Origin of the sequence: Pseudomonas frederiksbergensis (assembly GCF_003732705.1) — a bacterium.
GTDB lineage: Bacteria > Pseudomonadota > Gammaproteobacteria > Pseudomonadales > Pseudomonadaceae > Aquipseudomonas > Aquipseudomonas frederiksbergensis_F.
On record NZ_MOBR01000009.1, the window covers coordinates 615,743 to 673,413 of the forward strand.

The window sequence follows — 57,671 nt, forward strand, 5'->3', positions numbered from 1 at the left end:
GTCCAGGTGCTGGAAACCATGGTCACCGACGCCCGACAACCCGTGGGCGCATTGCTCGATGGGATGCCGGCGCTGGTCCGCGCCGAATCGAGCCCGGAACCGCTTGAAGTGCAGGAACTGCCCTTCGAGGCGCCACAGGGTGACACCGAGCTGGCCATTGCGAAGATTTGGCTGGAGTTGTTGAAGCTCGAGCAGGTCAGTCGCCACGATGACTTCTTCCGGCTCGGCGGGATTTCCCTGATGGCGGTGCAGATGACCTCACGCTTGCGCAAGGTGCTGGGCAAACCCATCGCGGTGCGTGACCTGTTTGTCGAGCCGACCATTGCCGGGTTCGCCCGGACCCTCGACACCCAATCGCGGCCGACGTCGCGCAATAACCTGGTGCCGATCCGCCGTGGCGGTTCCCAGCGGCCACTGTTCCTGGTGCACCCGCTCGGCGGTGAGGTCGGTTATGTCCGTGACCTGGCGCCGAGCCTTGATCCCGAGGTGCCGGTCTACGGTCTGGCGGCCACGGGGTTCGTCGCGGGAGAAGTTCCGCTGAGGACCATCCCGGCCATCGCGGCCCGCTATCTGGCGGCGATTCGCGAAGTGCAGGCCAAGGGGCCTTACCGATTCGCCGGTTGGTCCGCCGGTGGTTTGATCGCCTATGAGATGGCTAATCAAGTCATTGCCAGCGGCGATCAGGTCGAGTTTATCGGCATCATCGACACCTCCGCCGAGGTCGGCGCGGAAGAACGCGAAGTGCTGACGGAAGCGCAGTTCCTGATGTCCTGGCTACCCGAAGACATGGATGCCGGGCTGTTTGATCAGCTCACGCCTCTGGTAGCCAATGGCGAAATTACGCCGATGCTTGCACTTTGCACGACCCATGGCTTGCTGCCCGAGGAGTTGAGTCAAGGAATCGACGCAGGGATGTTGCGAACCCATCTGGCGGTGGCCTACGCCACGCGGCTGGCCGTGGGCGCCTACGTCAGCCCTGAGCTGCCGGTGACGGTTTCGCTGTTCACCGCCAATCAGCAGGAGCGTGCCGACCCGACGTTGGGCTGGCAAGCCCTGCAGGGTGACCTCGTGCGCATCACACCGCTGCCGGGCACGCACCACACGTTGGTGCGCGCGCCGCACGTCAACGCCCTCGGTGAGGCAATTTCCTACGCACTGAGGGGCAAATCCGAGTAACAGCACGTTTAAAAGCCGACCGTTGGTCGGCTTTTACCTACAGATTTGTCCTACAACTTACAAATGATGGCCATTTGGACGTCATTTATTCCGGTGAGCTTGTGAACTTCAAAAAAGGTTCTACCTTTCAAATGCTTATATCGCTGACAAACGCTAGTTTCGAACAAATGTTTCTCACGGCACGGAGGCCGGTATCTATGGCAATTGACGCCAATTTTGTGACAGGGCTGTCCCTGTATCCCCCTACATACACCTATAAACGTGTAGGTTTTAATAATTCACCCACGCTGAATCGATTTAGTCGTGCACTAAATCAATGAAACGCGACGGTGGAAATTTGACATGGGGGCAGGGTTATTTTCGACCGGGCGGTCGGAAACCAGGTCAGCCAGCGATTTTGGTATGCAGGCTTATGAATCGAATCAGTAGCGTACGAAATATAGAGAATCCGCATATCTATTTCGAACTAGGGAAACTGATTTCAAGCGTAGGGCATGAACACTTCGTTGCGAATATGCACCAACTGATCGGGACCTCAGTGTCCATCAGCCTGGTGGAACTCAGCGAATGGACAACAGACGACAGCCAGGGAAGCGTCATCGACATTCAATCCCTTGGCAACGCAGGCCTCCCAGAGGACATCGCGTCGCCCTCCCTCCCTTGTTCGATTACCCCCCGGCAACGAGACGAACACCCACTCATGCAACGGATTCTTGAAGTGGACGATTCCATCCTGATTCACATGAATGCGCCGATGATGGACGCCAAGGGCTATCAGCTCAGCAGCGCGACCCATCAATGCAGCCTGGTTTCGGGCAAGGGCAATCGCCGTTGCGTGATCTCGTTGCATCGACCCTTGCTGGACCGTGACTTTTCCCTGAGCGAATTATCGTTTCTCAAAAACCTCTCGGAAACGCTGTTGCCGCTGGTTGAGCGGCATGCGCGGATCAGTCGTCAGGTCAGCGTACGCAAGACCGGCAGCCCCATGGCGCGGCCCGTCGTCGCCTTTGAACAGACCCCACTGCAACGGGACTTCAACGAACGCTTGACCCTGTGTGACGTGGCCCTGTCGGCACGGGAAAAAGAGGTGTGCCTGGGGCTGTTGACCGGCGGCACCGTGCCGGAGATGGCGGAAAAACTCTGCGTCAAAAACAGCTCCGTCGAAACCTACCTCAAGCGGGCGGCGGCCAAGCTCGGTGTGAGCGGTCGACACGGCCTGGCCAAATGGATGATCGGGGCGTAATGCCCCGACTTCGACTCCGATTCCGTTAAAGCGAAGCCCCAACTCCCATACGACGAGGCTGGTCAATGAGCAAGTCCCCGATGTCCCTGGCGGCCGTTGCGTTTGTTCTCGGCGGTTGTTCGCTAATACCGGACTACCAACGGCCAGCCGCACCGGTCGCCCCGCAGTACCCGCAAAGCGCTGCGTATGCACCGGCCCAGGCGGACGGGAATGCGGCCGAACAAGGCTGGCGCGATCAGTTTCGCGATCCGGCGTTGCAGCAGTTGATCCAGAGTGCCTTGAGCAACAACCGCGACCTGCGGGTGGCGGCGTTGAACGTCGAGGCCTATCGGGCGCAATACCAGATTCAGCGCGCCGACTTGTACCCGGCGGTGTCGGCCAGTGGTTCCGGTACGCGCCAGCGAACGCCGGCCAAGCTGTCTCCCACCGGCGAAGCCGTCACCAGCGGTTCCTACTCGGCGGGCCTGGGTATCAGCGCCTATGAACTGGACCTGTTTGGGCGCATCCGCAGTCTCAGCCAGGAAGCGATGCAGGTTTACCTGTCCAGCGAAGAGGCCCGGCGCAGTACGCAACTGAGCCTGGTGGCCAATGTGGCCACGGCCTATCTGACGTGGCGTGCCGACCAGGAATTGCTGGTGCTGACCCAGGACACGCTCAAGTCTTATGAAGAAAGCCTGCGCCTGACCACCCGCAGCAATGCCGTCGGCGTGGCGTCCGCGCTGGACGTCAGCCAGGCCCGAACCACCGTCGAAGGTGCCCGGGCCAATCTGGCGAAGTTTCAACGGCAAGTGGCGCAAGATCTCAATGGCCTGACGTTATTGGTTGGCACCTCCGTGCCGGACAACCTGCCCGGCCTGCCGCTCGCCTCCGACCTGCTCACCGAAGTTCCGGCCGGGTTGCCATCGGACCTGTTGCAACGGCGTCCCGATATTCTGCAAGCGGAGTACCTGCTCAAGTCCGCCAATGCCGACATCGGCGCCGCCCGTGCCGCGTTCTTCCCCAGCATCACCCTGACGGCCAACGCTGGCAGCTCCAGTTCGCAACTGTCCGGGCTGTTCAAGGGTGGGTCTGGCACTTGGCTGTTCCAGCCGCAAATCAACCTGCCGATTTTCAATGCCGGCAGCCTGCGCGCCAGCCTCGATTATTCGAAAATCCAGAAAGACATCAGGGTTTCGCAATATGAGAAGTCAATCCAGTCCGCCTTCCAGGAAGTCTCCGACGGTCTGGCGGCCCGCAAGACCTACAGCGAACAACTGACCGCGCAACGCGACCTCGTCCAGGCGAACCAGGATTACTACCGGTTGGCCGAGCGTCGCTATCGCATCGGTGTGGACAACAACCTGACCTTTCTCGACGCACAACGCTCCCTGTTCAGTGCCCAGCAAACGCTGATCACCGACCGGCTCGCACAGCTGACCTCCGAGGTCGGGCTGTACAAGGCGCTGGGCGGAGGCTGGGCCGAACGCTTGAATGTTGCATTGTGAGGGCAATGAAAATGAACACATTCGAACCAGGTGAATACGTTCGCTTACGCGCGGGCGGCAGGAAAATGATCGTCAAACACCCCTCCTTCACTTCCGATTTGCCGGGCACGCCGTTGGTGCCTTGTGAATACCGGGAGAAAAAACGCACGGTGCTGGGCTTCTATTCGGCACGCGATCTGATCGCCGCGCCGGCCTAGGCCGCAACTGCCAGATCACTCAACAGGACGGATTCTTATGCATGTGATCATTACGGCCATCGGCTCCGCCGGTGACGTTCATCCCTTTGTCGGTATCGGCCGCGCGCTCGCCGCACGGGGGCACCGGATAACCTTTTGCGCCAGCGCCGCGTTCGCCCCGCTCATCGAGCGCTGCGGCTTTACCTTTTTGCCATTGGGCACCGCCGAGGAGTATGAGGCGGTCATGGCCGACCCGGCGTTATGGCGCACGAGAACCTCGCTGCCCACCCTCTGGAAAAGCGTCGCCGGTACGTTGCGCGATCAGTACCGGCTGCTGGAGGCCGCGTGTGACGACGAGACGGTGATGCTCGGTTCCCTGTGGGCGTTTTCGGCCCGCCTGCTCCAGGAAAAACACGGCATCCCGCTGATCACCGCGCAAGTCTCGCCGTTCGGTTTCTGGTCGGCGGCTTCCCCCTCGGTGCATCCACCGGGCACCAACCTGCCGGGTTTTGTGCCTACCCCGGTGAAACGCCTGGTGCTGCGTCTGGTCGAGCGGACCTTTCTGGACGGGCTCATGAAGCCGGAACTCAATCGCTTCCGCCGCGAGTTGGGCTTGCCGCCGACCAAGCGGATTATCAGCGAATGGATCTGCTCACCCGACGGGGTGTTGGGCTTGTTCCCGCAGTGGTTCGCCGAGGTGGCATCGGACTGGCCGAGCCACACCGTGTTGACCGGTTTTCCACTGTTCGACGAATCCGGTTTCCAGCAACGCGACAGCGAACTGGACGACTTTCTCAGTGAAGAATCTCCGGTGGTCTTTACTCCCGGCTCGACCCAGGTCAATGGCGAGGAATATTTCGCCGCTGCCGTGGCCGCGCTGAAAGCGGTCAACCGCCGTGGCGTGTTCCTGACCCGGCAACCGGTGGACCTGGCGATGGCCGCCGCCGGGCAAATCCTGGTGCGCCGCTATGTGCCGATGAGTCGCATCCTGCCTCATACCGCCGCGTTGGTGCACCACGGTGGCGTCGGCACCACGGCACTGGCGTTGGCCGCCGGCGTACCGCAAGTGGCGACCCCGTTTGCCCATGACCAGTTCGACAATGCGGCGCGCATGGAGCGTCTGGGTTGCGGCGTGAGCTTATTGCCTCCGGCCTCCGGCGAAGCGTTGGCCAAGGCACTGGACACGGTGTTGACCAGTCCTGAGGTGCGCGCCAATTGCGCTCGCTATCGCGCGCTGATTCCCAGCGGCGAAAGCGCCAGTGAAGCCGCCGCGCTGCAAGTCGAGGCACTGGCACTCGCTCGGGTGAAGACGTCGCGCGTCGCGTAACCGGTTTTTTCCAGACTCACCTTAACCGCTGATTCCAGCAACGGACTCCTGACCTCCGTTGCTTCGCCACGCCTGCGCGAAGCCTCGGTCGTCACGTTTTTCATCAGTTTTGGGCCAGGCCCACGGAGAACTCTATGACTCAGGCCAAGCCCGTTTCGGGTGACCTGCTTTACCCGCTGACGGCCCCGCAACTGGATATCTGGCTGGATCAGCGGCTGCACGAAGATTCGCCGCTGTACAACATCGGCGGTTATGCCCGGATCAACGGCGCGGTGGATGCGACCCGGATGCAGCACGCAATCGACCAGGTAGTCAGTCGCCACGACGCGTTGCGCACGCAACTGGTGCCAGGCTCGGCCGATCATCCCTTGCCGCGCCAACGATTCCTGGCGTCGGTCAGCGCGGCGTATTCCTTGATCGATGTCTCCGCACAGGCCGATCCCGAGGCCGCCGCATTGGCGCTGCTGGAAGAAAACCTGCAAACGCCGTTCTCCTTTGACGACGGTTTGCTGTTTCGTACGGACCTGCTGAAGGTCCGCGAAGACCTCTATTACTTTTTCTTCAATTGCCATCACCTGATTGTCGATGGCTGGTCGTTTGCGATGATTGGCAAGGCCATCAGCGAGGCCTATTCCGCCTCGGCACCGATGCTGCCAGCACCGAGTTATCAAACCTATCTCGAACAGCAAGGCAGCGATAAAGCCTCGGCGGCGTTCCAGCGTCAACGCCACTACTGGCTGGAAAAATACCGCACGTTGCCCGAACCGCTGCTCGCGCCCCGCCCGGAAAGCCGCGTCGGGCCAGGCCTGACGCCGAGCCAGAACCACACCTGGCGCTTGCCGCGTGCACTTTACAATCGCCTCGGCGAACTGACCAAAGCCAGCGGCCAGGGGTCGATTTTCCATGTGATGCTGGGCGCGCTGTACAGCTACTTCGCCCGAGTGGCCCAACGTGACGAGATCGTGATCGGCCTGCCGATCCTTAACCGCGCCAACGCCGCGCACAAGGCTACGGTCGGGTTGTTTGTCGGCATGAGTCCGGTGCGCCTGAGCCTCGGCACCGATCTGCGCTTCAGTGAACTGGTCGGCAAGATTGCCCTGACGCTCAAGCAGGATTACCGCTATCAGCGTTACCCGTTAAGCGAATTGAACCGTGAACTCGGGCTGCAGAATCAGGGTCGGCGGCAGTTGTTCGACCTTGTCGTGTCCTTCGAGCAAGACCAGGACACCTGGTACGACGCAACCCTCGCGCACCCGGTCAAACTCAGTAACGGCTATGAACAGAATCCCCTGGCGATGCACGTGCGAGAGGCCGGGCCGGACGACGATGTGTGGATGCATTTCATCTACAACGAGGCTTACTTCGACACGGCGCAGATCGAGGCGCTGCAACTGCGTTTTATGCGCATCCTCCACGGTGTGGCGGCTGATTTCGACGTGCCGGTCAACGCCCTGGAACTGATGCCCGCCACTGAACGCCAGGTGCTGGATGACTGGAATCGCACCGATGTTGATTACCCGAAGACCCCGCTACTGCATCAGTTGATCGAGGCACAGGTCGCGGCTCGCCCGGACGCGATTGCCGTGCGTTTCGAGCAACAATCTCTGACCTACGACGCGCTGAACCGCCAGGCCAATCAATTGGCCCATGCCTTGCTGGAAAACGGCATTCGCCCGGACGACCGCGTGGCCATTTGCGTGGAGCGCAGTCTGCAGATGGTAGTGGGTCTGCTGGGCATTCTGAAAGCCGGCGCAGCCTACGTGCCGCTGGATCCGGGCTATCCCGCCGACCGCTTGAGCCATATGCTCAGCGACAGCACGCCCGTCGCCCTGATCACCACTCGCACCTTGCTGACCAGCCTGCCTGCCGTGACGGTGCCGGTGTTGTGCCTCGACACCGACCACCAACGCCTCGCCCGGCAACCGCTTGAAAACCCCGTCCTTGACCTGACGCCGCAACATCTCGCGTATGTGATTTACACCTCCGGCTCCACGGGCCTGCCCAAAGGCGTGATGAACCAGCATGACGGCGTCGTCAACCGTCTGCTCTGGGCCCGGGATGCTTATGGCGTCGATGAACGCAGCATCATCCTGCAGAAGACCCCGTTCAGTTTCGATGTGTCGGTCTGGGAATTTTTCCTGCCGTTGCTCAGCGGCGCGCAACTGGTGGTGGCCGCGCCCGGCGGGCATCAGGATCCTGGCTATTTGATGGATCTCATGGAGAGCACCGGCATCACGCTGCTGCATTTCGTGCCGTCGATGTTGCAGGTGTTTCTCGACCAGGCCGAGCCCCGGCGTTTGCCTGAACTCAAGCAGGTGCTGTGCAGTGGCGAAGCGTTGCCGTATGCCTTGCAGGAACGTTTTTTCGAGCGCCTGCCGCAGGTGCAATTGCACAACCTCTACGGTCCCACCGAAGCGGCCATCGACGTCACGGCCTGGCATTGCCGGCCCGGCGTGCACAACGGCATCGTGCCGATCGGCCAGCCCATCGCCAATACGCAGCTGCATGTGCTCGACGGCAACCTGCAACGGTTACCTCCGGGCATTGCTGGTGAGTTGCACATCGGTGGCATCGGTGTCGCGCGGGGCTACCTGAATCGCCCGGAACTTACGGCCGAACGGTTTATTCGCGATCCATTCCAGGCCGATCCTCAGGCGCGCTTGTACAAGACCGGCGATCTGGGGCGTTGGTTGGCGGATGGCAGCCTCGAATACCTGGGACGCAATGATTTCCAGGTGAAAATTCGGGGCCTGCGCATTGAGTTGGGCGAGATCGAATCGCGGCTGATGGCGTGCGAAGGCGTCAAGGAAGCGGTGGTGATCGCCCGTCAGCAAACCGAAGGCGATGCCTGGCTGTGCGGCTACTTTGTCGGTGAACCGGGTGTTGAGCTGTCAGCCCAGACATTGCAGAAGGTTTTGCAGCAGCAAGTCCCGGACTACATGGTGCCCTGGCACCTGATTCAACTTGAGCAATTCCCGTTGAACGTCAACGGCAAGCTCGACCGCAAGGCCCTGCCCGAGCCCGACGAAACCCTGGGCCGCCGCGATACAACGGCGCCCCGCTCAGCGCTGGAACACTCACTGGCCGAACTCTGGCGGGACAACCTCAAGCGCTCGGAACTGGGGATCCACGACAACTACTTCATGCTCGGTGGCGATTCCCTGAAGGTCATTCACTTGCAGGTCAAGGCCCGTGAACAAGGGATTGCCCTGACGCTGGCGCAGATTTACCAGCATCCGAGCATCGCTCAATTGGCCGAAAACGTAGCGGCCCAGGGCGGCGCTTCGACTTACCTGGCGCCCTTGGCGCGTGTGGCGCCGTTTGCCCAGGTGCCGGAGGCGATTCGCCTGGCCAGCGCGGGTGAATTCGATGACGTATTTGCCGCGTCGCAACTGCAAGTCGGGATGATTTACCACTCGATGATGCACCCGGATTCGGCGATCTATCACGACATCTTCCGCTATCGCCTGCGCCTGAAATGGGACGCCGCCGTCTGGGACCGGGCGTGTCGCGCCTTGATCCAGCGTCACCCGGCGTTGCGCATGTCGTTCGATGTCGGCCATACCGAAGCGCCGATGGCGCGGGTGCACTCAGTGGTGGAATCACCCGTGCAGCTGATTGTTTCGCCGAACCCTGCGGATCGCGAGCAGGCGGTAGCCAACTACATCGAGGAACGCAAGCGTCACCGTGAGGATTGGCATCAGGCGCCGCTGTACCAGTTCGGCGTGGCCGTGGGCGCGGATGACATGGATCTGGTGTTCAGTTTCCACCACGCGATTCTCGATGGCTGGAGTGTCGCCACGTTGATGCGTGATCTGATCACGCTCTACACCTCAGAAGAGTCATTACCCGCTCTGACCACGACGCCCGCCGACTTTGTCGTGCTTGAACAGCAAGCCATGGCCAACGCGGCCCACAGTCAATTTTGGCGCGACTACCTGCAGGATGCGCCTGCGGCGTCCATGACCAGTTGGACCCACGCGGTGGCTCCGGACCCGACGCCGCACCGCTCGGCCTACCGGGAAATGCCCGCCGCGGACGTGGCCCGGCTCGAAGCGTTCTGCCGTGCCCAGGACCTGCCCTTGCGTGCCGTGCTGCTGGCGGCCCACGGTTTTGCCCAAGCCATCGTCTCCAATCAGCAAGAGGTGTTGTGCGGCGTGATCAGCCATGGTCGGCCGGAATTTGCCGACAGCGCCCAGGTGCTGGGGTTGTTCCTCAACACCCTGCCCTTGCGCTTCAGCACCCTTGGCGGCAATTGGCTCGAAGTGATTCGCGGTCTGATGAGCCAGGAGCAACAGGTGTTTGCGCATAGGCGCTACCCGTTCGCGCTGATTCACCGGGAAACCGACGTGGCGCTGAACGTGGTGTTCAATTACGTCGATTTCTATGTGCTCAACGACCTGCTGGCGCCGGGCGAAGAGATCCTCACCGGTTGGGAAACCACCGAGGCCAGCAACTATGACTTGCTGACCACGGCGGGACGGCATCCGTCCAACGGTTCACTGATGTTGAAGACCGACTACTGCACTGCGCGCGTGGCCACCAGTCAGGTCGAGGTCTATGCCGATTACATGCTGCGCACCCTGGAATTGATGATCGCCAATCCCGACGCGCCGCCGCGCATACCGGACTGGATGCCGAGCATCGAACACACGGCACCGGCGACCCACGGCAATCTCTCGACCTTGTTGCTGGACAGCTTCGCCCGCCATGACGAGCAGGTCGCCGTGAGCTTTGGCGAGACTCGACTGTCCTACCGACAACTGGCGGACCGCAGCGCCCAACTGGCGAGTTGGCTGCACAAACGCGGTATCGGTCCGGGTGATCGGGTGGCAATCATGATGCCCCGTTCACCGGAACTGATCATCGCCCTGCTCGGGGTGATCCAGGCCGGTGCCGCTTATGTGCCGATTGACCTGAGTTATCCGCAGGACCGCATCCAGCTGATCCTCGAGGATTCACAGCCGCGCCTGGTGCTGTCCGCCGATGGCTCGACGAATCTGGTGGCGACACTGGCCAGCCGGGTTGAGCGGCGGCACTGGGACGGCGTGGTTGTCGAGTTCGATGGCAACCTCGCACGCTGCCATGAACGGGTTGCGGCGATCGCGACCGAAATAGCCGACGACGATAACGCTTATCTGCTCTTTACCTCCGGTTCCACCGGACGGCCGAAAGGCGTGGCGATGCCGCATCAAGCCTTGAGCAATATGATCCGCTGGCAAATCCGCGAGCAGGAGGCCACGGGCATCCCCCTGAAGACGCTGCAATACTCGCCCATTTCATTCGACGTCTCGTTCCAGGAAATCTTCTCGACCCTGTCCAGCGGCGCAGAACTGGTGATGATCGATGAAGCGCTGCGTTACGACTTTATTCGGCTGCTGAAATTTATCGGCGCGCAGGACATCAACCGACTGTTCCTGCCCTACGTCGCCTTCCAGGGCCTGGCCGAGGTCGCGATGCAACTCGGGATCCGCCCGGCCTCGCTGCGCCAGATCAACGTGGCGGGCGAACAGCTGAAAATCACTGCGGAGATCCGGCATCTGATCGATGGCCTCGACGATTGCCGGGTGGAGAACCATTACGGCCCGACCGAAGCCCACGTGGTCACCCGCCTGCGACTGGAAGGCGCCAGCGCCGATTGGCCGAACATGCCACCAATTGGCGTGCCGATTGATGGCGTGCGCATGCACGTACTGGACGCCACGGGCAATGCCTGCCCGGTCGGGGTCAGCGGTGATCTGTTCATCGAGGGGTTGTGCCTGGCCAACGGTTACTGGAACCAACCGGACCTGACCGCCGAACGCTTTGTCTATCGTCAGCTGTCGGGTGAAAGTCGTCGGTTATACGAGACCGGTGACGTCGGGTTTTACCTGCCTTGGGGCGACTTGATCTATCAGGGCCGCAGCGATGCGCAGGTGAAGATTCGCGGCTATCGCGTCGAGTTGGGCGAGATCGAAGTCGCCATGCTCGGCTCCCCTCAGTTCGGTGCCGATATTCAGCAAGTGGCGGTGATCGACAAGCTGGCGGCGGATGGCGGTCGCTATCTGGTGGGCTTTGTTCAAGTGATGCCGGGGCGCGAGCTGGACCTGGATCGCCTCAAGGCTGAAATGCGCCTGACACTGCCCGATTACATGCTGCCGAACACGCTGGTCAGCATCGGTAAATTACCCCTTGGCCCAACCGGCAAGATCGATCGCCAACGCTTGCAAAAGGTCGATGTTCAGACCACGTCGCTGCGCCCGTTTACCGCGCCACGCAATACCTGGGAAGACTTGTTGCAGGCCTATTGGCAGGAAACCCTGGATCTGGAAGACATCAGCGTCCATGACAATTTCTTCGAACTTGGCGGCAACTCGCTTAAGGCCGTGCGCCTGATTGCCATGCTGGCCCGGCATCAGGGTTGCGAACCTTCGTTGTCCGACTTCATCCAGGCGCCGACCATCGCCGAATTTGCCCAAGTGTTGCAGCAGAGCGAAGACGGTCACGCGCAAACCGGCGCACTGGTGGACTTCAAAAATGCCAAGCGTGTGCCGACGCTTTTCCTCGTGCACCCCATCGGTGGGCATGTGCTGTGCTATGCCGCATTGGCGCAAGTGCTCAAGGACCGGGTCCAGCTGTACGCCCTGCAAGCACCGGGCACTTGGGACAGCCGCGCGCCGTTGCAATCGGTGCAGGCCCAGGCGGTGCACTACGCCGATGCGATTGAACAGGTCGCACCCACCGGCCCGCTGAACATTGGCGGCTGGTCCTATGGCGGTGTCGTCGCGTATGAGCTGGCGAGCGAGTTGAAGCGTCGCGGGCGGCGTCTGCATAACGTGTTCTTGCTCGACACCATCGTGCGCGTCAGCCAAGGGGATGTGCAGATTGAGCGCAGCGAGTTCATGAATTGGTTCATGTGGGAATTGCTCAGCGGCGATGGCCAGAAAGACTACGGCTACCACGCCCTGGACTTCGCTGCGATGAGCGACCTGCAAGCCTTCGAGGCGATCAAGCAGCACGGCGTGGCCCAGGGCATTTTCGACGCCAGCATCACGTTGCTGACGCTGGATCAGCTGTACCGGGTGTTCCATGCCAACTGGCAGTCGCTGCTGGACTACCGCTTCCCGCCCCTGGATTTGCCATTGACGCTGTTCGCGGCGGATGTCGAGTTGCCCGATGTGCTGCAAGCCCCCCATGAGATGGTCGGTACGGCCTTCCGCGATCCGTATCGCGGCTGGCGCACGGTAGCGCCACACGTGGAGCGCATTGCTGTCGAGGGCGATCACTTGACCATGATGCGCGAGCCGCATATCCGGCGGGTCGGTGAGGTCATCAAGTCACGCATTGATGCAGCGCGGATCAGAAGCGCAGACGCCATTGCCGCATTCGCATAGCCGTCACCGACGGTCACAACTCAACGCCCGGTGATTGCGGGCTCGATACAGGTGGAACGGCATGACAGAACTCAGGAAAGCCATTGTGGCAGGCGCCGGCATCGGCGGGCTGACCGCCGCCATCGCGCTACAGCGCGCGGGTTGGCAGGTCGAAGTCTTCGAAGCGGCCCAGACCCTGCGCACCGGCGGCACCGGCCTGTCCGTCATGGCCAATGCCATGGCGGCACTGCATTCAATCGGTGCCCATGTCCCGGTAGAACAAGCGGGCCAGGTGATCAAACAGTTTTATTTCAAGAAACAGAATGGTGATCCCATCACCCACATGCCGATCCACGAGATCGGCGAACAACTGGGCCACCCGAGTGTGAATATCCAGCGTCCTCTCCTGCTGCGGGCTCTGGCGCAGCAACTGGCGCCGGACACCCTGACCACCGGGTTGCGTTGCGTGGGTTATGCCAGCCGCCCGGAGGGCGTGCAGGTGTCGTTTGAAGACGGCAGCACGCGCCAGGCGGATTTGCTGATTGGCGCTGACGGTTTGAATTCGGTGATCCGCCAGCAGATGCTCGGCGACACCCCGACACGCCCCAGCGGCTACATCGCCTGGCTGGCCGTCGCGCCCTTCAGCCACCCGGTGATGACTGAAGGCTACGTGGCGCATTACTGGGGTCGCGGCAAACGCTTCGGGCTCTGCGATGTGGGCGATGGCCAGGCGTACTGGTGGGGCACCTGCAACCACGCCGATGCGGCGGATGCCGCGTTGAGCATCAGTAAACAGGAAGTGCTCGACGCCTATCGCGGCTGGGCGCCGGAAGTGGTCGCGGCCATCGAAGCCACGCCCGAAAGTGGGATCCTGAAAATGCATGCCCGGGATCGCGAGCCGGTGGAGCAATTCTGTGACGGGCACGTGGTGCTGCTGGGGGATGCAGCGCATCCGATGTTGCCGAGTCTCGGCCAGGGTGCGGCGCAGGCGATTGAAGATGCCGTGGTCCTGGCGCAATACCTGACGCAAACCCCCGACCTGAACGCAGCACTGGCGCAGTACCAGGCCTTTCGACATCCGCGAGCCAATGGGGTGGTGAAGGCTGCGCGGTTTATGAGCGGCATCGAACAGGCCGAATCGAAGGTGGCCTGCTGGTTGCGGGAATGGTATTTCCGCCTGACCCCGCAGAGCAGCTTTCGCAAAAAGAACCTCGACATCTTGTCGTTCAAACCCAGCGCGTAACCCTGTGGGAGCGGGCTTGCTCGCGAAGGCGGTGTGTCAGGTGAAATAAGTATCGACTGACACACCGCTTTCGCGAGCAGGCTCGCTCCCACAGGGGGGGGATTTTCGTTGCCTTCAGACAGTTAAAAGCCCCGATGCCTTTTTTAAGGTGTCGGGGCTTTTCGCTGTCGCCGCAAGCAGTTTCCCAGCGCACGACTAGAATCTGAACTACGTTGGCCTTTGCATGATGTGGGTATTTTCCATTTTTCAGGGAGCAGAAGAACATTATGCAAATCAGCAGCCGTTATAAATGGACCGCCCTGACCGCTATAACGCTGACTATTTTTGCGGCGCTGATATTCCTTCTTATCAAGTCTTACTCCTACGAAACATCCACTTATTTCGAATCCCGGGACTTTGTTCGTCAACTAAAGCAGTTGGATGCCAATTGGGCGGTGAAAATCCTTCGGGCAAAAATCGGTATAAACAGTAGTTTGCAACTGGGCGCGCCGGCCGAATCCGGTAACCGATGGGACCAATTGGACAAACTGAACAATTCCGGCCCGCTGGCTACCCTATGGACTGATCGCCGGCAGGGTTACCTGAATGCCGTGCAAAACAAGACGCTACTGGTTGATCAATTCAAGGAACACAACACCGCACTGCGCACCGCCCTTGATGCCCTGCCCGATGTAGAAAACAACATTCAAGGCTTGTTGAAAGAGATCACGGATAAACAACAGCTCGAATACCTGACCAACTCCTGGAATATTCTGAACCTGACGTTGACCACCCTCGAATACGCCCTGTATGCCTCCAGCGACAACGCCCAGGAAATTGAACACCAACTGAGCATCCTCAACCAGTACATGAGCCAGCTCCCTCCCGAGCGCCGAGCCCCCTTCGATACTTATGTCACTCACGTAAACACCATTGTCCGGGAACAACCCATCGTGAATGACTTGCTCGACCGGATTAATGTCATTCCCGTTGCGCAGCAACTGGACAGCATTAATGAGTTATTGAACGAAACCCAACGGCGAACGGAGGCACAGGACCGCCAATACCATATTTACCTGGCCATCTGCGCCAGCCTCATGGCGATCCTGTTGGTGTACCTGGCCGGACGTTTGATTCGCAGTTATACCGTGATCAACAAGATTAATAGCGAACTGCAATCCGCCAATGAACGACTTGAACAACGCGTCGAAGAACGCACCCGGGAACTGATCGAGGCCGAACGTGAACTGGTGGATGCCGCGCGAATGGCCGGCATGGCCGAAATCGCCACCAATGTGTTGCACAACGTCGGCAATGTGTTGAATAGCGTTAACGTCTCCGCCGATGTAATCGCCCACCGATTATCGACCAGTAAAACATTGGGCCTGGGTAAAGCGGTGAACATGATGAATGCGCATGCCGGGGATCTTGGGCAATTCATCACCCTCGATGAAAAAGGCAAACTGCTGCCCCTCTACTTCAATCAATTAGTGGACTCCATTGCGGTCGAACAATCCGGCATCGTCGATGAACTGTCGCAACTGACCAAGAGTATCGACCACATCAAGGATATCGTTTCCACTCAGCAGGCCTACGCCGGCGCTGCCCGGGTGGTTGAGCCCTTGAATGTGATCAATCTGTTTGAAGACGCGCTGCGGATGAACTCCGGCGCCTTGAGCCGGCACCATGTCACGGTGGTCAAGGACTACCACGATGTCCCGACCATCATCGGCGACAAGCACCGGTTACTGTTGATCCTGATCAACCTGATCAGCAACGCTAAATATGCGATGTCCAAAGTCACCGAACAGCAGCGGGAAATGACCCTGAGTGTCAGCGTCATCGACCGTTCAACGTTGCGCTTCAGCGTCAAGGACCAGGGCGAAGGCATCGCCGCCGAGAACCTGTCGCGCATCTTCAACCATGGCTTCACCACGCGCAAAGAGGGCCATGGATTTGGTTTGCACAGTTGCGCACTCGCGGCGGTGGAAATGAACGGACGCCTTAACGTTCACAGCGATGGACCTGAATTGGGTGCGGTGTTCACGCTGGAGATTCCGCTGGAACTGGCGGGCAATACCGTTAAAGAACCGCCAGCGACAGCTGACGGAACGCTCTAGTCAGGACCAGCGTCGCCTCATTTCTGTTCGAAGCGCTGCCCCTTGAGCACTGCGCTGATGTGTTCACGCCCGTTCAACGTGTGGATACTGCGCAGGCGTTCGACGGCCTGCTGCGACCAACTCGGCGTGCTGAGCCCCTGCTCCCGGTAAAACGCGGCGATGTGCTGGTCGTAGTCGTCGACCAACTGCTGCTCGACGGGCTGCCCGTAAGTCTCGCGGTGCAACACGACCTGTTGCGGCAAACGCGGTTTGACGGCGGCCGGGCGTGTCGGATCGGCGTAACCGACGCACAAGCCAAACACGGGGAACACCAGCGGTGGCAGCTGCAACTCATCGATGACGGCCGCGAGGTTATTGCGCAAGGCGCCGATGTACACGCTGCCCAGCCCCAGGGACTCCAATGCCACCACGGCATTTTGCGCCGCCAGCGCCGCATCGATACTGCTGACCAGCAGGCTATCGAGATAGGCCGGCGCGCCCAACTCGATGTCTTGCCGTTGCGCCTGGCGATCAATCCGCGACAGGTCCGCCAGCCACACCAGAAACAGCGGTGCCTGACGGATATGCGCCTGGTTGCCGGCCAGTTCGGCCAGGCGCGCCTTGCGTGCCGGGTCTTCGATGGCCAGCAGGCTCCAGGCTTGCAGGTTGGACGACGTGGCCGCCGATTGCGCGGCTGCCAATAACGTGTGCAACGTGCCTTCCGGCAACGGTTTGTCCAGGTAGCTACGCACGCTGGTGTGCTGCAACAGTGACTCGATGATTTCATTCCACGGCGCGCCTTGCGGCCACTCGCCGTGTCGGTAGCGACGATTCAAAGACGAAGACATTTATGCACCCACAGCTTGTAAATGTTCACCGACAGTAACAGCTTGCGCAACACGAGCGGCGCTATGGCGATTGACCGGCACCGGTAACCCCAGGTGCCCACGCAACGTGCTGTGGCTGTACTCGCTGCGGAACAGGCCGCGCTCACGCAGCAGGGGCAGGACTTCGTTGGTGAATCGGGCAAATTCCCCCGGCGCACCGACACGGATGTTGAAACCATCGACCGCGCCTTCGACAAACCAGCGCTCGATCTCGTCGGCGACGGTTTTCGGCGAGCCGACAAAATTCGAAAACGGTGCGGCAAACCGCCAGGCTGCCTGACGCAGGGTCAGTCCTTGTTCACGGGCAACGTGCTTGATGTGCTCGGCATGACCGCGATAACCATTACTGCCCAAATCACCCAGATCCGGGAACGGCTCGTCGAGGGGGTATTGGGAAAAATCGTGATAGTTGAATGGCCGCCCCAGTTGCACCAGCGCCTTGTGCAGGTCCAGTTCACCGTGACGTTCGCGATCGATGGCCTGGGCCTGCTCGTCGGTGTCGGCAATAATCGGCGCGATACCCGGCAGAATCGTCACGTGATCGGGGTTGCGGCCAGCCGCGGCGGTGCGCTGTTTGATGTCCTGATAGTACGCGCGGGCGTCCTCGAAATTGTCTACGCCGGCGAAGATCCCTTCGGCAAAGTTCGCCGCGAGGTTGCGCCCGGACTCGGAAATCCCGGCCTGGAAGATCACCGGTTGGCCCTGGGGCGAACGGGCGATGTTCAATGGCCCGGTGACCGAAAAGAACTCGCCCTGATGATCGAGACGATGCTGACGTTGCGGGTCGAGAAACACCCCGCTCTGCTTGTCACGCACAAAGGCGTCGTCTTCGTAAGAGTCCCATAACCCCTGCACCACTTGCAGATGCTCTCCGGCCCGGCGATAGCGCTCGGTATGGTCGATGTGCTGCTCGCGCCCGAAATTTCCGGCGGCGCCTTCGAGCCCGGTGGTCACCACATTCCAGCCGGCCCGCCCGCCGCTGATCAGGTCCAGTGAGGCAAATTGCCGGGCCACGTTGAACGGTTCGGTATAGGACGTCGTCAGGGTGGCCACCAGCCCGATCTTCGACGTCGCCCCCGCGACGGCGGACAACAACGTGAGCGGTTCCAGGCGATTGAGATAATGCGGGGCCGAATCCGGGGTGATGTACGGGCTGTCGACGATGAAAATCAAGTCAAACTTCGCCGCCTCGGCTTGTTGCGCCTGCTGGCGATACCAGTCGATATCGATGCTCGCATCGCCCGGAATCTCCGGGTGCAGCCATTCATTCTGAGCAGTACCGACGCCGGTGAGAATGGCGCCGAATTTGAGTTGTCGTGGTGAAGTGGACATCTGGATATTCCCCCGGATATGGCAGCTCTGCTGGCCGTTGAAGGACGACCTTAGGCGTTGGGAATACGCTTGTGAAATGCTTTATTGATCTATCCTAATTATAAAAATCAATGATCATAATGATTTTTTATATTCAGCCTATGCATATAACCCTGCACATTCCCATTGTGGGAGCGGGCTTGCTCGCGAAGGCGGAGTGTCAGTCACTAACGCTGTTGGCTGACACACCGCTTTCGCGAGCAAGCCCGCTCCCACAGGGGATGCAAGCGAAACGGTGCGGCGGATTACTTCGGTTGCGCCACCGTGCGCAGATACGGTTTCACCGTCCTGAAGCCGTCCGGGTATTTCTTGCGGGCGTCTTCATCGGACACTGAAGTCGGGATGATCACGTCTTCACCCGGACGCCAGTTCACCGGGGTGGCAACGGTGTGCTTGGCGTTCAATTGCAGGGCATCGAGCAGTCGCAGCACTTCGTCGAAATTGCGCCCGGCGCTCATCGGGTAGATCAGCATCGCCTTGACCTTCTTGTCCGGGCCGATGATGAACACTGAGCGCACGGTGGCGTTGTCCACTGCCGTGCGATTACCGCCGCTGGCGTTCGGGTGAATCATGTCGTAGAGCTTGGCCACCACCAGGTTTTCGTCGCCGATCATGGGGTAGTTGACCGCATGGCCCTGGGTTTCTTCGATGTCCTTGGCCCAGCTCGCATGGTTGCTGACCGGGTCGACGCTGAGGCCGACCACCTTGGTATTGCGCTTGTCGAACTCAGGCTTGAGGCCGGCCATGTAACCGAGTTCAGTGGTGCACACGGGGGTGAAGTCCTTGGGGTGCGAGAACAGAATCGCCCACTTGTCGCCGATCCATTCGTGGAAATGCAGGGTGCCTTCGGTGCTTTCGACGGTAAAGTCCGGTGCTTCGTCGCCAATGCGGATTGCCATGTTCGTTCTCCTTACTGTGAGTTCTCAGGGAAGCTCAACGGCGTTCAGGAACTGCGTTGAACCTGTCGACGCGAAACAGTATAGGAGACGGTTCAAGACATGCCGGTTACCGCCCGCCCTTTCGCGATTGCCCGTCGGAGAATGCATTGCGGTACGCCTGTGGGCTGGTTCCGACAACGCGTCGAAAGTGTTCCCGCAGGGAGGTTGGAGAACCGAATCCGGCTTTTACCGCGACCTGCTCAACGGACATCTGCGTGGTTTCCAGGATGCATTGCGCTCGCCTGACCCGCGCGTGCAATAGCCATTGCAACGGCGTAACGCCCAGTTGTTCGCGAAAGCGCCGGCTGAGGGTTCGGGTGCTGATCGAGGCTTGGTCGGCCATTTGCTCCAGGGTCAACGGCTGATCCAGTTGTTGCTCGATCCACTGCTGTAGCTGCTGCAACGTGCCGGTTGATTCGATGGGCTCGTGAACGATGAACTGCGCTTGTCCGCCCGCCCGCTCCAGGGGCATCACCGCCAGGCGAGCCGTGTCCGCAGCCACCACGGCACCATGGTCTTGCCTGATCATGTGCAAGCACAAATCCAGACCGGCAGACGCGCCCGCCGAGGTCAGTACCTGCCCGTTATCGATAAACAGCACATTGGGGTCGACGGTAATGGCGGGATATTGCGCAGCGAGCGCGGACGCTGCCATCCAATGGGTCGTTGCGCTTAATCCGTCGAGCAAACCACTGGCGGCCAGGATGAACGATCCCGTACACACAGACGCGATCCTCGCACCCGCGTCGGCGGCTGCCTTCAACGCGTCTAAAAGTGCCTTGGGTATCGGCGCGGCAATATCAACCAGACCGGGCACGATGACGGTATCGGCGTTGATCAGGTCGTTCAAATCCCACTTCACTTGCAGGTCGAAATGTTCCGTCCTGACCACCCGCGACTGGGCGCAGACCATCACTTGATAAGCGCGCTGCGCGCCTCCCAGGCGAACACGCTCGAACATTTCAATCGGCAGGGTCAGGTCAAATGCGACCACGCCATGGAACGCGAGAATCGCGACTTTATGGGGTTTGGGTTGGGGTGACATGGCTGTATTTCACTTGGCTGGAATCCGTCGATGATTGGCATTTTAGCCAATTGGCGCGATGGCACAAGGTCGACATACTCCAGCCCCGCTTTGGAGAAATCTACCCATGACGAATGACCTGACTTCGCGATCCCTTGGCACCCTGCGGCAGTTGCGCTACGCCGCCATTCTGGAAGGCAGCACATTGGCCCTCCTGCTTGGCGTCGCGGTTCCGCTCAAGCACGTCTTTGATTGGCCTGCGGCGGTGCAGGTCATCGGTCCGCTACATGGCTTGGTGTTTTTGCTTTATGGCTGGTTGGTGACCACCGCAGCGGCAGGCGAAAAATGGAAGAGAAGTGACCTGGCTCGCGCGCTGGTCTCGGCGCTGATACCGCTCGGTGGTTTTTTCGCCGCCCGCTATTTTCGCCAGCAAGAAAAACAGCTTCATGGGCAGAACGGCCCCGTTGAGCAACCCACGCAATGACTTATCTGTTGATCAAGTCCCTGCACGTCTGCGCGGTCCTGTTTTGGATCAGCGGAATGTTTCTGCAGTCATTGTTGCTGCTCGCGGGTCGCAACCTGTCCGGGCCGCTATTACCCCTGGAACTGTCGCGCCTGCGCATGCTTCGTCGATGGTGTCGCGGCATGACGGTTCCGGCGATGGCACTCACATGGCTAAGCGGCCTGACCATCGCGACGCTCGGTGGTTGGGTGGGCGAGCATTGGTTGCTCCTCAAGTTTGCGTTTGTCGTGGCGCTTTCAGCGATGCATGGTTGGCTCTCGGGCTCACTGCGGCGACGATTGGAATGCCCGACCGAAGCCCCCTCCTCCAACCTGACCATCGTGTTGCCGAGTCTGCTGGTGATGACGTGCGCTATCGTTTTTCTAGTCATCAACAAGCCGTTTTGATGAGGCCGACCTTAAAACGGCGCATCCCCTAAAATCGTCGCCCGATGCATGACACGCCTGTTGGGACGGTAGTCATCGATGGCGTAGTGCTGGGTGATGCGGTTATCCCAAAAGGCCACGTCATTGGCTTTCCACTGCCAGCGAACCGTAAATTCGGGGCGGCTCACATGACTGAACAACAGGGTCAATAGCGCGTCACTTTCCTTCGCTTCAAGTTCATTGATGCGCGTGGTGAAGCCTTCATTGACGAACAGTGCCTTGCGGCCCGTAGCGGGATGCGTCCTGATGACCGGATGAGAAAGCGGCGGATGATCCTTCCGGGCATTTTCATAGCGTTCCAGCGCCTCGGGGGTGCTGCCGAACCGCTCAGTGGGAAATGACTTGGTCAGTTCGTGAGTCGCGGTCAGGCCATCAAGCAGTTGCTGGATGGGCGCGGACAAGGCTTCGAACGCCGCTACGCCATTGGCCCACAACGTATCGCCACCAAAGACAGGCACTTGCCGGGCGGCCAGCACAGAGCCCATCGCCGGTTCGGCGAGAAAGGTCACGTCGGTGTGCCAGATGGCATTGTCCCGCACGTCGGTGACGGCGGTATCGATCAACAGCAGCTCCGGATGTTGATCGACATGCGGATAAATCGGGTGCCGGTGCAGATCGCCGAAACGCGCGGCAAACCTCACGTGTTCGGCGGGCGTTATCGCCTGGTTGCGAAAGAACAACACCTGATGCTGCAGCAACGCGTGCTCGACCCAGTGATGCTGTTCATCACTCAAGGGCCGGGTCATGTCCAGTCCTTCAACCTCGGCGCCGATGGTGGGGCCGAGGGGGCGAAGAGTAAGGCTCATGCTTACTCCCCGATAAACTTGTCACTGACGAAGGCGGAATAGTCAGGCAAGACCTTTTCAATTTTCCCCTGCTCTTTCAGAAACTCGGCGGTTTTGCCGATTTCGCTCGCGGTACCACCGGCGAGAAATTGTGCGGTTTTCTGTTCTGAAGCCGTCGGGAAATAGGAACCGTCGAGCAGCTCTGGAATATCCGCCGCATTGGCGCCAGTGAGCCGGGCAATGCTCTTCACCGGTTCAGACGTAACGGTCCAGTCCTTTTTGTGTGCGGAGTAGTCGGCAATCGCGGCCAGGCTGACTTTGGCAAAATCGGCGACGACCTTCGGGTTCTTTTCCGCGAAGTCTTTGCGAGCGACCCACACTTCAAAGGTCGGGGCGCCCCAATTTGACACTTCAGCCGCGTCGGTCAGGATTTTGCCGGTCTTGCGAATTTCACCCAGTGCAGGCGACCAGGTAAAGGCACCGTCGATGTCGCCACGGCTCCAGGCGGCGGTAATCTGCGCCGGCGTCAGGTTGATGATGTTGACTTTGCGCGGGTCCAGGTTCCAATGTTTCAGCGCCCCCAGCAGGCTGTAATGGGAGGTTGAAACGAATGGCACCGCGATGGTTTTGCCGACCAGGTCCCCAGGCGTCTTGATGCCACTGCCATCGCGCACGACCAAGGCTTCGGAGCTACGAATCTGCGCGCTGACAATGAACGCCACGAGCGGCATGTTTCGCGACGCCGCAGCCGCCAGCGGGCTTGAACCCAGGTTGCCGATCTGCACATCCCCGGAAGCCATGGCCGCCAGAACCGCCGGGCCTGCGTCGAACTTGCGCCAGTCAATTTTCTCGCCGATACCTTTCTCATATTCCCCATCCGCAATCGCGCGTTTGATGGGGTCGATGCCATTGATGTAGCCAATGGTCAGGTCGGCGCTGTGCGCATTAAAAGAAAGTACAGCGAGCCCCAAAGCCGAGATGAGTGATCTGGCTTGTTTCAGCGTTTTCATTGTTTTGGATTCCTGAGCAGATAGGCTTTGACGGCGCAATTTTCGACTTCAGAGGCGTCGATCTGCTTAGAGGATAATGATCTATAAAATTTAATATAAATAATGTTATGGAATTAGCTTAGACGACTTGAAACGTTCACCAAGGCTGAACGCGTTACTTCAATCCATCCCCGGCAATCATCTCTTTCATGATCTCGGAAGCGCCACCCAAGGCGTCCTTACCGGAAATCTCCGGTGGCCTGCCGATACTGGCGCGGGGTGAATCCGGTCAACGCCTTGAACTGGCGGGTGAAAGCGCTGTGGTCGGTATAGCCGCACTGCAACGCGACGTCGGTGATGGGGATGTCGGTGTGCAGCAAACGATGCGCGTGTTCCAGGCGAATCTTTTGAATCATCTGCCGTGGCGTCAGGTGGAATACTCGCTTGCAGTACCTTTCCAGTTGCGCCACGGAAATGCCGGCGATCCGCGTCAGTTCGACCAGGGTGACACGTCGATTGAAATGCGCGCGAATGTAGTCGTCTACGGCAGCCAGACGCTGATAGGCCGGGTGCGTATCGCTGGCCGATTGCAGGTCCACAGAGATCCCGGCCAGGCCGATGATTGCACCGTTGCGGTTGTACAGCGGGCGTTTGTGCGTCAGGCACCAACCGGGCTCGCGGCTGCCGTACAAGTGCAATTCCAGTTGATCTTCCAGGACCAGGCCGTGCTCCAGGACACGTCGATCCTGTTCGGTGTAGCCCGGCCCCAATTGCGCTGGAAAGACCTCGGCGCTGGTTTTGCCCAGCAGCTGTTTCAAGCCACAGCGCTGGACCAGGGCGAGGTTGGCCATGACGTAGCGCGCCTGAACGTCCTTGATAAAGATCGCGGCATTCGGAATCACGTCCAGCATCGGCAACAGCGGTGCCACGCCGGCCATCAGCTCTTCGATGGTATCTGCGTTCCCCTGGCACAGCATCGCCAACGCACCCTGAGTCATCAGTCTCACCCTCTCGATTTATCCGTCAGATTGCCCCGTGGCGAGAGCAGTGTCGAGCCTGGCTGCATTGTGCTGATTTCGTCATCCACACCCACGCAAAACATCAATCGCCAGCCTGCGGACACGTTCACTCTATGGCCATTGCATGCACACCTGCCTATCCAATAACCCACAAGAAGGCGCGAAACCATGTCAGGCAAAGGCAAGTTCAAACGGCAACTTTCGTTGATGGACCTAACGTTTATCGGGCTGGGGGCCATCTTCGGCTCGGGCTGGTTATTCGCCGCCAGTCACGTTTCCGCCATTGCCGGACCGGCAGGGATTTTCTCCTGGTTGCTGGGCGGTTTTGCGGTCCTGCTGCTGGGCATTGTTTACTGTGAATTGGGCGCCGCGCTGCCCCGTGCCGGGGGTGTGGTGCGTTATCCGGTGTATTCCCATGGCCCGCTGCTCGGCTACTTGATGGGCTTCATCACACTGATCGCCTTCACCAGCCTGGTAGCGATCGAAGTGGTCGCCTCTCGTCAATACGCCGCCGCGTGGTTTCCCGAGTTGACCAAGGCCGGTTCCAGCGACCCGACGATCATCGGCTGGCTGATGCAATTCGCCCTGCTCTGCCTGTTCTTCGTGCTCAACTACCGCAGCGTGAAGACCTTCGCCATGGCCAATAACCTGGTCAGCGTGTTCAAGTTCATCGTCCCGCTGCTGGTGATCGGTGTGCTGTTCACCTTTTTCAAACCGGCCAACTTCCAGGCCCAGGGCTTCGCGCCCTTCGGCCTTTCGGGTGTCGAGATGGCGGTTTCCGCCGGCGGTGTGATCTTCGCTTATCTCGGGCTGACACCGATCATCTCGGTGGCCAGCGAAGTGAAGAATCCGCAGCGGACCATTCCGATTGCGCTGATCCTGTCCGTGCTGCTGTCCACGCTGATTTATGTGCTGGTGCAGGTCGCCTTCCTCGGCGGCGTGCCCACTGAGATGCTGGTCAACGGCTGGGCCGGCGTGGCCAAGGAACTGGCGTTGCCTTATCGCGATATCGCCCTGGCCCTGGGCGTGGGTTGGCTGGCGTATCTGGTGGTCGCCGACGCGGTGATCTCCCCCAGCGGTTGCGGCAACATCTACATGAACGCCACACCGCGAGTGATCTACGGTTGGGCGCAAACCGGCACCTTCTTCAAGATCTTCACCCGCATCGATGAAAAGTCCGGCATCCCGCGCCCGGCGCTGTGGCTGACCTTTGCTCTGTCGGTGTTCTGGACCCTGCCCTTTCCGTCGTGGGAAGCGTTGATCAACGTCGTCTCCGCCGCGCTGGTGTTGAGTTACGCCGTCGCGCCGGTGTCCGTCGCGGCCCTGCGCCGCAATGCACCGGATATGCCGCGGCCGTTCCGGGTCAAGTGGATGGGCCTGCTCGGTCCGCTGTCGTTCATCATCGCGGCGCTGATCGTCTACTGGTCGGGTTGGGACACCGTGTCCTGGCTGCTCGGCCTGCAGATCCTGATGTTCGTCGTGTACCTGTTGTGCGGCCGTTTTGTGCCCACCAACCACCTGAGCCTGACCCAACAAGTGCGCTCATCGGCGTGGCTGATCGGCTTCTATGCCGTGACCATCGTCCTGTCGAAACTCGGCAGTTTCGGCGGCCTGGGCGTGCTCAGCCATCCCTTCGACACCCTGGTCGTGGCGGTCTGCGCGATGGGGATCTATTGCTGGGGCGCGGCGACCGGCGTACCGGCGCATCTGGTACGCCTGGAATCCGAGGACGATGAAAGCGAAGCCGATTCGACCCTCGCCAACACCGCCCCACGCCAGCGCCCTGCACCTGCGCACGTCTAAAGGATAGGTTTATGAAACTGGTTCACGTGATTGACTCCCATACCGGCGGCGAACCGACGCGCCTGGTGATCAAAGGCTTCCCGAAACTGCCCGGCCAGACCATCGCCGAGCAACGCGATGCCCTGCGCGATCAGCATGACCATTGGCGCCGTGCCTGCCTGCTGGAGCCCCGTGGCAATGATGTGCTGGTGGGCGCGCTGTATTGCGAACCGGTGTCGCCGGATGCGACGTGTGGCGTGATCTTTTTCAACAATGCCGGCTACCTCGGGATGTGCGGTCACGGCACCATCGGCCTGGTCAACTCGTTGCATTACCTGGGGCACATCACCCCCGGTGTGCACAAGATCGACACGCCTGTCGGCCCGGTCAGCGCCACGTTGCATGAAGACGGCACGGTGACCCTGCGCAACGTGCCCGCCTACCGTTATCGCCGACAAATAGCAGTCGACGTTCCGGGACATGGCCGCGTGTATGGCGATATCGCCTGGGGCGGGAACTGGTTCTTCCTGGTGTCCGATCACGGCCAGGCGTTGCAACTCGACAACGTCGAAGCCCTGACCGACTACACCTGGGCGATGCTCAAGGCCCTGGAGGCCCAAGGCATCCATGGCGAAAACGGCGCGGTCATCGACCATGTCGAACTGTTTGCCGACGACGAACACGCCGACAGTCGCAACTTCGTCATGTGCCCCGGCAAAGCCTACGACCGCTCACCTTGCGGCACCGGCACCAGCGCCAAACTGGCGTGCCTGGCGGCGGATGGAAAACTGGCTGCCGGTGAGCCCTGGGTCCAGGCGAGCATCACCGGCAGCCAGTTCATCGGCAGTTACGAATGGGAAGGCGAGCGCGTCCGCCCGTTCATTACCGGCCAGGCCTTCATGACCGCCGACGCCACGCTGCTGATTGACGAACAGGATCCCTTTGCGTGGGGCATTTGAGCCACCACGCGGCACTTCCCTCTCAATAAATCTGGAGTTAGCACAATGAGCGACAACATTTTCACTGGCTGCATTCCTGCACTGATGACCCCGTGCACCGCCGAACGCAAACCGGACTTTGACAAGTTAGTGGCCAAGGGTCGCGAACTGATCGATATCGGCATGAGTGCCGTCGTGTACTGCGGTTCCATGGGCGACTGGCCGCTGCTGACCGAAGCCGAACGCCAGGAAGGTGTGGCGCGTCTGGTCGCCGCCGGTATTCCCACCATCGTCGGCACCGGTGCCGTGAACAGCCGCGAGGCGGTTTCCCATGCGGCCCATGCGGCCAAAGTCGGGGCCCACGGCTTGATGGTCATTCCTCGCGTCCTGTCTCGCGGGGCCTCGGCAACCGCACAAAAAGCCCACTTCGCCGCCATCCTGCAAGCCGCGCCGAATCTGCCGTCGGTGATCTACAACAGCCCTTACTACGGCTTCGCCACCCGCGCCGATTTGTTCTTCGAACTGCGCCGCGAGCACCCGAACCTGATCGGCTTCAAGGAGTTCGGTGGGGCGGCGGACCTGCGCTACGCCGCCGAAAACATCACGTCCAAGGATGATGGCGTCACGCTGATGGTGGGTGTCGATACGCAAGTGGTCCACGGCTTCGTCAACTGCAACGCCACCGGCGCAATCACCGGTATTGGCAACGCACTGCCACGTGAAGTGCTGCAATTGGTGGCCCTGAGCAAGCAGGCGGCCACCGGTGATGCCAAGGCCCGGCGCCTGGCCAGGGAGCTGGAATCTGCCCTGTCGGTATTATCGTCCTTCGATGAGGGCTGCGACCTGGTGCTCTATTACAAGCACTTGATGGTGCTCAATGGCGACAAGGAATACACCCTGCATTTCAACGACACCGATGTGCTCAGCGATGCCCAGCGTCGTTACGCCGAGAACCAGTACGCGCTGTTCCGCCAGTGGTACAAAAACTGGTCGGCCGAGCAGAACAATGTCTGATCACGCCGCTGATGTTCCCGACGTTGCCGTCATCGGCGCCGGCATCATCGGCGTCGCCTGCGCCCTGCGTCTGGCACGCCAGGGCCTGCGGGTGGTCGTCATCGACCAGCAGGAACCCGGTCGGGGCGCCTCGTTTGGCAATGCCGGGCACCTGGCCACCGAGCAAGTGCTTCCCATCGCGGACCTGTCGATCCTCAAACGCCTGCCCGCCATGCTCATGGACCCGATGGGCCCACTGCGTCTGGACTGGAAATACCTGCCCCGCGCCCTGCCCTGGTTCACCCGCCTGTTATTGAACCTGCGCCCGGCGCCCTTCCAACGCACCGTGGCCGGCCTCCGTGCGCTCAACGAAAGCAGCCTGGGCGCCTGGCAGCGGTTGCTGGCGGACATCGCCCGCCCCGATTTGATGAGAGAGGACGGCTCATTGCTGGTGTTTGAGCGCCCCGAATCGCGGCAAGCGATCGAAGCACTGCAAGCACGCATGCGCCATCAAGAAGTGCCCGTCGATCACTGGCAGGCCACGACCGTAAGAGACAGGGCTCCGCAACTCAGTGAGCGGATCCAGGGTGGATTGTTTTTCCCGGGCACGGGGCATTTTCTCGATCCCTTTCACGTCGTTTGCGAACTGGTACACGCCGCCAAAACCAGCGGCGTGCAGTTCCTCAAGCAACACGTCCAGGGCGCAGACCTGCACCAAAACGGTGTTTCGCTGATCACCGACCACGGCCGCTTCAACGCCCGCCAGGTGTTGATTGCCTGCGGCGCTCACTCCGCGAAACTCACTGCGGCGCTGACTGGCAAGAAAGTCCCGCTGGACACCGAACGCGGCTATCACCTGATGTTGCCCCATGAACATGATCGCCTGCCGTTCGCCGTCACCTCCCTGGAGCGCAAATTCATCATGACGCCAATGACCGACGGGCTGCGACTGGCCGGCACCGTTGAGTTCGCCGGCCTCGACAGCCCTCCAACCATGGAACGTGCCTGGCAATTGCACCGCCTCAGCCAAGGCTTGTTCCGCCGTGAATTGAACGCCGAGGCAGCCACGCCGTGGATGGGGTTTCGTCCGTCCTTGCCGGACTCCCTGCCGATCATCGACCGGGTGTGCGAAGGCAAAGTATTGCTCGCCTTCGGTCACCAGCATTTGGGGCTGACACAGGCGGCCATTACCGCCGAACTCATTGGGCAAATGGCTGCCCCGAAAGCTGGAAACCCGTCCTGTGAGTTGCCGGCGATCGAGCCCTATAGGTTGGGGCGTTTTTGAGGACAGTCAGCGATGGCAATTAACCGCCCGGCGGGTGATTTTCGATCAATCACACAGGAATTGGCGTAAGTTACGGACAGCCTTAATCCCCCGACAGGAAAAAGAACGCCATGCAGTTCCAGCCGTTCAAGATCGCCATCCCCGACGATGCCATCGCCGATTTGCACGAGCGCTTGCGGCGTACCCGCTGGCTGCAAGGCATCGAAGGTCAAGGCTGGAGCGAGGGCACGGACCTGGGATTTTTGCAGTCATTGCTTGCGCACTGGACCGAGGGTTTCGACTGGCGCGCCCAGGAAGCGCAGCTCAATCAACTGCCGCAATTCCTCGCCCAAGTGGGTGAGCAAACGGTGCATTTCGTCCATCAGCCTGGCACCGGTCCGGCGCCGCTGCCGCTGATCCTGACCCACGGTTGGCCGGGTTCGTTCGTGGAAATGCAGCGCCTTATCCCGCTGCTCGCGGACCCGGCCAGTCACGGTGGCGATGCGGCCGACGCCTTCCATGTGGTGGTGCCGTCGCTGCCGGGGTTCGCCTTCTCTCCTGCGCCCATCCATAAAGGCGTCGGGCCCTACGAAGTGGCAGGACTGTGGGCCGCGCTGATGACCGGTTTGGGGTATGAACGATTTGGCGCCCAGGGCGGTGATTTGGGTGCCGGAGTCTCGACCTGGTTGGCGCGGCGTTTCCCGGAGCAGATCACCGGGATTCACTTGAACTACGTGCCCGGTTCCTACCGTCCACCCCTGGGTGCCGACCAGCCACCAATCTGCGGCGAGGAACAAGCCTTTCTCGATCGCGGCGCAGCCTTTGCCGATGCCGAAGGCGCCTACGCCAAAATCCACGGCACCAAGCCACAGTCCCTGGCCATCGGCCTCAACGACTCGCCCGCCGGATTGGCTGCGTGGATCGTCGAAAAATTCCAGGCCTGGACGGATTGCTCCGGCGATCTGCAACACGCCGTTGCGCTGGATGCGCTGCTGACCAACATCAGCGTTTATTGGTTTACCGGCAGCATCGGTTCGTCGCTGCGGCCGTATGTCGAAGGTCGCGCCCGTCCGCTGGCGTTTGCCGCCGGGGAACGGGTGCAGCCGCCGACCGGTGTGGCGCTGTTCCCCGCCGAACTGCCGATGCCGCCGCGCAGTTGGGTCGAGCGCTGTTTCAACGTGCAGCGCTGGACCACCATGCCCAATGGCGGCCACTTCGCCGCGATGGAGCAACCGCAGTTGTTGGCCGAGGACATTCGGGCGTTCTTTCGGCCGCTGCGTTGATCTTTGCAGGCGTGCCGCGTAAAAAAGCCTGTCCGCTACGTGAACTGTCCATCCGCGGTTCACGTGATCACAGCCAGCAACCCATAAGGTTCGTCTCATGAGCAAAGCGTCCTATGTTCCGCCCAAGGTCTGGAAAAACAACGCCCCGTCCGGCGGACAATTCGCCAGCATCAACCGCCCGACCGCAGGGCCGACCCATGACAAGGTACTGCCCGTCGGCAAGCATCCGTTGCAGCTTTATTCCCTGGCCACGCCCAATGGGGTGAAGGTCACCATTCTGCTTGAAGAGCTGCTGGCGCTTGGGCACAGCGAGGCCGAATACGATGCCTGGCTGATCCGCATCAACGACGGTGACCAGTTCTCCAGCGGCTTTGTCGAGATCAACCCCAATTCGAAGATCCCGGCATTGCTGGACCGCAGTGTGGAGCCCGCCATTCGCGTCTTCGAGTCCGGTTCGATCCTGCTGTATCTGGCGGAAAAGTTCCGAGCCTTCCTCCCCTCCGATCTGGCAGGACGCACCGAAACCTTGAACTGGCTGTTCTGGCAGATGGGCGCGGCGCCTTACCTGGGCGGCGGTTTCGGGCATTTCTACGCTTACGCGCCGGAGAAGCTTGAATACCCGATCAACCGCTTCACCATGGAGGCCAAGCGTCAACTGGATGTGCTGGATCGCCGTCTTGCTGAAAGCCCTTATCTGGCCGGTGATCACTACACCATCGCCGATATCGCGGTCTGGCCCTGGTACGGCCAACTGGTGCGGGACAACGTGTACTCGGCGGCGGAATTTCTTTCGGCCCAGGAATACACCCACGTGCAGCGCTGGGCCGAGGACATCGCCAATCGGCCGGCGGTCATTCGTGGCCAGCGGGTCAACCGGACATGGGGCGATGAGGCGAGCCAAGTGCCTGAGCGGCACCAGGCGGATGATTTGCTTTAACGGATCACTTCGGCGGCTGGATCGGCCTCGCTCGATTCAGCCGCCGGCGCCATGATTTCGCGCAACGACATGCGCTTGAACCCATCGACCAGCCCACGCCCTTCCTCAGGTGCACAGGAGATGGCCAGGCGCATGGTCGCCTCCCCCAGATGCCAGATCAGAAATGCGGATTCGCGAACCTGCCGCGCATCGCTGTCCGGGTACACCCGCAGCATCGCGTCGGCCAAAAACCCGCTGGCAATACGACTCTCCTGCAGTTCCAGCGCCATCAGCTGTTTGTCCGCCTGCATGCCGGACCAGATATCCCGCATCGCCGGCGTCGCCAGAACGATTTCGTAATACTCATCGAGCAGGCCTGAATAGGCGGCTTGCAGGCCCTGCGCATCCACAACAACGTCCAACGCTTCTTCGATACAGCGACGACTTTCCGCGTTATAACGCTCGGCCAAGGTGCGAATCACCGAGCTTTTGTCGGGAAAGTACTGATACAGCGAGCCGATCGAGATCTCCGAGCGTTCAGCAATTTCACTCATTTTTACCTGGTCGCTGCCCTTGCTCGCGATCAATTCAGTGGCGACGGCGAGAATGCGTTCCTGGCGCTCGCGGCTGCGCTGCTGCGTGGGATTGCGCCGTGTTGGCTCCGAAACAGTGGCTTCAATAATTTTCTTGGGCACTAGGGTAAATCTCCCTTTGAAGAACATGACATAGGCTCACTTTAGCATCCGCCGTACGTCGGGCTCGTCAATTCTGCCCGTTGACAGCAAAACATGAGGGACTATCATCTTTTCAACGTGAGCATCGCTCATATTAACCCAAGAGAGATGAATCGATGAAAACCGAACAAGAAACCATCCTGATTCTTGGCGCGACTGGCAAAACCGGACGGCGGATTGCGCAGCGATTGAAAGCGGCGGGCCGGCCTGTTCGCCTCGGCTCGCGCGGGGCAAGTCCTGCCTTCGATTGGGACGATCAAAGCACATGGGCCGCCGCGTTGGATGGCATTCACGCGGTTTACGTCTCGTTTCAACCGGACCTCGCCGTTCCGGGCGCACTCGAAACGATTCAGGCCTTTACCAATCAGGCGGTTAATAGCGGCGTGCGCAAACTGGTGCTGCTCTCCGGGCGCGGCGAGATCGAAGCTGAACAAGCGGAACATGTCGTACAAAGCAGCGGAATCGACTGGACCATCCTGCGCGCCAGTTGGTTTGCCCAGAACTTCAGCGAGGCGCATTTCCTCGAACCTATCCTGCAAGGGGAATTCGTCCTCCCCGTGGGCAACATCGCGGAACCCTTCATCGATGCTGAAGACATTGCCGAGATCGCGGTCGCGGCGCTGACCCAGCCGGGGCACTCAAATCAACTGTACGAATTGACCGGCCCGCGCGCGTTGACCTTTGCCGAAGCCGTCAAGGAAATCGCCCGCGAGACAAACCGCGATATCCATTTCACCAGCATTTCGGCGCACGACTATCGCCAAGCACTGGAGCAGGAAGCATTGCCGGATGAAGTGATCGACCTGGTGCTGTATCTGTTCACCACGGTGCTGGATGGCCGCAACACACCGCTCGCCGATGGCGTGCAGCGTGCGTTGGGTCGGCCGGCGCGGGACTTCAGCGATTATGTCCGGCGCACGGCGGCGACGGGGGTTTGGGCAAACAAAGGATAAATCCCCTGGTTGTCCATAATGCGTGGCAGGGTGCATCCCTGCCCCTTAACTTCGCTCAAATCCCCTGACCAGTTCCCAATCTGTCACACGCCGGTCGTATTCGGACTGTTCCCAGTGCGCGGCGTGCACATAATGATCGACAACCTCGTTTCCCAACACCTCGCGCAACCATATCGACTTTGAACTTATCTCGGTGGCGTCCCGTAGGGTTTTCGGAATTTCCGGCAGTTCGGTATCCCGATAAGCGTCGCCGACAAACGAGCCCGGCAAATCCAACTGCTCGTCTATGCCCGCAAGGCCCGCCGCAATCAGGCCCGCAAACGCAAGATACGGATTCAGATCGGCACCGCCGATGCGACATTCCACCCGGGCGGCACTCGTACCTTCGCCGCAAACACGGTAACCGACTGTTCGATTGTCGTGGCTCCAGGCAACCTTGGTCGGTGCGAATGTATCGGTCTGGAATCGTTTATAGGAATTGATGTAGGGCGCCAGAAAAAGGGTGATGTCTTTCGAATACTTCAGCAGGCCGCCAAGGTATTGGTGCATCAATTCAGACATGCCGTGCGGCGATTCGTCATCATGAAAAAGCGGTCTGCCGTCCAGCGACCACAATGAGGCATGCACATGGCTGGAGGAACCTGCCAGGTCATGGCTCCACTTGGCCATGTAGGTGATCGCTTTGTCATGCTGCGCCGCGATCTCCTTGCTGCCGTGCTTGATGATCGTATGGTGATCAGCCATCAGCAATGGATCGGCGTAGCGGACATTGATTTCACCCTGCCCCGCGCCCCCTTCGCCCTTAGTGCATTCAATGGTTATTCCCGCGCCGTGCAGCCCGTTTCTGATCGGGCGCATCACCGATTCCTGGCGGGTTGTCGACAGAATGTTGTAATCCTGGTTGTAGCGGCCAAATGTCTGCGGATTGCTATATTTCTTGCTCGATAGCCCTTCATAAGACTCATCGAACAAATAGAATTCCAGCTCCGATGCAAAGCAGGCGCTCATGCCTCGATCGGCCAGCCGTTGCAACTGTTTCTGCAGAATGTGCCTCGGTGAATGGACCACTGGCCGCCCCTGATGATCCAGTACATCGCAGATTACCAATGCAGTCGCGTCGAGCCATGGCAGGCGCCGCAGGGTGGAGAGATCAGGCCTGAGCAAAAAGTCCCCGTACCCCTGCGCCCAACTGGCGCCGGTGTAACCCGGCACCGGCAGCATTTCCATGTCATCGGCCAATAAATAATTGCAGGCGTGCGTTTCCTCAAAACCGTGACGGACAAAAAAATCCGCATGATAACGCTTGCCCATCAAGCGTCCCTGCATGTCCACCATGCAAACCAGCACAGTGTCGATCGAGCCAGAGGCCACTGCCTGTTTCAATTCTTCGAATGTCATGCTCATGTAGTTCACCCAATGATCAAGAAGAAGATGCCATTTCAATTCGTTGCACCGCAGGCCCCTGAAGCGACGATGGGGCGTGCGTTTCAACGTGCTTCATCTCGACGGCGGGCGGGAATACCCGATCGTTGCCGATCCTCCCCGGATCGGCTGGGGCGGTCTGAAAAATCTGGGTGATCCAGTTTGCGAACAGCAGGTGCGCGTGACTGCGCCACTGGTTTCTTGGCGACCGGGTATCGCAGTCGTCAGGGAAATAGTTTCTCGGAAGACGGATTCCCCTCCCCGCGTCTCGATCACGAAAGTATTCGTCGGCAAGCGTGTGTGAGTCGTACTCAATGTGATTGAAGAAGTGCAGCGCGTGATGCTTGGGGTCATTGAGCAGACAGAGCCCGGTATCCGGCGAGTCAATCAGTACACAGAGGCCACTGTCGGAAGGAATGTCGGTGTGGCGCATTTCTGTCCAGCGTGACACCGGGATATTGAAATCATCGGAAAAGCCTTTCAGGTACGGCGAGTCGGTTTTCAGGCCGTGATGCCTGAACACGCCAAAGGCTTTTTCATCCAGTGCATATTTGGGCATGCCATGAAAGTAATGCATGGCCGCCTGAGCCCCCCAGCAGATGTTTAAGCTGCTATGCACATTGGTCTGCGTCCAGCGAAAGATGCGGGTGAGCTCGTCCCAGTAGCTGACATGTTCAAACGGCAGCATTTCGATTGGCGCCCCGGTCACGATAAATCCGTCGAACTTCTGATCCTTTATGTCCGACCAGTCGTGATAAAACGAGGCCAGATGCTCGGCCGGCGTGTTCTTGGGCGCATGGTTGGTAATCTTGACGAGTGTCAGCTCGACCTGCAGGGGTGTGGCGCCGAGCAAGCGGGCAAACTGGATTTCCGTATTGATCTTGTCGGGCATGAGGTTGAGCAAACCCACGCGCAGCGGGCGGTGATGCTGATACACCGTGCTCTCTTCGTCCATCACCATGACGCCTTCTGTTTCGAGCGCGGACAGTGCAGGCAAACCTTTGGGAATTCTGATCGACATGGGCTTCCAAGCCTCCGTTGTGGGTCAAACCTACGCCAGGTGTAAAACGATTCGGCCCTGCTGGTGCAGTTGGCATCGATCACGCAAACCAGACTGGAATTGCGATTTATTCAGCAGTTTGTTCAGTGATTTTTCCTGCGTCGGCGTGCGACCGACAGGATCACGCCCGAGCCTCTGGCCCACCTCGGCATCGATTGGCCAGAGACTGCGTTGCGTGCAAAGTCAGTTGCCCGATGCGGTCGAAGCGAATTGTCTGGCATCGGAGATGATCAGATCAGCGGCCTTCTCTCCGACCATCATCACGGTTGCATTGATGTTGACCGACACCATCGCCGGGAACATCGAGGCATCGCAGACACGTAGCCCGGAAACCCCCTTGACCTTCAGATCGGGGGTGAGAACGGCGTTCGGATCATCAGCGGAACCCGCTCGACAGGTGCCGGAGGCGTGATAGTAGGTCTGGCAGTTATTGCGGATGAATTCACGCAGATCGCTCTCGTGAACAACGTCGGGACCGGGAGACAGTTCCCGGCTGATAATGTCTTTGAAGCCCTGCGTCTGCCCCAGCCGGCGACAAAACTTAACGCTCTCAAACAGAACATCTTCGTCGTAGTGCTCGGCATCCGAGAGGTAGTTGAGTTCGATGGTCGGCGCTACGCGGATGTCCGCAGAGGTGATTTTCACTGTCCCGTGGCTCCGGCTTATCGCGACATTCGGCTCCAGCGCAATGATGGTTCTCGGTTTCGGCGCCGACGCCTGGTAGTCGTCACCGAATCGCCCGTTGACCCAGCCGGCCGTCAGGCCCAGCTGTACCTGGCTCTGCGCCGATTGCGCACCGGGTATGGTTTGCAACATGGCGATGGCCTCGTACGGCGTAACGTCCCATTCCGATACCGGCTCCGTTGTCTCGAAAATTACCGGTACCGAGTAGTGATCGACCAGGTGCTTGCCGACACCTGGACTGTCGTGGATCACGTCGATGCCCAGGTCTCGCAGCTCGGCCGCATCGCCAATTCCCGAGGTCAAAAGAAGCTGCGGAGACTGGATGCTTCCTGCGCAAACAATGATTTCCCGTCGGGCGGTGATGCGCCCCTTATCGGTGAGGCAGGCACTGGCCACGCTGCCTGTGAACTCGATTCTGGTGACGAGCGTGTCGGTCAGGATCTGCAGGTTCGCGGGCAAGGACGTCAACGGGTGGAGGTAGGCGACGGACGACGAACTCCTCAGGCGCCCGTTTGCGTTCAAGGTCAGCATGCCGATGCCAGGCTCGACACCTTCGCGAAAGTCCACCTTTGACAATCCCAGCTCGACACCCGCCTCGATGAACGCGCGGGACACCGGATGACGTTCCGGACGCTGCTCAATGGTGATGCGTTCTTTCTGGCGCTCGAAATAGGGCATGACGTCTTTTCCCGACCACCCCTCGGCGCCCAAATCGTGCCATGAATCAAAATCCGCCAGCGGCGGTACAAGGTAGGCACAGTCGTTGTGGTTGCCGCAGCCGCCCAACATCCGAGCGCGCGAATAGGTCAGATGGCGTCCGGAATTCTTCGTAGGTTCAGCCAGAAATCCCCAGTCCGTGCTGGAATCGAGTTCAAACAGACGAGAGATATCCATCATGGCGGGAACGCCCTCGTCGGCCGGGCCTGCTTCGATGAGCAGGACCGACCCGATATCCGCATCGGCGAGCCGTCGAGCGATGACCGAACCCGCGCTGCCACCGCCAATCACTATGTAGTCGAAGATCATGGTGTTCCTTGTTTATCGTCCGTTTATCGATAAGTCGTCGTTGATTCAGGTCGCTCAATAAGGAAGCAGGACCAGACACAACGCGACGACCGCGTAAATCACGCCGGTTATTTTGTTGAGTGCGGATTTGTTGTCGAAAGCCGCGCGCGCTTTGTGGGCGAGGAACATGTACCCGCCATAGATCGAAAGCGAAATGACCATCGCCGTCAGACTCAGGGCGATGGCCTGGGTGGTGTACGAAACATTCGGGCTGATGAAGCTCGGGTAAGTGAGCAGGCTCGCCAACCACCCCTTGGGGTTAGTCAGGGAAACCAGAAACGAATCGACGAACATCTTTTTCGGGCTTGAATTCTCAGCCTCGGCGTTGCTCGATCCGGACTTCGCGAAGAAGGCGCTGAACGCGAGGTAGGCGAGATAGATCGCCCCGACCCATCGCAGATACGTCAGGATCCAGCGGTTGTCATGGATGAGTAAACCGACACCCGACAGCACCACCGTCGCGTGTACCGCCGTTGCGAGTCCGAAACCGAATGCCCCCGGCAACGTCGTTTTGAGTCCATGTTTGAGTGCCTGGGCAACCGCGAACGCGACGTTCGGCCCGGGCACGGCGACTGCGGCCGTAAAAGCAACGGCAAACAACAACAGCAAATGTAAATCCATAAATCCGCCGATGGGCTTGTAGAGGTGATTGAAATGGACGGGGAACCGGATTGCCGAAAACGGCCGGGCCGCTAACCCGACAATGGCCCCGTTGATTGATAGGCATGGCATGCGTTTCCGAATGCACTGAATATCTTCTGGCTCGTGGCATCCGTGGCGGCGTGCCATTCGGGGTGCCACTGCACCCCGAACTGAAAGGTCCCTGACGTGGTGTAGGACAGTGCTTCGATCACGCCATCCTCGGCAACCGCTTCCCTTTGAACACCGGACGCCACTTCGGTGATCCCTTGGTTGTGCAGCGAATTGACGTAGAGATCCCCCTCCCCGACGATGGACGACAGCAGCCCGCCGGGTACGACCTGAACCGTGTGCACGGGGAGATACTGCTGATCGCGCGGCACGTTCGGGTTCTCGCTATGCACGACACCTTCGCCCGCCGCTGACAAATCGACATGCAGCGAGCCACTGCGATGAACGCTCATCTCCTGCAAGCCACGGCAGATTCCGAGGATTGGCATGGCGAGCTCAATCGCGACCGACAAGGCAATACTCGACAGGCGATCCCTCGGTCGGTCCCTCTCACCGGGGATCACGTCGTCCGAGGCGCGATTCCAGGCCCGTTGCTGCAGGTTGAAAATATCCGGGTCAAGGTTCGATTCGTCGCCCGTCAACACCAGGCCATCCAGGCGAGACATCACCCCACGAAATTTACGCAGGGTTTCCTCCCGCGACAGATCGCCGTCGATCGTCGGCAGGATCACGCATTCAACGCAGGCATGCCGCTCGAGCGCCTCGATGTAACGCCGCCGCAACCAGTCTCGGTGAACACCATCGTGAAGCTGACGATTGGCCGTCACGCCGACGACGGCACGACGGACATCTCGGGGTATGGCCGTCATTGCGGGTGCTCCGCCGTTGCGAGGGACGCATGCTGCGCGTCGTAGAGACGACGATTGCGATCAAGCAACTGACGAATGACGCTCGGTTGCCCCTTGGGGCCGCTTACGAACAGGCCACCCCAGGACTCGGCGACCTCGGCGTAGTCCGGATCACGCAGGCGAATCTCTTGCGCGCGTTTCAACAGCCAGAATGGCACCCCAGGCGAGAGATGGTGCTCCAGGTGGTACTCGTCGAAATTCACGCCGAACAGCACCCGCTCGATCAGGTTGCCTTTTCGGTTACGCGTGAGATAGACGTTTTGCTCCTCGGTCTCGCACATCGGCGAGTGCTCGGCGATCTCGGTGAACCAGCCCAATATCTGAAACGCGGTCAGGTACGGAATCAGCCAGAACAGCACGAATAAATGCAGGGCACCGGCCATGGCGAAGCCGGCAATGACGATCACCCAGAAGGCCACGAATCCGAAGGAATCAATCGCGGCGCCGCGTTTGTCAACACTCTTGTCCTCTTTGTCCGAGATCAGAAAGCGGTTGTGCCACAGGTACTTCAGATAGCGCAGCGTGGCCCCGCCAAAAATAGCCTTCCAGACGATCGAAAACTGATACTCGCGCGGCTCGCGGACCTCATAAACCCCGGATTTGATGAAGAACTGCAGGTCGGGATCTTTTTCGGGATCGCCCAGGTGCGGGTGATGAAGATGCACATGGGAAACGCGATAGGCCCAATGCTTCTGAAAGATCGGATAGGCGGCGAACGTCGTGCCAAGGAAATGGTTCCACCACTTGTTTTTTGCGAGTATCCGGTGAGCGGCATCGTGCGAAATCGTCGTCAAACCGCGCTGATGCGCACCAATGATCAGCACTGCGATCGGATAGAGCCACCAACTGATCTGAACCGTGGCGAATGCGCAGGCCAACATGACCAGGTAATCCTTCAGCACATACAGCGCCCCGGTAATGTTGTCCGGCCGCAATTGGGCCAGCTCGCGCATGATGTCGCGGGAAAACTGGAAGGTTTTGAACCGCTTGTTGCGCAGTTTCCACGCCTGAGACGTTTCCATAGAGTGATCTTCCTTGCCGGATTGGCTATCAGATGGCGTCGAGCCCGCGTTTAATATCGTCAATCACGTCGTTCACGGTCTCGATGCCCACGCACAGGCGAATCGATCCGTCGAATATCCCTGCGGCCTCGCGTTGCGCTTTCGGAACGGTGGTGTGGGTGGTCGAGACGGGATGCGTCACGAGCGTTCGCGCATCACCCACGTTCGAAACGTGATACATCAGCCGGATGTTCTGAATGAACGTCCGGCCGGCAGCCTCGTCGTCCAGTTCAAACATGATCATGGCGCCATGACCGACCCGGGCATCGACCAGCTCATCGACGATTTCGCGATCACGTCCGGTGGTGAGCCCCGGATACGAAACGCTCCTGACCTTCGGGTGCTGCTGCAGGAAACTGGCCACCACGGCGGCGTTTTCGCATTGACGTTGCATGCGCAGATGCAGGGTCTCGAGGCCTTGAATCAACTGAAAACTGGCGAACGGGCTGATCGCGGCACCGGTATCGCGAAGCCAGGTCATGCGCGTCTTCAACAGATAAGCGCTGGCACCGAGATCTCCCAGTTTGTGTACAGCATCGCGCCAGAGTATTCCCCCATGCGCCTCATCGGGCTCATTGAACAAGGGATAGCGGACAGGATCGTCGAAGTCGAAATTCTTGTTGTCGACCACCAACCCACCCAGCGTCGTGCCATGGCCGCAGATGTATTTCGTTGCCGAATACGTGGTGATAGCGGCGCCTAAGGAAGCGGGTCGGCACACCAGTGGCGTGGTCGTGTTGTCGACCACCAGTGCAATGCCCAGGCGCTTGCCGATTTCGGCGAGCGCCGCGATCGGTAGTGGAATCAGGCACGGATTGGAAAATGCCTCGCCAAAGAACGCGATGGTTCTATTGTCAGCCAACTGCTCGAACGACGAAGGCTCGCGGGGATCGGCCGAGCGGGCTTCGATACCGAGTCGCTTGAACGTGTTGAACAACAGATTCCATGAGTTTCCGTACAGAAACTTCGATACCACTACGTTATCGCCGGGCCGACCACTGCACAGGTTCACAAGGGCCAGGAATGTCGCTGCTTGCCCCGAGGCCACGGCGAGCGCATCGGCGGCGCCATCCACTGCGGCATAGCGTTGCTCCAGAATGCGTGTGGTCGGATTGATGATTCGCGTGTAAGTGAAACCGTCTTCCTTGACGTTGTAAATGTCGGCAATCCTTGCAAGATCGCCGTCGAGTTCATAAGCCGTGGATTGGTAAATGGGCACCGCGACAGCTTTGGTGACGGGGTCGTGTCGATAACCGGCGTGCAGCAATGCAGTTTCGGTAGACATTTGCGAGCTGGGAAGATACCGAGACATACTACAAAACCTCTTGGACGAGTTCAGATTCGAGGTGGATTGACGCCTTTGCGGTACTTCTGGACCCGTCGAAGAAATCGCGGAACGCAGTCGTCAGAAGGAGGATCCATGCCGGTTTGATGGAGCCGATGCATCCGATCCTGAAGCTGCGTGTCTGAGGATGCAGCTTGGAATAGATGTAGAGGTTGTAGGTGGCGAGATGCACGTACAGCGCATCGAAATCCTGCTGGGTATCGATGATCCCGTCCGCCGTGAGCGCCAGACAGACAGGTGAGCGCACTTGAGCGTTCAGAAGCGGCGATGCATAGCGTCCGACCGCGCGGACGATTTCGTCACGCACCGCGCCGTAACGTTCGCCGCGGCCAATCACGCCTTCTACAGTCAACACGTCCAGCGCTTTTGCACACGCCTGGATCACGTGTGTAGGTGGCGTGGATCGCCATTCGCCGGTCTGCTCGAAACTCCGCCACTGGTCCCGGACATCGAGGACAAATGAATTGATCGGGTTACCCTTGTTGCGCAGCAGTTCCAGCGATGCGATCACGAACGCTACGCCCGGTGGCCCCTCGATGCATTTATTGCTGGAGGTCACCAGCACATCGAAGCCGGTTCGCCTGGCACTGATGTCGACGGCGCCAAAAGAACTCATCGCGTCGATTATCGTCCGGATGCCGCGTCGTTTGGCGAGAGCCACGATGGCATCGAGGGGATTGATGACGCCGGTTGTCGTCTCGCAATGCACGAAGCACAGGTGGGTGATCGTGCGGTCCTGCTCCAGGTACGCAGCGATATCGACGACCGAGAGCGGTTGATCACTCGAGGCGTTCATGCTGACGGCCTGCACGCCCCGCAGCTTCAGAATTTTCAGTATTCGCTCGCCATAAATACCGTTGATGCAAACGAGCGGACGATCGGACGAGCCGATGAAAGAGGCCAACGCGGCTTCAATGCCGTAGGTACCGCTGCCCTGAATGGGGACAACTGAATGCGTGCCGTTCCCTTCGATCAGGTCGATTATCCGTTCGCGCATCGAAGCGGTTATATCTTTGAAACTCTGATCGCGCGAGCCCATATCGAACTGCATCTGCGCTTTCACTTCGTCGCTTAAAGCCAGCGGGCCTGGTGTCATTAAAAAATGATGCTGTCCAGACATATAACGCTCCTTATTATATGCAGATGAGAAGACAACTTCGGCGCCCTGTCCAACAGCAGGCACACGTAAAACCGCTTGCATCAAGCACAGCGGATCCACGGTACTCACCGAGCAGACGAATGCACAGTTAGTTGGCCGGTAAGGGTGTTTAAAAACGTTTAGCGAATCTTATTCGAAAGGCACGGTCATCCATAATCACCTGCTCAGTTATTCCATTAACCCGATTTTTGACTACCTGACTTAGATGGTTTGGATCCATTCTTGGGGGTCAGGTGGCGAGACAGTATTGTTCCGCAAAAACTCCGTCAATCATTTTTTTAAAAATGGGGTATATCAAAAAAGCATACATATATTCTTGCCTCTGTTCTTCCGTGAACAACGGCTTACATGGCTTTTGTAATGCTATCGAAAATCATCCGGCAACATTCGTGTTGCCAGACACCGCCTCTTTTATCCCGGCGACGCTCAGTTGTGCCTCTTCGCGCAGCACCTCGCAGAAGGCGTCGACGGATACCGATGCCGGCCGATGATTCGGCCGGATCAACATGACGCGATAGGGCACTGACAAGTTGAGCGACCGAATGACCAGATCGCGCCCCGCCTCCGCCAACGCGGTCAGTGGATTGATGATGGCCACGCCCAATCCTTGCCTGACCATGGCACAGACCGACGCCGCGTTACCCGTTTCGATCACGGTGCGCCGATTGACCTGTGCCTGGCGAAAGTGCTCATCGAGTGTCTGCCGGTAAATGTCCAGACTGGCAAGATTGATGAAGTCGATTTGATGAAAATCCTCCAGTGAAAGGACCGTTTTCGCCGCCAGGGGATGCCCCGGTGGAAGGACGCATACCAGATCGGCACTGAACAGTAACTCGCCGCGTGTACCGCGCGGCACCTGGTGCACTTCGATCAGCCCGAGGTCGTGCTGCTGCGTCACAAGCGACTCCTCAAGCAATGGCGATTCCTGTGACACGATGCTCACGCTGATACCCGCATGCGCTTGATAAAAGCGCCGGCACACCTTCGGTAGCAACGTCTGCGAAAACAATGGAAGACACGTGAGGGCGAGCCGACCGTGCTCGAAATTGCGGATGGATTGCGCGTAATGATCGATGCGCTCCAGGCCGACATAGCAGCGCTCAACCTCATCGAGCAGCATCAAGGCCTGGGCGGTCGGTAGCAACCTGCCTCCCTCGCGATCAAACAACCGCAAGCCGGAAACCAGTTCGAGCCGGGCCAGCTCGCGACTGACCGTTGGCTGCGAGGTGAACAGCAAACGAGCCGCCCCGGTGACGCTGCCTGCCAGCATGATGGAGCGAAATACTTCAATCTGCCGTAGTGAAATCTTCACCTGTTCTTCCTGAAGTCGATGAGGGAAGGCATATCAGATATGAATGGCTCTCAAAAAAAAAGCTATTTTTATACATGCGTACGGACGGGCATGCTGCACCGGCATTCCCTTAGAGCAAGTGTCATGACACGTCCCTCACCGTTCACACTCCTGGCTGACTCGTTGCAGCTCCACGGCTCCCCGCTGTGGTGTTATGACGCGCTGACGATTCGTGAACGAGTCAACAGCTTGCGTGAATTCGACACCATCCGGTATGCGCAAAAAGCCTGTTCCAACCTGCACATCCTGCGCCTGATGCATGAGCAAGGTTTACAGGTAGACGCCGTGTCCATCGGTGAGGTGGAGCGCGCGTTGATCGCGGGTTTTCGCGCCAGTGGTTCTCCCGCCGGCATCGTATTCACGTGCGACCTTCTCGACCAAACGACCCTGAAGCGCGTCGTTGAGCTGGGCGTCGAGGTCAACGCCGGTTCCATCGACATGTTGCGCCAGTTAGGCGAGTGTTCGCCGGGACACCGCGTGTGGCTGCGTATCAATCCCGGGTTCGGACACGGGCACAGCCGCAAGACCAATACAGGTGGAGAAAACAGCAAACACGGTATCTGGCATGAGCAGATTCAGGATGCGCTGGCCGTGATACGAGAATTTCGCCTGGAGCTGGTGGGTGTGCACATGCACATCGGCTCGGGAGTGGATTACTCGCATCTGGAACAGGTCGCGCGGGCGATGGTCCTGTTGGTGGGCTCGTTGGGCCAGGATATCGAGGCGTTCTCCATCGGCGGAGGACTCTCGACGCCCTATCACCGCGAAGACGTTGCAGTGGATATCCAGCGTTATGCGCGGACCTGGGCAGCGGCGAAGCAGGAAATCGAGGCTCTACTGGGCCATTCGGTGCGCATGGAGATAGAACCAGGCAGATTCCTGATGGCCGAATCTGGCTATCTGGTATGCGAAGTGCGGGCGGTCAAGCGCATGGGAAAGCATAACTATGTACTGGTTGACGCCGGTTTCAACGACTTGATGCGCCCAGCCATGTATGGCGCCTTTCACCATATGACGTTGATCGACGCCAATGGCCAGCCGGTTGATCGCCCGCAACAGCCCACGATTGTCGGTGGCCCTCTGTGCGAGTCCGGCGATATTTTCACCCAGGATGAACAAGCGCTCCGGCCACAATCGCTTCCCCAGGCGAAAGTAGGTGATCTACTGGTATTCCATGACGCCGGTGCCTACGGTTCTTCAATGTCCTCCAACTACAACAGTCGGCCGCTGTTGCCTGAAGTACTACTGGTTAACGGGCAATCCCGACTTATTCGGCGTCGACAGCCGCTAAGTGCTCTATACGAACTTGAGTTAGGACTTTAATCCTGCTGGCGACCTTTCCATTCATGAAACATGTTCACGTCACTAACCAGTGGACACGCCATTATTAAGAGCAAAGTTAGCGCATGCCATGAAAAAGGCGAACGCCTCATAAATAGCGGCATCTTATTTATGGCTCCCCCGTGAGGCTATTTCCTTTAAAAGTGCAATAGACAGTTCAATCAGCTCTGCGTTTACCTGAATGGATTGCTGCACTCTTGTTTCGTCATCCGTTATTAACCGCCCGCCTTTTCCTGATATCGCCCTGTGACAGTTCCGGCGCCTTTCATTAGTCAGCGTGTGTCGAGCAATTCGACGGTGCACTTTATGCCACCGAGCATTGCTCTTTGCAGGCGTGCCGCGTAAAAGTGCCTGTCCCTTATCGATCAAGCAAGGAGCAATGGATGCTGGCGTTACACACTGAGCGGCGGTATTTCCGGACCATGGTCGAGTCTGACTGGCCGCTGTTCCTCAGGCTTCACTCCGAACCCCAAACCATGCAGTTCGTATTCGGCGAAATTGCCGAAGAGCAGATTCGCAAAGGCTTCGATCACCGGCTCCCGGCGTGGACGCCGCAGTCCGATCATTGGTTGTGTCTGGTGGTCGTCGACAAGGCCAGCAAACAGGCGCTGGGGGTCAGTGGTTTCCGCATTCTGTCGCCGGGTCACGCCGAAGTCGGCACCTTGCTGTTGCCGGAGTTCCAAGGCAAGGGGTTCGGCACGGAGTCACGCATCGCGATCATCGACTACGCCGCTTCTATCGGCCTGGAGTCGCTGGAATCAACCGTGACCGACGGCAATATCGCCTCGTGCAAGGTGCTGGAGAAATGCGGTTTCGTGTTTGACCGCCGCGTACCCCAGGCCTATCAGATTGGTGATCAATGGTTTGACGACCTGATCTACCAGCGTCGACTCACTTGATGAGTCAGCGCCCGAACACCTTGGCCTCTCTGCGTGCCCTGCCCCATCCGACGCGTTGGTTGTTGCTCGGGATCGGATTGGCCCGGGTCGCCTCCTTCATGATCTGGCCGTTCATTGCCGTGGCAATGAATAAACGCTTCGGCACACCGATCACCGAGATTGGCGCGCAACTGGCCCTCGGCGCATTGATCTCGATTGCCTTGTCGCCGCTCAGTGGCTTGCTGGGGGATCGCTTCAACTCGCGCAACCTGATGCTCTTCGGCTGCGCTTTGTGCGCCAGTTGTTATCTGTTGATGGGCCTTGCGCCTGGGCAGACCAGCTATTTCGTGGCGATCATCGGTATGGCGCTGTCCCAGAGCATTCTCGAGCCGCTGTTGCGCATGCTGTTGAGTGACACGGCAGTCGATGATGCCCAGCGCACCTTCCTTTTTCATATCCGTTATTACGTGGTCAATTGCGCGGCGGCCATCGGCCCGCTGATCGGCTTGTGGTTTGCCAACCATGAAAGCGACGGTGTGTTTGCCATTGCCGTGTGCGTCTACGCCGTGCTGACGCTGACCATTCTCAACGCCGCCCGCGCGCGGTCGGGCAATCCGCACCTGAAGAAAACCGTCTCGCCACCGCTGCGGGATATTTTCCGCGCGATACTCGGCAGCAAACTGTTCCTGTCGATCATCGTCGCCAACTTTTTCCTGGTGCTGGTCTACGCGCAAATCGATGAACCGCTGACTTTTTACCTGCTGCAATTGAGCGTCGACGACATCAACCACATCATCGCCATGATGAGTTTCACCAACGCCGCCGTGGTGCTGGTGGTGCACCTGTTCCTGATGAGTTGGCTGATCGCCCTCGCCGACAAGACCGCCTACCTGATGGCGCTGGGCTGCCTGATGGTCGCGCACGCGATCATTGCGCTGAACACCGGGGCCTGGTGGGCGGGCTGGCTGTTTGCCGTGGTCTTCGCCACCTTCGCCGAAATCATTGTGATGCCGCTGTTCGGCACGCTGATTGATCGCCTGGCGCCACCGGGCATGCGCGGCAGTTTTATCGGGATTTCGATGCTGGCCGGGTTTGGCTCGGCCCTGGCACCGCTGCTGGGGGCGGTGGTGATTGCGCATTTTGGTGGTGCGCTGTTGTTCTGGGGGTTGGCGTTGGCGTGTATTCCGATTGGGTTGCTGGGGTATCGGGTGTTGCGGGTTAGTCAGCCGGAGGTGGTGTCAGCCACCTCCCCTGTATGAAATTTACCCCTTGTGGGAGCGAGCTTGCTCGCGATAGCGGTGTGTCAGTCGACATTGTTATCGCCTGATACGCCGCTATCGCGAGCAAGCTCGCTCCCACAGGGGAAGTGTTGTGCCTTCAAGCGCGGGGTTGTTTACCGAGGATGGTCACGCGTTCGCCATAGCGCGAATGCGGAAAATAATCCCAGACCGCGTGATGCTGGGTGCAGCGGTTGTCCCAGAACACCAGGGTGTTGGGCGCCCAGCGCACGCGGCAACTGAGGATCGGTTCCCGTGCGATCAGGTCGAACAGCATGTTCAACAGCATCTGACTCTCGCCGCCCGACAACTGGACGATGTGCGAGGTAAACCCGGAATTGACGAACAGCGTCTTGCGCCCGGTTTCAGGGTGACGGACCACCACCGGGTGTTCGGTCTTGGGCAGATTGGCCGGTGGCTGGAAGCCCTTCCACGGAATCTCGCCATCATGGATCGCCGTCAACTCACCCAGGAACTGCTGCATCGTGGGTGACAGCATTTCAACCGCCAGGTGCATGTTGGCGAACAGCGTGTCGCCGCCGGTGCCGATGGCCGGGGTTTCCTTGACGTACAGCATCGAGCCCATAGACGGTTCCAGGTCGGCGGTGCCGTCGGTGTGCCAGGTTTCCCCGGCGACGAACCGCGATTGTGCGTTGGCGCGGATCACCACCAGCTCCGGGTCATCGCCATCGATGTCCTCCACCGGCAAGGCCCGCAGTTCGCCGAACAGTCGGCCAAACGCCTTGTGCTGTTCCACCGTCAGGTGCTGGTCGCGGAAGACCAGCACATGATTCTCCAGAAAGGCGCGGCGCACTTCTGCGAGCTGTTCGTCGCTCAACGGTTGCGCCAGGTCCACGCCGCTGACCTCGGCGCCGATGATCGGCGTCAGACGGTCCACTGCGATGATTTTGTAAGGCGCACGGGCTTGCCCTGCGATGTGCTCGATAGCCTTCAATGCCAATTGATCCATGTTCCCTCACCTTATTATTTGAATGGCCGATCACCAAACCCTGTGGGAGCGGGCTTGCTCGCGAAAGCGGTGTGTCAGGCGACATCAATGTTGACTGTGCCGCCGCATTCGCGAGCAAGCCCGCTCCCACAGGGGGTGACGATGTTCAATGCTGAAGCGACCGCGGCCGCATATCGCTCCAGTGTTCAGCGATGTAATCCAGGCAAACCTGCCGCTCACCGCGCTGCCCCACCTCGGTCCATCCATTGGCCATCGGCTTGCCCACCGGCCACAGGGAGTACTGGCCTTCGTCGTTGCGTACCACATCGAATTGCGGGTTGGTCTCACTCATGCTGATCGCCCTCCTCGGGTTGCGAATCGGTGCTGATTATTTCGGCAATCATCCGTGCCCACTGGCCCGCGACGATGCCGTAGTGGTCGGTGTCCAGCAGTTGCCAGCTCAGCAACTGCGGGAACAATCCCTGCCAGGTGTGTTTGAGGTCTTCGACATTCCAGGCACTGCCTACGCCGTAGGGGTTGGCTTGTGCCGCGATGAACATGCGCACGGAGGTGGTCGCCAACGGCGGTGGCTGGAAGGTCCCCATGCTGGTGATGTTGTGGTGGCAGCAACGGGTCAGGCGCTGCAAATAGGCTTGTCGGTCTTCCGGCAATGCCCGGCCGATAGCATCAGGCCAACGCTGGGCAAATTCGCGCTGGAACACCTGCTCGATCGCCTGATCATCAATGCTCGCCAGTTCCGCGCCAGCATCCGGCGCGGGCGGGTCGATCAGGTACAGCAGCGGTTGCCTGAATCCGGATTGCTGCGCCAGGCTGCACATCGACTGCGCCACCCAGGCGCCGAATGACCATCCCGCCAGGCGCCAGACACCAGCGTTGACGTCCCGGACCTGCACCGTTTCCAGGTAAAGGGCCGCGCGCTCGGCGAGGCTGATGTTCGGCAAGTCCGGCAGACGCAACGCCGGATCGGCGATCACCCGCACACCCAGATCAGGATGCAGCGCCGAGACCAGTTCCCGGTAAGCCTGAACATCACCGCCCACCGGGTGAATCAGGTACAGCCACTCACGGCCGGCACCCGCGTGCCACTGATCAATCTGCACCGCATCGGCCCAAGTGTTTGGCGCCGTTGCCGTCACACAGACAGCGGCAGCATCCACCAGTGCCAGGATCTCTTGCAGGCTGACCTTGTGACTGAACTGCGAGAGCTGGAACACCTCGCCGGTGGCCGCTTGCAGTTCATCGATCAGGTCGAGCAACGTCAGCGAATCCGCCCCCAGTTCGTACAAGGAATCGTCGTCATCGAGGGCAGTCACGCCGAGCCACTTGCACAGGCAGTCGTGCAGATGGCTGTGCAGATCCAACACCTGCGGCACGTTGACCGGCGCAATTGCAGCGCCATGTCGAACCGGATAAAAACGCCGCGCAGTATCGATGCCGGTGGTCGAGATCAGCAGTTGGGGCAGTTGCGTTGCCATGGCCAGGTCGAACACCCGACAACCTTCCTGCGCCGACAATCCGACCGTCAGGTGTTCCTGGTGTGCGACGTCGCCGGTGCCGCTGGTGGTGGCCATGCCGATGTCGCGCCAGATGTCCCAGTTGATGCCCAGGCGCACGCAGTTGCCGGCGGCGTTCGGGCGGTAATGGGCGAAGCCGTCGAGCACCGCGCTGGCGGCCGCGTAATCCATATGCCCCGCGCCACCGAATAACGCTGACATTGATGAGCAATACAGGACAAATCCGGGCTGCATCGCTTCAATCAACGCCTCGACCGCGAGCATGCCACGGGTCTTGGCCGCCATGGCCTCGCCCAGTTGCCGGGCGTCACGTTGGCGAATCAGACTGCCCGCACCGACACCGGCAGCGTGAATCACCCCGGCAAAACCTCCGTAACGCCGGGCCAATTGCTCGAGCACCGCTGGCCAACGGGCCAGGTCGGCGATGTCGGCCTGGACGCTGTCGATCCGCGCGCCATACGCCGCCAGCGCCGCCGGCAATTCACCGCCACGGGAAAGCACGACGATGCGTCGTTGCGGGGCCTGCAACAGGTGTTCACACAATGTGCGACCGATACCACCCGTGCCACCCAACACCAGGAACGTGCCGTCGGTGGGCAGCTTATTCGGCGTCGATGCCATTTCCGGCAATGGGCTGGCCATCAATCGTGGTTGCCACAGGTAAGCGCCGCGAACTGCCATGCGCCGAGGCAAAGACGCCGGATCAGCGAGCAACGTCGCCAGTTCCTGCGCGCCCAATCGGGACGATGGCCAATCCAGCCAGTGACAGCGCACCGGGTATTCCTGGGGCAGCACTTCGGTGATTCCGGCCAGCGCCGCGAGTTCGGGGCGCGCCACTTCGCCGTCCACCGGACACGCCTGCCACGACATCAGCCACAACCGCAGGGTCGTCGTGCGCGAAGTTTGTCCCCACGCCTGCATCAAGGCACTGACCGTGTCCAGACCGGCCCACTGCGCCGCCGCCAGGCTTTGCTCATTGACCGCGCCCGTCACCGACAGCGGCAAGGCATGCAGCCAGTCCAGTTCGCCTGGCACTGACTCAACCACTTCGTCGAGCAAGCGAGTCAAGGCCTGGACGTCCAGTGGGTCAAGCTCGAAACGATCCGTACCGAGTCGCTTGAAGCCATTCCCCGCGCGCACCTGAATCACCCGCTGATAAACGCCATTCAGGCACTCCAGCAACGTCGCGTCAGGCGCATCGTTGCTGCAGAAGACCAGGGTTTCACGCTGGGCAACAATCGCCGCCGTGTCCAGGCGTCGGACGCGCACCCATTGCCGTTGGTAGAACCAGTCGGCCAACGGTTGTCGCTCGATGGCCATCGCCTTTTCGGGTTCAGCCACCGTTGCAGCCTGGAACCGAAAGGTTTCCAGATCAAAGGATGATGGCGGCAGATTCCAGGGTGGTGGCGCCGAGCGCCGTGGCCAGTCGATGGTTGCACCGGCGTACCACGCGTCCATCAGCGCCTGGGTTGAATGTTCATTGGCCTTCAGGCGCACACTGGAGGCCGTGATTTCCTTGATCGACGCAGCGTTTACAAGCAACGTGTCAGCGGATTGGCAGAGCATTGCAAAGCGCCAGCGCAATTGACGGCGACCGGATTGCAGGTGACTCAGCAGCGCTTCGCGACGCTCGGGAAAAGCATCCCAATACCCTTGGATCGCCGCGATATCCCGCAGCAACGCCGCACGGCTGTGGGCCGAAATCATCAGGAGCGGCACCGCATCCTCCGCCACAATCTCCTGCTGCTGCGCGGCACCGACAATCACATGGGCATTGGTGCCGCCGATGCCAAAGCTGCTGACCCCCGCCAAGCGCCGACGACCTGCTGGCCATGGCCGCGACGTGGTCGGTATGTAAAACGGTGAATGTTCCAGGTCGATTTGCGGGTTGATCCGGCCAAAGCCGAGGTTCGGCGGCACCACGCCATGGAACACCGCGAGGCTGGCGCGAATCAGCCCCACCACCCCCGCCGCCGCGCCCAAATGGCCGATCTGGCTTTTCACCGAGGCCAACGCGCAACCGCCTGCCGGGGCATCACCGAACGCCTTGCTCAGCGCCGCGACCTCAATCGGGTCGCCCAATAAAGTGCCGGTGCCGTGGGCTTCGATGTAGCCGATGTCAGCGCCGGTCAACCCGGCCTTGCCCAAGGCCTCGCGGATGACTGCGCTCTGCCCGGCCACCGAGGGCGCGGTGTAACTCATCTTGCCCCGGCCATCGTTGTTCAGTGCCGAAGCTTCGACCAGCGCATAGATCCGGTCGCCATCCGCTCGGGCCCGAGCCAAAGGCTTGAGCACCACCACGCCGTAACCACTGGCGCCGATGGTGCCGCTGGCGTCGTCGCTGAACGGCCGACACAGGCCATCACTGGAAAAAATGTGCTGCGAGCGATGGCGATAGCCGTCGGTCAACGTCGGGTCGATCAGCACACCGGCCGCCAACATCACATCGCTGTCACCCTGGCGCAGCATTGCGCTGGCCAGGTGCACGGCAATCAACGAACTGCCGCACGCCGCCTGCACGCTCATGGCCGGGCCGGTGAGGTCGAGATGGTAGGCGGCTTTGGTCGCCAGGAAGTCCTTGTCGTGGTGCAGCGCCATCTGGAAGCCGTCCGGCAAAGCACCTTCGGCGGTCTCGCGCAACATCTGCTGGAAGTAAGTGGTTTCGCCACAACTGGCAATCAGGCCGATGCGCGGGCCTTCAGCAGAAGGCGCGATCGCGGCGTGTTGCAGCGCCTGCACACAAGCCATCAACAAATGCCGCTGTTGCGGGTCCATCAGGCGCGCTTCCTGGCGACTGATGCCGAAATACTCGGGGTCGAAATCCAGCATCCCGGCGAGCTGACTGCGGGCACCGACGCGCCCATCGGACGCCTCGAAATGCTCGATCCCCAACTCGCCGCCCTGAACCATGTTCCAGAACTCATCAAGGTTCTGCGCCCCGGCGACGTTGACCGCCATGCCGATGATCGCCATGGGTTGCTGGCCGACATCGGCGTGGCGGACACGCTCGGTCGGGGTCGATGGCGCGGCGGACAAATGCGCCGCGAGCCGTCGCACGGTCACCTGTTCGAACAGATCAGCCATCGCCACTGTGTGCGGCAGTTCCTGGTTGTAACGGGCGTGCAGACGCATCAGGCCGAGGCTGGTGGCGCCGGCTTCGAAGAAGGTTTGATCGGGTTCGATCTCTCGGCCGATCACGGCGCTGAACAGCGCGCTCAGTTGTTGCTCCAGCCCGCTCAGCGGAATGGCCGGTGGCGTCGAGCGCCGCCGTTCCAGCGCCTCGCCCAGCCCACTCAAGGCCTTGCGGTCGATTTTGCCGCTGGGCGTGCGCGGCCAGGCGTCGATCCGTCGATACTCGTCGATGCGCACGTGGGCCGGCAGTTGCCGGGCCACCTGACGATCCAGCGTCTGTGCCGTCGCCGGCTCGCCTTCCAGTTGCAGATAAGCGATCAAACTCGGCGGATCGGCCTGGACCGTCACCAGCGCATTGATCACTTGTGGAACCTGCATCAGCGCCGCTTCGATCTGCCCCAGTTCCAGGCGATGACCGCTGAGTTTGATCTGCTGGTCGTCACGCCCCAGGTAATGCAGGCAACCTTGTGGATCGGCCCAGGCCAGGTCGCCGGTGCGATAGAACAACCGGGTGACGCCATCGGCTTGAGGCAATTCGATAAACCGCGTCACGTTGAGCGCCGGGTCCGCGAGATAACAGCGGGAAATCATCGGCCCCGCCACCAGCAGGTAGCCACGGCTGCCGTTCGGTACCGGCCGGTCGTGTTCGTCCACCAACAGCAGTCGGGCGTTGGCGACGGCTTGGCCAATCGGTGCCCGCAGCGGCCAGTCACGGGCGGTTGCCGGCAAGCGGTAGGCGCTGACGACGTGGGTTTCGGTCGGGCCGTAGTGATTGAACAGCGCCGCCAGCGGCAGACCGCTGAACCAGGTTTTCAATGCATCGGTGCAGAGCAATTGCTCCCCCGCCGTGACTACTTCACGCAACGCCGGCGGGTATACGCCGTGGGCGACAGCGGTTTGCGCCAGATGCTGCAACGCTACGCAGGGCAGGAACAAACGTTCGATCCGCGCCTCCAGCAGATACGCCAACAGCGCTTGGGCATCCTGGCGCCAACGCGGCGTGATCAGGTGATAGGTGCCACCGCCGCACAAGGTGCCGAAGATCTCCTGAAACGACACGTCGAACGACAGCATGGAAAACTGCAAGGTCACCGATTTCGCCGGCAACTGACCCTCGGTGCGCTGCCATTGCAGCAGGTTGCACAGGGTACGATCCGGCACTTGCACACCTTTTGGCGTGCCGGTGGAGCCGGAGGTAAACAGCGTGTAAAGGGCACGTTCAGCGTCGTGACGCGGGCGTTCGAACGGTTGGGCTTCAGTGCTCAGATCGACCCGATGTCGGGCAAAGCGGCTGACGTTGAGGTTTTCCAGCGCCGCCTCGGTTGCGGTGCTGAACAACACGCAATGGGGTTGCGCCTGCTCCAGCACTTGGCGCTGCACCAGAAGCGGATAGCCAGGGTCCAGCGGCACGGCGGTCAGGTTGAGTTTGGCCAAGGCCAGCAAGGCAACGATATGTTCGACCGAGGCTTCGAGGAACAGCACCACATGCAGCGATGGGTTTTCCTGAATCGGCAGTGGATGGCATTCAATCAAGGTCGCCGCCAACGTGTCGGCCAACCCATTCAATTCGCCATAACTCAGGCGTTGCTGTCCCGCGACCAGCGCGGTGGCGTGGGGCGTGCAAAGAACCTGATGCTCGAACCAGTCGGCCAAGGTGTTGAACGGCGGTGAGCCGCTGACGCCTTCACTGGCCGGCGGCAGTTGGCGGCGATAAGGACTGAGCAAATCGTCGAGGGTCGCCGCCGGGGTATCCAGCAGCAAGTCGAGGCCACGGCAAAACAGTTCATTCACCGCGCGCATCTGCGCTTCATCGAAATAGCTGCACTGGTATTCCCACCAACATTCAGTGCCCACCACGAGCAAGGTCAGCGGGCATTTGGCCTGTAACGGCTCGCTGAACTCCAGCGTCGCCCGCAAGCCTGAAATGGCCAGTGCGGCGTAATCGGTGTTTTCCAGCACGAACATAAAATCGAACAACGGCGTGCCCGACGACAACCGCAGGTCTTCCACCAGATCCGCCAGGGCCACGTCTTGCAACGCCAACACCTCGCGCACGGTGGCGGTCTGGCGGCGCAATTGCTCGCCCAGCGCCAGTGCATTGTCGACAGCGGTTGGAATCAGCACGGTGTTGGCAAACATGCCCAACGTTGCTTCGAATTCCGCCAACGGCCGGTTGGACACCGGGCTGGCGATCCGTGGCCGTTCACACCCGGTCAGGGCGTACAGGCTCCAGGCGAACACACTGAACAGCACTTCAAAACGGGTCAGGCGTTGTTGGCTGCAAAAGCGCTCCAGGGCAGCGCTGCGCAGATCGCCCAAGGGTTCGCGATACAACCGCGCTTCCGGGCTGACGGCACGCATCGGCATTAGTGCGGGCGACGGCGCTTCCTGCTGGCGGTGCAATTGCGCCAAGACCCGACGCTGGTCGCGGTAATGCGGGCTGACACTCCACTGGCCCTGCCACAGGCCAAATTCCAGTGCCGTCAGCCGTGGGCTCGGTTCACGGCTGACGCGACCCTGCACGGCGTCTTCATACAAATGTGTGAGGTCATCGAACAACAGGTTCATCGACCAGCCATCGACAATGATGTGGTGCAGATTCAGCAGCAGCCGACAGCTGCCATCGGCGAACGGCAGCAGCCAGGCCTGGAACAGGGTCGGCGTGGTCAGATCGAACGGCGTACCGAACACCAGCGTCGCGAAGGCTTGCCAGGTGTCTTCGGCAAATTGCCCCGGCTCGAACGTGCGGCAAACCGGGCCGTGTTCGGCAATCACTTGATCGAGGCCATCAGCGCCGGACTCAAACGCCGTGCGCAACCCCGGATGACGCGCCGCCAGTTGCCCCACGGCGTGCGCCAGCGCAGGCACATCGACACCCGCGACCAGGTGCAGAATCAGCGGCACGTTATAAGCGGTCGATGTGGGTGTGCGCTGTTGCATCAGCCATAAACGGCGTTGTTCGGCGGTGGCCGGCAGACGGCGTGCGCTGCTGATTGCCGGTGCGGGAGGATAGACAGGCATGCTGACTTGATCGCCGCTCAGCTGTTCAGCCAGCGCCGCAAACGGCTCGCTCAACAACGTAGCGATGGCGATTTCCCGCTGCCAGTGCGTGCGAATCGCCGAACGCAGGCGCATGGCCTTGAGCGAGTCGCCGCCACTGCCGAGCCAGTCGTCGTGGGCGCCCAAGGTCGGTTGGCCCAGCAAGGTGCGAACCTGCGTCAGCAACCAGCTCAGCGCCGGCGAAACGTCGCCGTCACTCTCCTCGACCGCTGGCCGCCATGGCGTCAACGGTTGTGCCAGCAAGCTGTCGCGGTCAATCTTGCCATTGGCGGTCAGCGGCAGACGCTCCAGCAAAAACACTTGGTGCGGGCGCATGTAGGACGCCAGTCTGGCGTGCAGATGGGCGTCGAACTCAGCGTATTCCAAGCTATCGCGCGGCACGATAAACGCCAGCAACTGATGATCTTCAGCCGCCAGGCGCCGGGTGCAGACGTAGGCCTGCGCCACCTGTGGATGCTGCAGAATCTGCAGCTCCACCTCCCCCGGTTCGATACGGAAACCACGGACCTTCACCTGTCGGTCAACCCGACCCACGTACTCGATCAGCCCTTCGGCGTTGACCAGCACCCGATCACCCGTTCGGTAGTGCACCTGGGCGCCACCGTCGAGTTCGGGCAGGCGCACGAAGCTGCGAGCAGTGTCTTCGGCACGGTTGCGGTAGCCACGGGCAACACCGCTGCCACTCAGGTACAGCTCGCCGACTTCACCGACCGCCACCGGTCGTTGCTGCGCATCCAGCACTCGCACGCCGGTGTCCGGCAATGGCCGGCCAATCGGCACCGCGAGGCCGTTGAAGTCCCGGGAAATCGGGTAGCACAAGGCAAACGTGGTGCATTCGGTGGGGCCGTAGACGTTGAAGATCTGGCAATCACTGTCAGGATTCGCCCGGTACCAGGCACGCACGGCAACGGCGCTGATTTGCTCGCCACCGATCAGCACCTGACGCAGGCTGACGAAACACGAAGGACACTCCGCGCTCAAGGTGTTGAACAGCGAAACGGTCATGAACAGGTTATCGACCCGCTGCTCTTCCAACACCCGGGCCAGACGTTGCGCGTCCAGCAGGTCGTGATCGGCAATCATCACGCAGCAACCGCCGTTGAGCAGCGGCGCCCACAGCTCGAAACTGCATGCATCGAAGGCCGGATTCGACAGGCAGGCAAAACGGTCCGCCGGACGAATCTCGATATAGCCTGCGGTTTGAGTCAGGCGCAGCAGGCCCCGTTCGCCGACTTCCACCGCTTTCGGGGTGCCGGTGGTGCCCGAGGTGTAGAACAGGAAACTGACGTCGGCAAAGGTATCTGCCAAGGGCTGTGACGGTTGGTCCGGGTGGTCCAGCAGTGCCTCGACACTCGTCTGCCAAAGCGAGGGTGTCGGGGTCCATTCCTCGTCCAGGGTAATCAACCCCACGCACGCGGCATCGGCGAGCATCAGGTCCAGGCGCTTGGCCGGGCTGGCACGGTCCAGCGGCACCACCACGGCGCCGACTTTCAACGCGCCGAGAATCACCGCGAGCCATTGCCAAGAACGCGGCAGGCACAGCGCCAGTGACTCGCCCGGTTGCACGCCACGGGCCTGTAAACCACGGGCAATGCGCTCGCTGGCGCTGGCCAGTTCGGCGTAGGTCAACCGTACGTGCTGGTCGATCACCGCCAGGGCTTGGGGATCGCGGCATACTTGGCCGGCAAATTGGGCGAGCAACGTGAGCATCGGTGGGTTCTGCGAATTCATCATTTCGCCTCCTGCGCGTCGAAGCGTTGCAGCTCTTGCTTGAGGGTCTGCGAGACCCGGTGCACTTCAGCGGTTTCGAGCATGTCCCAGTGGCCGCCATTCACCAGTTTCGCCAGGTAGCCGTCGCCGGCACGCCGACGCCAGAAACCGCGCAGCTCA

Annotated in this window: 41 protein-coding genes (2 of these 41 running past the window's edge); 20 read left to right on the forward strand and 21 right to left on the reverse strand. The window is 60.1% G+C overall.

Going from position 1 to position 57,671, the window contains the following annotated elements:
• From BK667_RS14050 to BK667_RS14090, 8 genes are all read left to right on the forward strand, one after another.
• On the forward strand, positions 1–1,176 hold the end of the coding sequence (locus tag BK667_RS14050; protein ID WP_123597960.1) for a non-ribosomal peptide synthetase. The gene continues 12,390 nt to the left of window position 1, outside the view; 1,176 of the gene's 13,566 nt are visible here — the last part of the coding sequence; the start codon falls outside the window, past its left edge; the stop codon is at positions 1,174–1,176.
• Between the two features lie 412 nt (positions 1,177–1,588).
• Positions 1,589–2,419, forward strand: coding sequence for a helix-turn-helix transcriptional regulator (locus BK667_RS14055; RefSeq protein ID WP_123508140.1), 831 nt, complete (start codon positions 1,589–1,591; stop codon positions 2,417–2,419).
• Between the two features lie 65 nt (positions 2,420–2,484).
• Positions 2,485–3,903, forward strand: coding sequence for an AdeC/AdeK/OprM family multidrug efflux complex outer membrane factor (gene adeC, locus BK667_RS14060; RefSeq protein WP_123508139.1), 1,419 nt, complete (start codon positions 2,485–2,487; stop codon positions 3,901–3,903).
• Between the two features lie 11 nt (positions 3,904–3,914).
• Positions 3,915–4,100: a hypothetical protein gene (locus BK667_RS14065; RefSeq protein ID WP_054049663.1), complete on the forward strand. Its 186-nt coding sequence runs from the start codon at positions 3,915–3,917 to the stop codon at positions 4,098–4,100.
• A 37-nt stretch (positions 4,101–4,137) separates the two neighbouring features.
• Positions 4,138–5,406: a glycosyltransferase gene (locus BK667_RS14070; protein WP_123508138.1), complete on the forward strand. Its 1,269-nt coding sequence runs from the start codon at positions 4,138–4,140 to the stop codon at positions 5,404–5,406.
• 134 nt (positions 5,407–5,540) lie between these two features.
• Positions 5,541–12,779, forward strand: a complete 7,239-nt coding sequence (locus BK667_RS14075; protein WP_123597961.1) for a non-ribosomal peptide synthetase — start codon at positions 5,541–5,543, stop codon at positions 12,777–12,779.
• 61 nt (positions 12,780–12,840) lie between these two features.
• A complete protein-coding gene (locus tag BK667_RS14080) occupies positions 12,841–14,001 on the forward strand; it encodes an FAD-dependent monooxygenase (RefSeq protein WP_123597962.1) in 1,161 nt (386 codons plus the stop codon).
• A 266-nt stretch (positions 14,002–14,267) separates the two neighbouring features.
• The gene (locus BK667_RS14090) at positions 14,268–16,100 is read left to right on the forward strand and encodes a DAHL domain-containing sensor histidine kinase (protein WP_123508135.1); all 1,833 of its coding nucleotides are present in this window, start codon (positions 14,268–14,270) and stop codon (positions 16,098–16,100) included.
• 17 nt (positions 16,101–16,117) lie between these two features.
• Here the strand turns inward: BK667_RS14090 and BK667_RS14095 are convergent, their stop codons facing one another.
• The 4 genes from BK667_RS14095 to BK667_RS14110 form a co-directional block, all read right to left on the reverse strand.
• A complete protein-coding gene (locus BK667_RS14095) occupies positions 16,118–16,927 on the reverse strand; it encodes an NADPH-dependent oxidoreductase (RefSeq protein ID WP_123597963.1) in 810 nt (269 codons plus the stop codon).
• Positions 16,928–18,298 (reverse strand): LLM class flavin-dependent oxidoreductase, encoded by a 1,371-nt coding sequence (locus tag BK667_RS14100; protein ID WP_123508133.1) that lies wholly within the window; start codon positions 18,296–18,298, stop codon positions 16,928–16,930.
• Between the two features lie 284 nt (positions 18,299–18,582).
• A complete protein-coding gene (locus BK667_RS14105) occupies positions 18,583–19,236 on the reverse strand; it encodes a peroxiredoxin (protein WP_054050904.1) in 654 nt (217 codons plus the stop codon).
• Positions 19,237–19,342: 106 nt separating this feature from the next.
• Positions 19,343–20,320, reverse strand: coding sequence for a GlxA family transcriptional regulator (locus tag BK667_RS14110; RefSeq protein WP_123597964.1), 978 nt, complete (start codon positions 20,318–20,320; stop codon positions 19,343–19,345).
• Positions 20,321–20,426: 106 nt separating this feature from the next.
• On the opposite strand from BK667_RS14110, the gene BK667_RS14115 reads away from it, so the two are divergent.
• Together BK667_RS14115 and BK667_RS14120 are read left to right on the forward strand one after the other, a co-directional pair.
• Positions 20,427–20,783 (forward strand): DUF3817 domain-containing protein, encoded by a 357-nt coding sequence (locus BK667_RS14115; protein WP_123597965.1) that lies wholly within the window; start codon positions 20,427–20,429, stop codon positions 20,781–20,783.
• A complete protein-coding gene (locus BK667_RS14120) occupies positions 20,780–21,208 on the forward strand; it encodes a CopD family protein (protein WP_123509436.1) in 429 nt (142 codons plus the stop codon). Before BK667_RS14115 ends, BK667_RS14120 begins: the two co-directional genes overlap by 4 nt.
• Before the next feature lie 11 nt (positions 21,209–21,219).
• Here the strand turns inward: BK667_RS14120 and tauD are convergent, their stop codons facing one another.
• The 3 genes from tauD to BK667_RS14135 form a co-directional block, all read right to left on the reverse strand.
• Positions 21,220–22,053: a taurine dioxygenase gene (gene tauD / locus BK667_RS14125; RefSeq protein WP_123597966.1), complete on the reverse strand. Its 834-nt coding sequence runs from the start codon at positions 22,051–22,053 to the stop codon at positions 21,220–21,222.
• Between the two features lie 2 nt (positions 22,054–22,055).
• Positions 22,056–23,042, reverse strand: coding sequence for a taurine ABC transporter substrate-binding protein (gene tauA, locus BK667_RS14130; protein ID WP_123597967.1), 987 nt, complete (start codon positions 23,040–23,042; stop codon positions 22,056–22,058).
• Between the two features lie 218 nt (positions 23,043–23,260).
• On the reverse strand, positions 23,261–24,019 hold the full coding sequence (locus tag BK667_RS14135) for an AraC family transcriptional regulator (protein WP_123509439.1): 759 nt from the start codon (positions 24,017–24,019) through the stop codon (positions 23,261–23,263).
• Positions 24,020–24,208: 189 nt separating this feature from the next.
• Between BK667_RS14135 and BK667_RS14140 the strand changes: the two genes are divergently transcribed.
• The 6 genes from BK667_RS14140 to yghU all read left to right on the forward strand — a co-directional run bounded on the left by BK667_RS14140 (position 24,209) and on the right by yghU (position 31,237).
• Complete coding sequence (locus tag BK667_RS14140; RefSeq protein WP_123597968.1) at positions 24,209–25,843, forward strand: APC family permease; 1,635 nt, start codon at positions 24,209–24,211, stop codon at positions 25,841–25,843.
• A gap of 11 nt (positions 25,844–25,854) precedes the next feature.
• Entirely contained in the window at positions 25,855–26,781 is a 927-nt protein-coding gene (locus BK667_RS14145) for a 4-hydroxyproline epimerase (protein ID WP_123597969.1), read from the forward strand.
• A gap of 45 nt (positions 26,782–26,826) precedes the next feature.
• Entirely contained in the window at positions 26,827–27,774 is a 948-nt protein-coding gene (locus BK667_RS14150) for a dihydrodipicolinate synthase family protein (protein WP_123597970.1), read from the forward strand.
• Positions 27,767–29,038, forward strand: coding sequence for an NAD(P)/FAD-dependent oxidoreductase (locus BK667_RS14155; RefSeq protein ID WP_123597971.1), 1,272 nt, complete (start codon positions 27,767–27,769; stop codon positions 29,036–29,038). The genes BK667_RS14150 and BK667_RS14155 overlap by 8 nt, the downstream gene beginning before the upstream one ends.
• A 110-nt stretch (positions 29,039–29,148) precedes the next feature.
• The gene (locus tag BK667_RS14160; protein ID WP_123597972.1) at positions 29,149–30,300 is read left to right on the forward strand and encodes an epoxide hydrolase family protein; all 1,152 of its coding nucleotides are present in this window, start codon (positions 29,149–29,151) and stop codon (positions 30,298–30,300) included.
• Positions 30,301–30,397: 97 nt separating this feature from the next.
• Entirely contained in the window at positions 30,398–31,237 is an 840-nt protein-coding gene (gene yghU / locus BK667_RS14165) for a glutathione-dependent disulfide-bond oxidoreductase (protein WP_123597973.1), read from the forward strand.
• Here the strand turns inward: yghU and BK667_RS14170 are convergent.
• Positions 31,234–31,938: a TetR/AcrR family transcriptional regulator gene (locus BK667_RS14170; protein WP_123597974.1), complete on the reverse strand. Its 705-nt coding sequence runs from the start codon at positions 31,936–31,938 to the stop codon at positions 31,234–31,236. The two genes, yghU and BK667_RS14170, sit on opposite strands and share 4 nt — an antisense overlap.
• Before the next feature lie 128 nt (positions 31,939–32,066).
• On the opposite strand from BK667_RS14170, the gene BK667_RS14175 reads away from it, so the two are divergent.
• A complete protein-coding gene (locus BK667_RS14175) occupies positions 32,067–32,903 on the forward strand; it encodes a Rossmann-fold NAD(P)-binding domain-containing protein (protein ID WP_123597975.1) in 837 nt (278 codons plus the stop codon).
• A 45-nt stretch (positions 32,904–32,948) separates the two neighbouring features.
• Here BK667_RS14175 and BK667_RS14180 read toward each other — a convergent pair whose 3' ends face one another.
• The 9 genes from BK667_RS14180 to BK667_RS14220 form a co-directional block, all read right to left on the reverse strand.
• Positions 32,949–34,301, reverse strand: coding sequence for a glutamine synthetase family protein (locus BK667_RS14180; RefSeq protein ID WP_123598019.1), 1,353 nt, complete (start codon positions 34,299–34,301; stop codon positions 32,949–32,951).
• A gap of 22 nt (positions 34,302–34,323) precedes the next feature.
• Entirely contained in the window at positions 34,324–35,346 is a 1,023-nt protein-coding gene (locus tag BK667_RS14185) for a homoserine O-succinyltransferase (protein WP_123597976.1), read from the reverse strand.
• Between the two features lie 222 nt (positions 35,347–35,568).
• On the reverse strand, positions 35,569–37,095 hold the full coding sequence (locus tag BK667_RS14190) for a GMC family oxidoreductase (RefSeq protein ID WP_123597977.1): 1,527 nt from the start codon (positions 37,093–37,095) through the stop codon (positions 35,569–35,571).
• A gap of 54 nt (positions 37,096–37,149) precedes the next feature.
• Entirely contained in the window at positions 37,150–37,755 is a 606-nt protein-coding gene (locus BK667_RS14195; RefSeq protein WP_123597978.1) for a LysE family translocator, read from the reverse strand.
• Positions 37,756–37,826: 71 nt separating this feature from the next.
• A complete protein-coding gene (locus BK667_RS14200; protein WP_123597979.1) occupies positions 37,827–38,654 on the reverse strand; it encodes a gamma-glutamyl-gamma-aminobutyrate hydrolase family protein in 828 nt (275 codons plus the stop codon).
• On the reverse strand, positions 38,651–39,646 hold the full coding sequence (locus tag BK667_RS14205) for a fatty acid desaturase family protein (protein WP_259698034.1): 996 nt from the start codon (positions 39,644–39,646) through the stop codon (positions 38,651–38,653). The genes BK667_RS14200 and BK667_RS14205 overlap by 4 nt, the downstream gene beginning before the upstream one ends.
• A 97-nt stretch (positions 39,647–39,743) precedes the next feature.
• Positions 39,744–41,039 carry an O-acetylhomoserine aminocarboxypropyltransferase/cysteine synthase family protein gene (locus tag BK667_RS14210; protein ID WP_259698035.1) on the reverse strand — a complete coding sequence of 432 codons (1,296 nt, stop codon included), beginning with the start codon at positions 41,037–41,039 and terminating at the stop codon, positions 39,744–39,746.
• Between the two features lie 28 nt (positions 41,040–41,067).
• Entirely contained in the window at positions 41,068–42,219 is a 1,152-nt protein-coding gene (locus BK667_RS14215) for a 2-aminoethylphosphonate--pyruvate transaminase (protein ID WP_123597981.1), read from the reverse strand.
• Between the two features lie 412 nt (positions 42,220–42,631).
• A complete protein-coding gene (locus tag BK667_RS14220) occupies positions 42,632–43,570 on the reverse strand; it encodes a LysR family transcriptional regulator (RefSeq protein ID WP_123509455.1) in 939 nt (312 codons plus the stop codon).
• Positions 43,571–43,693: 123 nt separating this feature from the next.
• Here BK667_RS14220 and lysA point away from each other — a divergent pair, with 123 nt between their 5' ends.
• The 3 genes from lysA to BK667_RS14235 all read left to right on the forward strand — a co-directional run bounded on the left by lysA (position 43,694) and on the right by BK667_RS14235 (position 47,087).
• Complete coding sequence (gene lysA / locus BK667_RS14225; RefSeq protein ID WP_123597982.1) at positions 43,694–44,932, forward strand: diaminopimelate decarboxylase; 1,239 nt, start codon at positions 43,694–43,696, stop codon at positions 44,930–44,932.
• A 401-nt stretch (positions 44,933–45,333) separates the two neighbouring features.
• Positions 45,334–45,849 carry a GNAT family N-acetyltransferase gene (locus tag BK667_RS14230; protein ID WP_123597983.1) on the forward strand — a complete coding sequence of 172 codons (516 nt, stop codon included), beginning with the start codon at positions 45,334–45,336 and terminating at the stop codon, positions 45,847–45,849.
• Positions 45,849–47,087 (forward strand): MFS transporter, encoded by a 1,239-nt coding sequence (locus tag BK667_RS14235; protein WP_123597984.1) that lies wholly within the window; start codon positions 45,849–45,851, stop codon positions 47,085–47,087. Before BK667_RS14230 ends, BK667_RS14235 begins: the two co-directional genes overlap by 1 nt.
• A gap of 118 nt (positions 47,088–47,205) precedes the next feature.
• Here the strand turns inward: BK667_RS14235 and BK667_RS14245 are convergent, their stop codons facing one another.
• From BK667_RS14245 to BK667_RS14265, 4 genes are all read right to left on the reverse strand, one after another.
• The gene (locus BK667_RS14245; protein WP_123597985.1) at positions 47,206–48,075 is read right to left on the reverse strand and encodes a TauD/TfdA dioxygenase family protein; all 870 of its coding nucleotides are present in this window, start codon (positions 48,073–48,075) and stop codon (positions 47,206–47,208) included.
• 145 nt (positions 48,076–48,220) lie between these two features.
• Positions 48,221–48,406, reverse strand: coding sequence for an MbtH family protein (locus tag BK667_RS14255; protein WP_123509460.1), 186 nt, complete (start codon positions 48,404–48,406; stop codon positions 48,221–48,223).
• On the reverse strand, positions 48,399–57,515 hold the full coding sequence (locus BK667_RS14260) for a non-ribosomal peptide synthetase (RefSeq protein WP_123597986.1): 9,117 nt from the start codon (positions 57,513–57,515) through the stop codon (positions 48,399–48,401). The genes BK667_RS14255 and BK667_RS14260 overlap by 8 nt, the downstream gene beginning before the upstream one ends.
• On the reverse strand, positions 57,512–57,671 hold the final stretch of the coding sequence (locus tag BK667_RS14265; protein WP_123597987.1) for a non-ribosomal peptide synthetase. Its footprint extends 3,953 nt past the window's final position; the window shows 160 of its 4,113 coding nt (coding positions 3,954–4,113); its start codon lies beyond the right edge, outside the window; it ends in the stop codon at positions 57,512–57,514. The genes BK667_RS14260 and BK667_RS14265 overlap by 4 nt, the downstream gene beginning before the upstream one ends.

Bases quoted from the DNA above. Each gene is read 5' to 3' on its own strand.
- BK667_RS14205 (WP_259698034.1), bottom strand. From the start codon at position 39,646: ATGCGCGAGCTGGCCCAATTGCGGCCGGACAACATTACCGGGGCGCTG.
- BK667_RS14095 (WP_123597963.1), bottom strand. From the start codon at position 16,927: ATGTCTTCGTCTTTGAATCGTCGCTACCGACACGGCGAGTGGCCGCAA.
- BK667_RS14155 (WP_123597971.1), top strand. From the start codon at position 27,767: ATGTCTGATCACGCCGCTGATGTTCCCGACGTTGCCGTCATCGGCGCC.
- tauA (WP_123597967.1), bottom strand. From the start codon at position 23,042: ATGAAAACGCTGAAACAAGCCAGATCACTCATCTCGGCTTTGGGGCTC.
- BK667_RS14245 (WP_123597985.1), bottom strand. From the start codon at position 48,075: ATGGATCAATTGGCATTGAAGGCTATCGAGCACATCGCAGGGCAAGCC.
- BK667_RS14080 (WP_123597962.1), top strand. From the start codon at position 12,841: ATGACAGAACTCAGGAAAGCCATTGTGGCAGGCGCCGGCATCGGCGGG.
- BK667_RS14175 (WP_123597975.1), top strand. From the start codon at position 32,067: ATGAAAACCGAACAAGAAACCATCCTGATTCTTGGCGCGACTGGCAAA.
- adeC (WP_123508139.1), top strand. From the start codon at position 2,485: ATGAGCAAGTCCCCGATGTCCCTGGCGGCCGTTGCGTTTGTTCTCGGC.
- BK667_RS14135 (WP_123509439.1), bottom strand. From the start codon at position 24,019: ATGACTCAGGGTGCGTTGGCGATGCTGTGCCAGGGGAACGCAGATACC.
- BK667_RS14070 (WP_123508138.1), top strand. From the start codon at position 4,138: ATGCATGTGATCATTACGGCCATCGGCTCCGCCGGTGACGTTCATCCC.
- yghU (WP_123597973.1), top strand. From the start codon at position 30,398: ATGAGCAAAGCGTCCTATGTTCCGCCCAAGGTCTGGAAAAACAACGCC.
- BK667_RS14140 (WP_123597968.1), top strand. From the start codon at position 24,209: ATGTCAGGCAAAGGCAAGTTCAAACGGCAACTTTCGTTGATGGACCTA.
- BK667_RS14115 (WP_123597965.1), top strand. From the start codon at position 20,427: ATGACGAATGACCTGACTTCGCGATCCCTTGGCACCCTGCGGCAGTTG.
- tauD (WP_123597966.1), bottom strand. From the start codon at position 22,053: ATGAGCCTTACTCTTCGCCCCCTCGGCCCCACCATCGGCGCCGAGGTT.
- BK667_RS14145 (WP_123597969.1), top strand. From the start codon at position 25,855: ATGAAACTGGTTCACGTGATTGACTCCCATACCGGCGGCGAACCGACG.
- BK667_RS14230 (WP_123597983.1), top strand. From the start codon at position 45,334: ATGCTGGCGTTACACACTGAGCGGCGGTATTTCCGGACCATGGTCGAG.
- BK667_RS14100 (WP_123508133.1), bottom strand. From the start codon at position 18,298: ATGTCCACTTCACCACGACAACTCAAATTCGGCGCCATTCTCACCGGC.
- BK667_RS14200 (WP_123597979.1), bottom strand. From the start codon at position 38,654: ATGACGGCCATACCCCGAGATGTCCGTCGTGCCGTCGTCGGCGTGACG.
- BK667_RS14190 (WP_123597977.1), bottom strand. From the start codon at position 37,095: ATGATCTTCGACTACATAGTGATTGGCGGTGGCAGCGCGGGTTCGGTC.
- BK667_RS14105 (WP_054050904.1), bottom strand. From the start codon at position 19,236: ATGGCAATCCGCATTGGCGACGAAGCACCGGACTTTACCGTCGAAAGC.
- BK667_RS14235 (WP_123597984.1), top strand. From the start codon at position 45,849: ATGAGTCAGCGCCCGAACACCTTGGCCTCTCTGCGTGCCCTGCCCCAT.
- BK667_RS14185 (WP_123597976.1), bottom strand. From the start codon at position 35,346: ATGTCGATCAGAATTCCCAAAGGTTTGCCTGCACTGTCCGCGCTCGAA.
- BK667_RS14055 (WP_123508140.1), top strand. From the start codon at position 1,589: ATGAATCGAATCAGTAGCGTACGAAATATAGAGAATCCGCATATCTAT.
- BK667_RS14160 (WP_123597972.1), top strand. From the start codon at position 29,149: ATGCAGTTCCAGCCGTTCAAGATCGCCATCCCCGACGATGCCATCGCC.
- BK667_RS14215 (WP_123597981.1), bottom strand. From the start codon at position 42,219: ATGTCTGGACAGCATCATTTTTTAATGACACCAGGCCCGCTGGCTTTA.
- BK667_RS14195 (WP_123597978.1), bottom strand. From the start codon at position 37,755: ATGGATTTACATTTGCTGTTGTTGTTTGCCGTTGCTTTTACGGCCGCA.
- BK667_RS14210 (WP_259698035.1), bottom strand. From the start codon at position 41,039: ATGTCTACCGAAACTGCATTGCTGCACGCCGGTTATCGACACGACCCC.
- BK667_RS14170 (WP_123597974.1), bottom strand. From the start codon at position 31,938: ATGTTCTTCAAAGGGAGATTTACCCTAGTGCCCAAGAAAATTATTGAA.
- BK667_RS14110 (WP_123597964.1), bottom strand. From the start codon at position 20,320: ATGTCACCCCAACCCAAACCCCATAAAGTCGCGATTCTCGCGTTCCAT.
- BK667_RS14260 (WP_123597986.1), bottom strand. From the start codon at position 57,515: ATGATGAATTCGCAGAACCCACCGATGCTCACGTTGCTCGCCCAATTT.
- BK667_RS14065 (WP_054049663.1), top strand. From the start codon at position 3,915: ATGAACACATTCGAACCAGGTGAATACGTTCGCTTACGCGCGGGCGGC.
- BK667_RS14150 (WP_123597970.1), top strand. From the start codon at position 26,827: ATGAGCGACAACATTTTCACTGGCTGCATTCCTGCACTGATGACCCCG.
- BK667_RS14255 (WP_123509460.1), bottom strand. From the start codon at position 48,406: ATGAGTGAGACCAACCCGCAATTCGATGTGGTACGCAACGACGAAGGC.
- lysA (WP_123597982.1), top strand. From the start codon at position 43,694: ATGACACGTCCCTCACCGTTCACACTCCTGGCTGACTCGTTGCAGCTC.
- BK667_RS14180 (WP_123598019.1), bottom strand. From the start codon at position 34,301: ATGACATTCGAAGAATTGAAACAGGCAGTGGCCTCTGGCTCGATCGAC.
- BK667_RS14120 (WP_123509436.1), top strand. From the start codon at position 20,780: ATGACTTATCTGTTGATCAAGTCCCTGCACGTCTGCGCGGTCCTGTTT.
- BK667_RS14075 (WP_123597961.1), top strand. From the start codon at position 5,541: ATGACTCAGGCCAAGCCCGTTTCGGGTGACCTGCTTTACCCGCTGACG.
- BK667_RS14090 (WP_123508135.1), top strand. From the start codon at position 14,268: ATGCAAATCAGCAGCCGTTATAAATGGACCGCCCTGACCGCTATAACG.